Annotated in this window: 48 protein-coding genes and 3 pseudogenes (1 of these 51 running past the window's edge); 13 read left to right on the forward strand and 38 right to left on the reverse strand. The window is 64.9% G+C overall.

Annotated features, from left to right (window positions below):
* The 3 genes from AC1DQR_RS31530 to AC1DQR_RS31540 all read left to right on the forward strand — a co-directional run.
* Positions 1-192 (forward strand): hypothetical protein (locus AC1DQR_RS31530; RefSeq protein ID WP_477134411.1); only part of this gene is annotated, 192 nt, incomplete at its 5' end.
* Between the two features lie 59 nt (positions 193-251).
* The gene (locus tag AC1DQR_RS31535; protein WP_253933418.1) at positions 252-515 is read left to right on the forward strand and encodes a hypothetical protein; all 264 of its coding nucleotides are present in this window, start codon (positions 252-254) and stop codon (positions 513-515) included.
* Between the two features lie 179 nt (positions 516-694).
* Positions 695-913, forward strand: a complete 219-nt coding sequence (locus tag AC1DQR_RS31540) for a hypothetical protein (protein ID WP_174428212.1) — start codon at positions 695-697, stop codon at positions 911-913.
* A gap of 142 nt (positions 914-1055) precedes the next feature.
* Here AC1DQR_RS31540 and AC1DQR_RS31545 read toward each other — a convergent pair whose 3' ends face one another.
* The 3 genes from AC1DQR_RS31545 to AC1DQR_RS31555 all read right to left on the reverse strand — a co-directional run bounded on the left by AC1DQR_RS31545 (position 1056) and on the right by AC1DQR_RS31555 (position 4487).
* Entirely contained in the window at positions 1056-1616 is a 561-nt protein-coding gene (locus tag AC1DQR_RS31545; RefSeq protein ID WP_416049026.1) for an NADPH-dependent FMN reductase, read from the reverse strand.
* A 132-nt stretch (positions 1617-1748) separates the two neighbouring features.
* Complete coding sequence (locus tag AC1DQR_RS31550) at positions 1749-2825, reverse strand: enoyl-CoA hydratase/isomerase family protein (protein ID WP_477134412.1); 1077 nt, start codon at positions 2823-2825, stop codon at positions 1749-1751.
* An 87-nt stretch (positions 2826-2912) separates the two neighbouring features.
* A complete protein-coding gene (locus AC1DQR_RS31555; protein WP_477134413.1) occupies positions 2913-4487 on the reverse strand; it encodes a methyl-accepting chemotaxis protein in 1575 nt (524 codons plus the stop codon).
* A 242-nt stretch (positions 4488-4729) separates the two neighbouring features.
* On the opposite strand from AC1DQR_RS31555, the gene AC1DQR_RS31560 reads away from it, so the two are divergent.
* Positions 4730-5632, forward strand: a complete 903-nt coding sequence (locus AC1DQR_RS31560; RefSeq protein ID WP_477134414.1) for a sterol desaturase family protein — start codon at positions 4730-4732, stop codon at positions 5630-5632.
* A gap of 114 nt (positions 5633-5746) precedes the next feature.
* On the opposite strand, the gene typA is transcribed toward AC1DQR_RS31560, so the two are convergent.
* On the reverse strand, positions 5747-7567 hold the full coding sequence (gene typA, locus AC1DQR_RS31565; protein WP_174428207.1) for a translational GTPase TypA: 1821 nt from the start codon (positions 7565-7567) through the stop codon (positions 5747-5749).
* A 223-nt stretch (positions 7568-7790) separates the two neighbouring features.
* Between typA and AC1DQR_RS31570 the strand changes: the two genes are divergently transcribed.
* The 4 genes from AC1DQR_RS31570 (at position 7791) to AC1DQR_RS31585 (ending at position 12813) form a co-directional block, all read left to right on the forward strand.
* Positions 7791-8270: a MarR family winged helix-turn-helix transcriptional regulator gene (locus AC1DQR_RS31570; RefSeq protein ID WP_416049030.1), complete on the forward strand. Its 480-nt coding sequence runs from the start codon at positions 7791-7793 to the stop codon at positions 8268-8270.
* A gap of 89 nt (positions 8271-8359) precedes the next feature.
* Positions 8360-9880, forward strand: a complete 1521-nt coding sequence (locus tag AC1DQR_RS31575; RefSeq protein WP_477134415.1) for an AdeC/AdeK/OprM family multidrug efflux complex outer membrane factor — start codon at positions 8360-8362, stop codon at positions 9878-9880.
* 72 nt (positions 9881-9952) lie between these two features.
* Positions 9953-11206, forward strand: a complete 1254-nt coding sequence (locus AC1DQR_RS31580) for an EmrA/EmrK family multidrug efflux transporter periplasmic adaptor subunit (RefSeq protein WP_477134416.1) — start codon at positions 9953-9955, stop codon at positions 11204-11206.
* 2 nt (positions 11207-11208) lie between these two features.
* Positions 11209-12813: a DHA2 family efflux MFS transporter permease subunit gene (locus tag AC1DQR_RS31585; RefSeq protein WP_416049033.1), complete on the forward strand. Its 1605-nt coding sequence runs from the start codon at positions 11209-11211 to the stop codon at positions 12811-12813.
* 144 nt (positions 12814-12957) lie between these two features.
* On the opposite strand, the gene truB is transcribed toward AC1DQR_RS31585, so the two are convergent.
* From truB to scpB, 7 genes are all read right to left on the reverse strand, one after another.
* On the reverse strand, positions 12958-13905 hold the full coding sequence (truB, locus tag AC1DQR_RS31590; RefSeq protein WP_416049034.1) for a tRNA pseudouridine(55) synthase TruB: 948 nt from the start codon (positions 13903-13905) through the stop codon (positions 12958-12960).
* Positions 13906-14022: 117 nt separating this feature from the next.
* The gene (rbfA, locus tag AC1DQR_RS31595) at positions 14023-14391 is read right to left on the reverse strand and encodes a 30S ribosome-binding factor RbfA (protein ID WP_006162086.1); all 369 of its coding nucleotides are present in this window, start codon (positions 14389-14391) and stop codon (positions 14023-14025) included.
* A gap of 63 nt (positions 14392-14454) precedes the next feature.
* On the reverse strand, positions 14455-17355 hold the full coding sequence (infB, locus tag AC1DQR_RS31600) for a translation initiation factor IF-2 (protein ID WP_253927462.1): 2901 nt from the start codon (positions 17353-17355) through the stop codon (positions 14455-14457).
* A gap of 93 nt (positions 17356-17448) precedes the next feature.
* Entirely contained in the window at positions 17449-18924 is a 1476-nt protein-coding gene (nusA, locus tag AC1DQR_RS31605) for a transcription termination factor NusA (RefSeq protein ID WP_043347317.1), read from the reverse strand.
* On the reverse strand, positions 18921-19409 hold the full coding sequence (gene rimP / locus AC1DQR_RS31610; RefSeq protein WP_416049036.1) for a ribosome maturation factor RimP: 489 nt from the start codon (positions 19407-19409) through the stop codon (positions 18921-18923). Before rimP ends, nusA begins: the two co-directional genes overlap by 4 nt.
* Positions 19410-19740: 331 nt before the next feature.
* Complete coding sequence (gene rluB, locus AC1DQR_RS31615; RefSeq protein ID WP_477134417.1) at positions 19741-21705, reverse strand: 23S rRNA pseudouridine(2605) synthase RluB; 1965 nt, start codon at positions 21703-21705, stop codon at positions 19741-19743.
* Between the two features lie 5 nt (positions 21706-21710).
* Positions 21711-22787 (reverse strand): SMC-Scp complex subunit ScpB, encoded by a 1077-nt coding sequence (scpB, locus tag AC1DQR_RS31620; RefSeq protein WP_416049038.1) that lies wholly within the window; start codon positions 22785-22787, stop codon positions 21711-21713.
* Positions 22788-22913: 126 nt separating this feature from the next.
* Here scpB and AC1DQR_RS31625 point away from each other — a divergent pair, with 126 nt between their 5' ends.
* Complete coding sequence (locus AC1DQR_RS31625; RefSeq protein WP_477134418.1) at positions 22914-23249, forward strand: hypothetical protein; 336 nt, start codon at positions 22914-22916, stop codon at positions 23247-23249.
* 130 nt (positions 23250-23379) lie between these two features.
* Here AC1DQR_RS31625 and AC1DQR_RS31630 read toward each other — a convergent pair whose 3' ends face one another.
* On the reverse strand, positions 23380-24144 hold the full coding sequence (locus AC1DQR_RS31630; RefSeq protein WP_477134419.1) for a sulfite exporter TauE/SafE family protein: 765 nt from the start codon (positions 24142-24144) through the stop codon (positions 23380-23382).
* Positions 24145-24442: 298 nt separating this feature from the next.
* Between AC1DQR_RS31630 and fnr the strand changes: the two genes are divergently transcribed.
* Entirely contained in the window at positions 24443-25168 is a 726-nt protein-coding gene (fnr, locus tag AC1DQR_RS31635; RefSeq protein ID WP_150990999.1) for a fumarate/nitrate reduction transcriptional regulator Fnr, read from the forward strand.
* A gap of 86 nt (positions 25169-25254) precedes the next feature.
* Here fnr and AC1DQR_RS31640 read toward each other — a convergent pair whose 3' ends face one another.
* The 13 genes and pseudogenes from AC1DQR_RS31640 to AC1DQR_RS31700 all read right to left on the reverse strand — a co-directional run bounded on the left by AC1DQR_RS31640 (position 25255) and on the right by AC1DQR_RS31700 (position 40687).
* Complete coding sequence (locus tag AC1DQR_RS31640; protein WP_043421572.1) at positions 25255-25500, reverse strand: hypothetical protein; 246 nt, start codon at positions 25498-25500, stop codon at positions 25255-25257.
* Between the two features lie 2 nt (positions 25501-25502).
* Positions 25503-25721: a membrane protein gene (locus AC1DQR_RS31645; RefSeq protein WP_043347331.1), complete on the reverse strand. Its 219-nt coding sequence runs from the start codon at positions 25719-25721 to the stop codon at positions 25503-25505.
* A 67-nt stretch (positions 25722-25788) separates the two neighbouring features.
* Positions 25789-27288 carry a cytochrome c oxidase accessory protein CcoG gene (gene ccoG, locus AC1DQR_RS31650; protein WP_416049041.1) on the reverse strand — a complete coding sequence of 500 codons (1500 nt, stop codon included), beginning with the start codon at positions 27286-27288 and terminating at the stop codon, positions 25789-25791.
* A 55-nt stretch (positions 27289-27343) separates the two neighbouring features.
* Entirely contained in the window at positions 27344-28273 is a 930-nt protein-coding gene (ccoP, locus tag AC1DQR_RS31655) for a cytochrome-c oxidase, cbb3-type subunit III (RefSeq protein ID WP_416049042.1), read from the reverse strand.
* A 96-nt stretch (positions 28274-28369) separates the two neighbouring features.
* Positions 28370-28504: pseudogene (locus tag AC1DQR_RS31660) on the reverse strand (cbb3-type cytochrome oxidase subunit 3); the annotation flags it as partial.
* A 3-nt stretch (positions 28505-28507) separates the two neighbouring features.
* The gene (gene ccoO / locus AC1DQR_RS31665; RefSeq protein WP_477134420.1) at positions 28508-29185 is read right to left on the reverse strand and encodes a cytochrome-c oxidase, cbb3-type subunit II; all 678 of its coding nucleotides are present in this window, start codon (positions 29183-29185) and stop codon (positions 28508-28510) included.
* 19 nt (positions 29186-29204) lie between these two features.
* Positions 29205-30653: a cytochrome-c oxidase, cbb3-type subunit I gene (gene ccoN, locus AC1DQR_RS31670; RefSeq protein WP_006162068.1), complete on the reverse strand. Its 1449-nt coding sequence runs from the start codon at positions 30651-30653 to the stop codon at positions 29205-29207.
* Positions 30654-30841: 188 nt separating this feature from the next.
* The gene (ccoS, locus tag AC1DQR_RS31675; RefSeq protein ID WP_006162067.1) at positions 30842-30988 is read right to left on the reverse strand and encodes a cbb3-type cytochrome oxidase assembly protein CcoS; all 147 of its coding nucleotides are present in this window, start codon (positions 30986-30988) and stop codon (positions 30842-30844) included.
* 4 nt (positions 30989-30992) lie between these two features.
* A complete protein-coding gene (locus tag AC1DQR_RS31680) occupies positions 30993-33545 on the reverse strand; it encodes a heavy metal translocating P-type ATPase (protein ID WP_416049043.1) in 2553 nt (850 codons plus the stop codon).
* Positions 33546-33653: 108 nt separating this feature from the next.
* Positions 33654-34751, reverse strand: coding sequence for a cell division protein ZapE (zapE, locus tag AC1DQR_RS31685; RefSeq protein ID WP_043347352.1), 1098 nt, complete (start codon positions 34749-34751; stop codon positions 33654-33656).
* Between the two features lie 149 nt (positions 34752-34900).
* The gene (lpdA, locus tag AC1DQR_RS31690) at positions 34901-36337 is read right to left on the reverse strand and encodes a dihydrolipoyl dehydrogenase (RefSeq protein ID WP_150990985.1); all 1437 of its coding nucleotides are present in this window, start codon (positions 36335-36337) and stop codon (positions 34901-34903) included.
* Between the two features lie 143 nt (positions 36338-36480).
* The gene (gene odhB / locus AC1DQR_RS31695) at positions 36481-37734 is read right to left on the reverse strand and encodes a 2-oxoglutarate dehydrogenase complex dihydrolipoyllysine-residue succinyltransferase (protein WP_174423273.1); all 1254 of its coding nucleotides are present in this window, start codon (positions 37732-37734) and stop codon (positions 36481-36483) included.
* Between the two features lie 97 nt (positions 37735-37831).
* Entirely contained in the window at positions 37832-40687 is a 2856-nt protein-coding gene (locus tag AC1DQR_RS31700; RefSeq protein WP_174423274.1) for a 2-oxoglutarate dehydrogenase E1 component, read from the reverse strand.
* Positions 40688-41110: 423 nt separating this feature from the next.
* On the opposite strand from AC1DQR_RS31700, the gene AC1DQR_RS31705 reads away from it, so the two are divergent.
* Complete coding sequence (locus tag AC1DQR_RS31705; RefSeq protein ID WP_416049044.1) at positions 41111-42772, forward strand: SulP family inorganic anion transporter; 1662 nt, start codon at positions 41111-41113, stop codon at positions 42770-42772.
* 28 nt (positions 42773-42800) lie between these two features.
* On the opposite strand, the gene ugpQ is transcribed toward AC1DQR_RS31705, so the two are convergent.
* The 5 genes from ugpQ to ugpB form a co-directional block, all read right to left on the reverse strand.
* Positions 42801-43547 (reverse strand): glycerophosphodiester phosphodiesterase, encoded by a 747-nt coding sequence (gene ugpQ, locus AC1DQR_RS31710; RefSeq protein WP_416049045.1) that lies wholly within the window; start codon positions 43545-43547, stop codon positions 42801-42803.
* Position 43548: 1 nt separating this feature from the next.
* The gene (locus tag AC1DQR_RS31715) at positions 43549-44652 is read right to left on the reverse strand and encodes a sn-glycerol-3-phosphate import ATP-binding protein UgpC (protein WP_416049046.1); all 1104 of its coding nucleotides are present in this window, start codon (positions 44650-44652) and stop codon (positions 43549-43551) included.
* Positions 44653-44718: 66 nt separating this feature from the next.
* Positions 44719-45567: a sn-glycerol-3-phosphate ABC transporter permease UgpE gene (gene ugpE / locus AC1DQR_RS31720; RefSeq protein ID WP_006157799.1), complete on the reverse strand. Its 849-nt coding sequence runs from the start codon at positions 45565-45567 to the stop codon at positions 44719-44721.
* A 12-nt stretch (positions 45568-45579) separates the two neighbouring features.
* Positions 45580-46461, reverse strand: coding sequence for a sn-glycerol-3-phosphate ABC transporter permease UgpA (gene ugpA, locus AC1DQR_RS31725; protein ID WP_174423278.1), 882 nt, complete (start codon positions 46459-46461; stop codon positions 45580-45582).
* A gap of 124 nt (positions 46462-46585) precedes the next feature.
* Positions 46586-47902: a sn-glycerol-3-phosphate ABC transporter substrate-binding protein UgpB gene (ugpB, locus tag AC1DQR_RS31730; protein WP_174423279.1), complete on the reverse strand. Its 1317-nt coding sequence runs from the start codon at positions 47900-47902 to the stop codon at positions 46586-46588.
* 176 nt (positions 47903-48078) lie between these two features.
* Between ugpB and AC1DQR_RS31735 the strand changes: the two genes are divergently transcribed.
* A complete protein-coding gene (locus tag AC1DQR_RS31735; RefSeq protein ID WP_416049047.1) occupies positions 48079-48870 on the forward strand; it encodes an HAD-IIB family hydrolase in 792 nt (263 codons plus the stop codon).
* Between the two features lie 85 nt (positions 48871-48955).
* On the opposite strand, the pseudogene AC1DQR_RS31740 reads toward AC1DQR_RS31735, so the two are convergent.
* The 5 genes and pseudogenes from AC1DQR_RS31740 to AC1DQR_RS31760 form a co-directional block, all read right to left on the reverse strand.
* Positions 48956-49198: pseudogene (locus AC1DQR_RS31740) on the reverse strand (helix-turn-helix domain-containing protein); the annotation flags it as partial.
* A gap of 161 nt (positions 49199-49359) precedes the next feature.
* A pseudogene (gene ntrC / locus AC1DQR_RS31745) lies at positions 49360-50494 on the reverse strand (nitrogen regulation protein NR(I)); the annotation flags it as partial.
* Positions 50495-50609: 115 nt separating this feature from the next.
* The gene (gene glnL, locus AC1DQR_RS31750; RefSeq protein WP_253927479.1) at positions 50610-51761 is read right to left on the reverse strand and encodes a nitrogen regulation protein NR(II); all 1152 of its coding nucleotides are present in this window, start codon (positions 51759-51761) and stop codon (positions 50610-50612) included.
* 4 nt (positions 51762-51765) lie between these two features.
* Positions 51766-52269, reverse strand: coding sequence for a DUF4124 domain-containing protein (locus AC1DQR_RS31755; protein WP_477134421.1), 504 nt, complete (start codon positions 52267-52269; stop codon positions 51766-51768).
* Between the two features lie 193 nt (positions 52270-52462).
* Positions 52463-53878, reverse strand: a complete 1416-nt coding sequence (locus AC1DQR_RS31760) for a 3-hydroxylaminophenol mutase (RefSeq protein WP_416049049.1) — start codon at positions 53876-53878, stop codon at positions 52463-52465.
* Between the two features lie 583 nt (positions 53879-54461).
* On the opposite strand from AC1DQR_RS31760, the gene AC1DQR_RS31765 reads away from it, so the two are divergent.
* A complete protein-coding gene (locus AC1DQR_RS31765; RefSeq protein ID WP_416049050.1) occupies positions 54462-54926 on the forward strand; it encodes a rhodanese-like domain-containing protein in 465 nt (154 codons plus the stop codon).
* A 121-nt stretch (positions 54927-55047) separates the two neighbouring features.
* Here AC1DQR_RS31765 and AC1DQR_RS31770 read toward each other — a convergent pair whose 3' ends face one another.
* From AC1DQR_RS31770 to AC1DQR_RS31780, 3 genes are all read right to left on the reverse strand, one after another.
* The gene (locus AC1DQR_RS31770; RefSeq protein ID WP_174423283.1) at positions 55048-55881 is read right to left on the reverse strand and encodes a competence/damage-inducible protein A; all 834 of its coding nucleotides are present in this window, start codon (positions 55879-55881) and stop codon (positions 55048-55050) included.
* 12 nt (positions 55882-55893) lie between these two features.
* Entirely contained in the window at positions 55894-56769 is an 876-nt protein-coding gene (locus AC1DQR_RS31775; RefSeq protein WP_416049051.1) for an EI24 domain-containing protein, read from the reverse strand.
* 163 nt (positions 56770-56932) lie between these two features.
* A protein-coding gene (locus AC1DQR_RS31780; protein WP_174423285.1) for a sterol desaturase family protein crosses the window boundary here: on the reverse strand, positions 56933-57671 show its 3' portion. Its footprint extends 236 nt past the window's final position; the window shows 739 of its 975 coding nt (coding positions 237-975); its start codon lies beyond the right edge, outside the window; the stop codon is at positions 56933-56935.

Raw genomic sequence — 57671 nt, forward strand, 5'->3', positions numbered from 1 at the left:
GCCGTACGCGGCGGCTTTGTGCCCTTCATGCCTGTCTTCAGCCTGACCAAGATCGACTCGAACTTCAATGCTTCGCAGCTGATCGGCCAGACCCAGAACGTTGTGAACATGAACGGCAACAACACGGCCTTTGCCGACGACATCAAGTCCCACGTGACGTCGACCCAGAACGCCAGCAACAACATCTATTGAATGGTCCCGGCACCGGCCTTTTCCAGCAATCAAGTCAAGTGAAGACTAGGAGAACCATCATGTCATCCATCATCGTGCGCGACCTCGCCCTGAACCAAGACCTCGACAGCAAGTCCCTGGCCGCGGTGCGCGGCGGCAATTCCTGGTTGCAAGGACTGGGCCCGGTGGCCAACGTCAATGTCAACGTCAACCAGAACATCGCCCAGCTGCAGAGCATCAACGTGAACACGCTCAACAACGTCGGCGTGATCGGTTCCGGCTTCGGCCCGCTGAGCATCGACGTCAACCCGTCGCAGTGGGCCGCCACCCACGCCGCGGTCTGAGCGAGATGCGCCCCACCCCGTGGAGACCCAAGGGTTTCCACGGCTATTGCGCACGAGCTGGCACTGCCCCGGAGGTAAAACCCGTGGCCTATACTGATCTGGCTGGGCTTGCCGCATCGCGCGCACCCACCCGGCGAACCCCGGCCGAGCCGGCCTTCGCCACCCTGCAGGAGGAAGTCATGGCCGTCATCGTCATCAAGGATTTGCCGGACAGCGTGGATCTCGACAGAGAAGCCATGGTGGCAATCACAGGCGGCGCGAGAACGCGCGCCGGTCATGCATGGACGTCGCGCAAGCTCGGGGGAGCCTTGCGCGTCATCAGCTATCCGGAGGGCTTTCCAGGCCAACCGCTGGCAGGCACGCAGTCGCGGCCGGCCGGGGACATCAAGCGCAAGTAAGTCGAATCAGAAGCGCAAGGCAGCGATATTCTGCCCTCCGCGCCCGTTGCCCTGTCGGCAACGGGCGTCAGTGTTTTTGGGGGATGGGCTTTGGGAGCGTTGGCGATTACTTTGCCGGTTAATTTGCCGGTTACTTTGCCAATTAACGAGCCGCGTTGCGCTCGATCCAGGCGGCGTAGGTCGCCAGGTATTTGCCCAGGAAGCCGCGGGTGGACTCGCTGGCGATGCCGCCCTGCTCGTCGAAGAGCTTGTCAACGCCGCTGATGTAGGCTTCCGGTTGCTGAAGGACCGGGATATTGAGGAACACTAGCGACTGGCGCAGGTGGTGGTTGGCGCCAAAGCCGCCGACGGCGCCGGGCGAGGCGCTGATGACGCCGCCGGGCTTGCCGTCCCAGGCGCTCTGGCCGTAGGGGCGCGAGCCGACGTCGATGGCGTTCTTGAGCGCGGCCGGCACCGAGCGGTTGTGCTCGGGTGTCACGAAGAGCACGGCGTCGGCGCGCCGGATGCGGTCACGAAAGGCGACCCATGGCGCGGGCGGGCTGGCGTCGTCGTCCTGGTTGTACAGCGGCAACTGGCCGATTTCGACGATGTCGAGCTTGAGCCCGGCCGGCGCCATCGCGGCGAGCGCGAGTGCCAGCTTGCGGTTGAAGGAGTCCTTGCGCAGGCTGCCTACCAATACGGCTACATCACGTGGAGTACTCATCGCGATTCCTTTCTCGTTCACAGCACTATGGGTGGGCGGAGCCGGCGCTCGCGCGCCGCATTGCTGCGCCGCGGGGACCGGTCCAAGCGTCACTCTAATCCATTTGCGCGAAAGGAACCGCCAGTCGCCAGCTTACAGCGCCGCCAGCGGATGCTCACCGTGCGCCCAGGGGCTGTCGAAAAACGCGTGCACGCGCTCGCGGGTGACCTCATCGAGACGCGCGGGCTGCCACTTCGGCGCATGGTCCTTGTCGACCGCCAGCGCGCGAATGCCTTCGACGCCGTCGCCATGGCGGAACACGTAGTACATCATATCCAGCTCCATGCGCAGCTCGTCGTTCAGCGCCATGGCGCGGGCGCGGCGGATCTGCTCCAGCGTGACGTTGAGCATCAGCGGCGAGCGCGCGCGCAGCATGGCAGCCGTCTGTGCGGCCCAGTCGGAGCCGGCATCGCTCACCGCTGCCACGATCCCGGTCACCGAGGCGCCGGCAAACAGGCCATCGATCTCTTCCTGCAGCTTGGCCAGCTGGCTTTCGCCCGGCGGGCAAGCGGCGCGGTGCGCCGCGGTGGCCTCGTCGATGCAAGCGAGCACGGCGTCGCCATTGGCAAACTGACGCGCGCGCAGCACCTCCACCAGTTCCGCCATGGCATTGCCCGGCAGGTAGGCATCCGCCAGGCCTGCGTACAGCGCGTCGGCAGCATGAATCATGGCGCCCGTCAGGCCCAGGTATTCACCCAGGCGGCCGGGCGTGCGCGACAGGAACCAGCCGCCGCCCACGTCCGGGAACAAGCCGATATTGGTCTCCGGCATTGCCATCTTGGTCCGCTCGGTCACCAGACGGCGGCGTGCGCCTTGCGAGATACCCATGCCGCCGCCCATGACCACGCCGTCCATCAGCGCGATGTAAGGCTTGGCGTAGGTATGGATCAAGTGATTGAGCGCGTATTCCTCGACGAAGAACTGATCGAGCGCCGGATCGCCGGCGAGCGCGGCCTTGTGGAAGAAGCGGATGTCGCCTCCGGCGCAAAAAGCCTTGCCGCCCGCGCCGGCGATGACTACGGCCGCCACTTCGGGCGCCACCGCCCATGCGTTGAGCGCCTGGGTGATGGCGCGAATCATCTCGAGCGACAGTGCGTTGAGCGCCTGGGGCCGGTTCAGCGTCAGGTAGCCGATGCCACCCCGGATCTCGCTTGTGACCAAGTCAGTCATGTCTCTTTTCTCCGCAAATGCGACCCGCAACTTTACACCAGCCAAGCCGCGCGCCGCACCCCCTGTGCGGCGTCCGAGACACTACGTTCAGGCCACCCGAAATGCCGACATCAGCCCGGTAAGCCGCTGCGCCTGGTCCTCCAGCGAAGCCGCTGCCGCGGCGGCCTGCTCGACCAGCGCGGCGTTCTGCTGGGTCATGCCGTCCATCTGCGCCACCGCCTGGTTGACCTGCTCGATGCCGCGCGACTGCTCATCGGATGCCGAACTAATGCCGCCCATGATGCCGCTCACGCGGCGCACCGCACTCACCATTTCCTGCATCACCTGCCCCGCTTGCTCGACCATCTCGCCGCCGGCGCGCACGCGCGACACAGAGTCGCCGATCAGCGTGCGAATCTCCTTGGACGCGCCCGCGCAGCGCTGCGAGAGATCGCGCACGTCGCCCGCGACCACCGCAAAGCCTCGTCCGTGCTCGCCGGCCCGCGCGGCTTCCACCGCCGCGTTGAGGGCGAGGATATTGGTCTGGAATGCGATCTTCTCGATCACATCGATGATGTCGACGATCTTGTTGGCGCTGGCGTCGATCGCCTGCATGGTGCTGGCTACGCGCGCCACCGCGTCGCTGCCACGTTCCGCCAGGCCAGTGGCGCTGCTGGCCAGGTCATTGGCCTCGCGCGCGCTATCCGCGTTCTGGCGCACCGTGCCCGTGAGCTCCTCCATGCTGGACGCCGTTTCCTCGAGCGACGCGGCCTGCTGCTCCGTGCGTTGCGACAAGTCGCTGTTGCCGCTGGCAATCTGCTTGCTGGCGGCGGCAATGGAATCGGCCCCGCCACGCACGTCGCTCACCATCGCGGCCAGGCTCTCTTGCATGCGCCCGAGCATGGCGAGCATGCGGCCAGTCTCGCTGCGCTCCGCCTCGGCGCCGGAGCCGGAGCCGGAGCCGGCGCCATCCGCCTTCGCGCCAAGATCGCCGGCGGCGATGCGCTCGAAGCGGGCGATGGCTGTGTCGAGCGGACCCACGATGGAACGCCGCAGGCGCCAGGCCACCACCGTGCTGAAGCACAAGCCAAACACCAACACGCCGATCGAAAGCGAGCGCAGCGTGGTGTAGCGCTCCTGCGACCCGTGATAGACCTCCAGCGCGCCGGCGAGCTGCAGCTTGCCCAACTCGGTATTGACGGCCGTGAAAGCGATATCGAGCTTGGGAATGGTTTCCAGCACGGCGCGCATCACCGCCTCGCGGTCGCCTTGCTTGAGCGCGGCGATCATCGGCGACACACCTTGCGTGAACAACGCCTCGCGCTTGGCGGCGACGTCCTCGGCCGCGCGGGCCTCTTGCGCCGAACGCGGCAGCGCCAGATAGGCCTTCCAGGCCGTATCGGACTGGCGCGCAAACCCCTCGGCGGTATCGGCGCGCGCGCGGGCGTCTGCGGGATCGGCGGCGAAGGTGGCCTGGTCGAGCAAGACCCGCACGAGCAACTGGTTGGAACGCGCCTCGGCCAGGTTGACCGCGGCGGAGAGCTGATGCTGGTAGATCTGCCGCGTGGCGTCATTGCTGCGCGACATGCCAAGCCAGCCTACGGCACCGACAATCATCAACAGTGCATTGGTGACGATAGTCAGAATCCACAATCTTGTACCGATCGTAGTGTTGCGAAACATGAGGGCTCCCCGTTGGTTTTAGCGCTGATGCGGCTCCATTTTTGGCCGCCCCGCTATAACGGCGCCCCTCACCGCTCCTTGACCCCGCGCCTGCGGATATTCAGTCATGCAAAATAGTCAGGAATGCGAATGTGCGCAGGAAGCACCCTTGGGTGCGCTAGCGTACGCATTTGGCAACACCGCACGACCGTATAGAGGATCGCCTCCAGACAAAACCGACAGAATCGGGCGACACTTTGCGCATGACAGCGTCAACAATCGATCCCGGCCTGATCCTGCTAGCATTCGCGCCAGTCTTCCTGCTGACCATCGGCGCGGAGGCCTGGTACTGGGCGCACCGCAACCCCGCCATCTACAGCCTGCGCGATACCGCGTCCAACGCCGCGCTGGCGCTGATGCACCAGGCGTCGGACGCGTTCTTCCTGTGGCTGATGGTGCGCACGGTCTACACGTGGAGCTACCAGCATGGCCTGAAGGCGATGCCGCAGACGGCCTGGTCGTTCCTGCTGTTGCTGCTGCTGCAGGATTTCCTCTACTACTGGTTTCATCGCGCCAGCCATCGGGTGCGCTGGATGTGGGCTTCGCACGTCACCCATCATTCCTCGGAGGGCATGAACTTCTCGACGGCGTTCCGTCAGAGTCTGACGTATCCGCTCTCGGGCATGTGGCTATTCTGGATTCCGCTGGCGCTGATCGGCTTCACGCCCGACTGGGTAATCCTGGCGGTGGGGTTGAACCTGGCCTTCCAGTTTTTCGTGCACACCCGGCTGGGCGGCCGCTGGCACCGGCTTGAATGGCTGTTCAATACGCCGTCAGTACACCGGGTGCACCATGCGCGCAACCCGCAGTACATCGACCGCAACTATGCGGGCGTGCTGACCGTGTGGGACCGCATGTTCAGCTCCTTCGTGCCTGAAGAGGCGCCGCCCGAATACGGCATTACGCGTCGCATCGCCAGCCATAACCCGATCACTCTCACCTTCCATGAATGGCGCGACATGTTCGCCGACGCGCGGCGTCATCGCGACCTGCGGCACCTCTGGAAACCGCCCGAGTGGCGTCATCCGCGCGAATTATTGGCGGCCGGGGACACCACGCCGCTGGCCGGCACCGCATTTGGGACGGATCGCAGCCGGGACGCTTGATGGCTGAATAGGCCGAATAGGCTGGATAGCCGAAGGCGCCAGGAAAAACGGGCAACAAAAAACCGCGCACAAGGCGCGGTTTTTTGCTGGCAAAGTAGCCTGGGACGAAAACGCTTACACGGATTCGCGCGAAGCACGCTTACGCTCGTGCTCCTTCAGGTGACGCTTGCGCAGGCGGATGCTCTTCGGCGTGATTTCCACCAGTTCGTCGTCGGAGATGAACTCCACGGCGTATTCCAGCGACATCTGGATCGGCGTGACCAGGCGCACGGCTTCGTCGGTACCCGAGGCGCGCACGTTGGTCAGCTGCTTGCCCTTGATCGGGTTCACAACCAGATCGTTGTCGCGGCTGTGGATGCCGATGATCATGCCTTCGTACAGTGCATCGCCCGGCTTGACGAACATGCGGCCGCGATCCTGCAGCTTCCACAGCGCGTAGGCCACGGCATCGCCGTCGTCCTGCGAGATCAGCACGCCGTTGTGGCGTTCACCCAGGCCGCCTTCGCGCAGGGGCGCGTAGTCGTCGAAGATGTGGCTGATCAGGCCGGTGCCGCGGGTTAGCGTCAGGAACTCGCCCTGGAAGCCGATCAGGCCACGGGCCGGAACGCGGTACTCGAGGCGGGTGCGGCCCTTGCCGTCGGACGCCATGTCGAGCAGTTCGCCCTTGCGGCGGCCCAGCTCCTCCATCACGCTGCCCTGGTGGCCGTCTTCGACGTCCACGGTCAGCAGTTCGTACGGCTCGTGCTTGACGCCGTCGATTTCCTTGAACACCACGCGCGGGCGCGACACGGCCAGTTCGTAGCCTTCGCGGCGCATGTTTTCCAGCAGGATGGTCAGGTGCAGCTCGCCGCGGCCCGACACTTCGAAGATGGTGTCGTCGCCGGTCTCGGCCACGCGCAGCGCCACGTTCGACTTCAGTTCGCGGTCCAGGCGTTCGCGCAGCTGGCGGCTGGTCACGAACTTGCCTTCACGGCCGGCCAGCGGCGACGTGTTGACGCAGAAGTTCATGGTCAGCGTGGGCTCGTCCACCTTCAGCATCGGCAGCGCGTCTTGCGCGTCCGGTGCGCACACGGTGCAACCAATGCCCAGCTCTTCGATGCCGTTGATCAGCACGATGTCGCCGGCTTCGGCTTCCGCCACGATTTCGCGCTCCAGGCCCTGGAACTTCAGCACCTGGTTGATACGACCCTTGATGGGGTTGCCTTCCGGGCCGAACTTGACCACCACGTCTTGCAGCGAACGGGCGCGGCCACGCGAAATGCGGCCTACACCGATCTTGCCGACATAGCTGTTGTAATCGAGCGAGATGATCTGCAACTGCAGCGGACCGTCCGGGTTATCGTCACGGACCGGCACCTTGGCCAGCACGGTCTCGAACAGCGGCTTCATGTCGCCTTCGCGCACATCGTCGGTCAGGCCGGCGTAGCCGTTCAGGCCGGATGCGTAGATCACCGGGAAATCGAGCTGCTCATCGGTGGCGCCCAGCTTGTCGAACAGGTCGAACGTCTGGTTGATCACCCATTCCGGACGCGCGCCCGGACGGTCGACCTTGTTGATCACCACGATCGGCTTCAGGCCCAGCGCCAGCGCCTTGCGCGTGACGAAACGGGTCTGCGGCATCGGGCCTTCGACAGCGTCAACCAGCAGCAGCACGCCGTCAACCATCGACAGCACGCGCTCCACTTCACCGCCGAAGTCGGCGTGGCCAGGGGTATCGACGATATTGATGTGGGTGCCGTTGTATTCGACAGCACAGTTCTTCGCGAGGATGGTGATCCCGCGTTCCTTTTCAATGTCGTTCGAGTCCATCACGCGCTCGACCATTTGCTGGTTGTCGCGGAAGGTGCCTGCCTGGCGCAGGAGTTGGTCGACCAGAGTGGTCTTGCCATGATCGACGTGAGCGATGATGGCGATATTGCGGATGGCGCGGGTCATTGCAGCGTCTCGCTTTGGGGCTGAGCATCAAAAGATAACCCGAAATTATAGCATGCTGCGGCGCAAAACCCGAGGACGACGTTGGGAAGCTTCCCAAGCTATCATCCCGCCACAAACCCAATTATTGCGATATCCGCAATAGCAAATTGACGTCCTTGCGGATCCGCGAACGTGAACATATAGTTGCCACGGCAAACATTGCACCGACAAGCACCGAGCCGAGATGTCCGAGCAGAGCCAGCCCATTTCCGACGACGCCTTCCCGTTCGACCCGGCCGAGTACCGCATGGGCGAAAGCATCGGCTATCTCATGGCACGCGCCAAGAGCGTGCTGTCGCACGGCGTGGAGCAGGAGGTCGATGGCCTGGACATCACGCACGCCCAGGCCACCTGCCTGATGATGCTGGCCGCCGGCCGTGGCAGCACGGTGACTGACCTTGGCCGGGAGCTCAATTGCGATATGGGTTCGGTCACGCGCCTGCTCAGCCGCCTGGAAAAGCGCGGCCTGATCGAGCGTCAGCGCAGCGATGCCGACCGGCGTGTGGTCGACCTGTCGATCACGCCCGCCGGCCAGATCCTCGTGAACCAGCTGCCCCAGATCTATTGCCGCGTGCTGAACCGGCATTTCCGCGGCTTCTCCGATGCCGAACTACAGACCTTCCGCTCGATGCTGCACCGGATCATCGGTAACAACAGCGGGTAGCGGCCAGGCTTGGCGGCCAGTGACGCCAGCGGCGCAACGATCTCTCGAATACAAGAACAAACACTAACGCTCTATCGCAGGGCACCCAGATGAACCAAGCTCTCTCTTCTTTTTCCGCTTTGTCGCCGCGCGCGCGCGCGGCGGGCCGCCGGACCGGCACGCTGGTGCTGACCGCGCTGGCGGCCGCGGTGCTGGCGGGCTGCGCCGCGTTCGGCAACTCGCACAGCACGCAGACCGTTACCGCGCCGGCCTCGCTCGCCAGCGCCCAGGCCCTGCCCTCGCAGCATGGCCAGTGGCCTTCGCTTGACTGGGTCGACCAGTTCAAGGACCCGCAACTGCGCGCCCTGGTCGACGAGGCGGTAAAGGACAGCCCCAACCTGCAAGCCGCTTTCGCGCGTGTGGAAGCCTCCCGCGCGATGGCGGACGCCACGCGCAGCGCGCTGTACCCGCACGTCGACTTTGACGGCAGCCTGGTACGCCAGCGCTTCTCGCAAACGGACCTGTTCGAAGGCACGCCGCTGGCCGGCTCGTGGCAGAACCAGTCACGCCTGCAGGCCGGGCTCTCCTATGATTTCGACTTCTGGGGCAAGAACCGCAAGGCGCTCGAAGCCGCGCTGTCCGACGACCGCGCCGCCGAGGCCGAAAGCCAGGCTTCGCGCCTGATTCTGACCACGTCGGTCGCCCGCACCTACGCCCACCTGGCCGCCTTGTACGCGCAACGCGACGTGGCCGAGCGCGCGATCGCCCAGCGCCGCGGCCTGAGCGACCTGTCACGCGACCGGCTCAACGCCGGTCTGGACACCCAGGTCGAAACCACGCAGGCGCGCGGCACGGTGGCATCGGCACAGACCGACCTGCTGCGCGTGGATGAAGACATCCAGCTAGCGCGCAACCAGCTCGCCGCGCTGCTGGGCAAGGGCCCGGATCGCGGCCTGGCGATCCAGCGCCCGACCATCCTGGCGCAAGGCACGCCGCTGCTGCCGGACAACCTCACCATCGACCTGCTGGGCCGCCGCCCGGACCTGGTTGCCGCACGCTGGCGCGTGGAGGCCACCAGCAAGGATATTGAGGTGGCGCGCACGGAATTCCTGCCGGCCGTCACCTTGTCCGCTTTTGCCGGCGTTGCGTCGCTGGACCCATCCAACCTGCTGATGGGCATCAGCCGGACCTTTGGCATCGGTCCGGCGGTCCGCCTGCCGATCTTCGAGGGCGGCAAGCTGCGCGCCAACCTGAAGGGCAAGTACGCGCAATACGACCTCGCCGTGGCCAACTACAACCAGGCGCTGGTCGATGCGCTGCGCGAAACCGCCGACACGGTGGCCAGCATCCGCAGCGTGGACACGCAGATCACGGCCCAGCGCGAGGCGCTGGCTCTCGCCGAGCGTGCCTACTCACTGTCCACCATCCGCTACAAGGCCGGGCTAGGCACCCAGCTCACGGTGCTCAATGCCGAAAGCAACGTGCTGCAGCAACGCCGCCTTGCCACCGACCTGCAGGCGCGCCGCCTGGACCTGCAGATGGGCCTGATGAAGGCGCTCGGCGGGGGTTACCAGGAGCAAGCCGAAGGCGCCGGGACGGATGCGCAGAAGCCAGCCGAGGCACGCGGCTAAACGGTTAGGTGGCTACGGCCAAGCAGCCGGAAGAACAACGAGCAGTACCGACAGCATTCTTAAAAGACGATCATGAGCGATAACAAGCAAGCGGCCCAGACCCCCGCCTCCCCGGCGGCTCCCGTCAACAACAACGGCAAGCGCAAGCGCCTGCTGCTCTCGCTGACCGCCGCGGTAGTGGTGGCCGGCGTGGCCTACGGCATCTACTGGGGCATGTACGCGCGCCACTTCGAGAGCACCGACGACGCGTATGTCGCGGGCAACGTGGTGCAGGTCACGCCACTGGTCGGCGGCACCGTGATTTCGATCGCGGCCGACGACACGCAGCTGGTCACCGCGGGCCAGCCCCTGATCCAGCTCGACCGCGCCGACTCGCAGGTCGCCATGGAGCAAGCCGAAGCGCAACTGGCGCAAGCCGTGCGTGAAGTGCGCACGCTCTACGTCAACAACGGCTCGCTGGCGGCCAACGTGACCATGCGCGAAGCCGATGTGGCCAAGGCGCGTGAAGACCTGAAGCGCCGCGAGGCCATCGCCGGCTCCGGCGCGGTTTCGGGCGAAGAAATCTCCCACGCGCAGACCGCCCTCACGGCCGCGCAATCGGCACTGCTGGCCACGCGCGAGCAACTGGCATCCAACAAGGTGCTGACCGACCAGACCACGGTGGAGAAGCACCCCAACGTGCAGCGCGCCGCCGCCAACCTGCGTGCCGCCTATCTCGCGTTCGCACGCTCGACGCTGCCCGCGCCGGTGACCGGCTACGTGGCCAAGCGCTCGGTGCAGGTCGGCCAGCGCGTGGCCCCGGGCGCACCACTGATGGCCGTGGTGCCGCTGGACCAGGTGTGGATCGACGCCAACTTCAAGGAAGTGCAGATCACGCATATGCGCGTGGGCCAGCCGGTCACGCTGGAGGCCGACCTGTACGGCTCCAAGGTGACCTACAACGGCAAGGTGGAAGGCTTCTCGGCCGGCACCGGCTCGGCCTTCTCGCTGCTGCCGGCGCAGAACGCCACCGGCAACTGGATCAAGGTGGTGCAACGCCTGCCGGTGCGCATCGCGCTGGACCCGCAGCAGCTCAAGGACCACCCGCTGCGGGTTGGCCTGTCGATGAACGTGACGGTGGATGTGCGCAAGGAAGAAGGCGCGGCCATGACCAACGCCACGGTTGCGCGCCCGATGCAGACCGACGTCTATGAGAAGGTCGCGCAGGACGCCGACGCGCTGATCGCCCGCATCATCTCGCTGAACAACGGCGGCCGCCAGGCGACCGAGCCCATGGCAGCGCCGGTGTCGTCGGCGCCGGCCGCCGCCAAGCCCGCCAACACCTGAACATGGCTACCTCCCTCCCCGCGCGCGACGGCGCCTCGCCCGGCCCGGCGGCGCCAGCGGCGCGCCCCGCCGCGCCAGTGCCGTTGTCGGGCGCAAAGCTGATCGTCGGCACGATCGCACTGTCGCTGGCCACGTTCATGAACGTGCTCGACTCCTCGATCGCCAACGTATCGATCCCGGCCATCTCGGGCGACCTTGGCGTGGCGCCCAACCAGGGCACTTGGGTCATCACCTCGTTCGCGGTGGCGAACGCCATCTCGGTGCCGCTGACCGGATGGATGACCACGCGCTTCGGGGCGGTGCGGCTGTTCATCACTTCGATCCTGCTGTTCGTGATCTCGTCGTGGCTGTGCGGTGTCGCGCCCAACCTCGAAGTGCTGCTGGCCGCGCGCGTGCTGCAAGGCGCCGTGGCGGGGCCGATGATTCCGCTGTCGCAATCGCTGCTGCTGTCGAGCTATCCGCCGCAGAAAAGCACCATGGCGCTCGCCCTATGGGGCATGACCACGCTGGTGGCGCCGATCATGGGGCCGCTGCTGGGCGGCTGGATCTCGGACAACATGACCTGGCCGTGGATCTTCTACATCAATATCCCGGTGGGCCTGGGCGCCGCCTATGCAACCTGGGCGATCTACCGTGACCGCGAGACGCCGATCAAGATCCTGCCGATCGACCGGATCGGGCTGGCGCTGCTGGTGATCTGGGTAGGCTCGATGCAGCTCATGCTCGACAAGGGCAAGGAGCTCGACTGGTTCCACTCGACCTCGATCGTCGTGTTGACGGTAGTGGCCATTGTGGGCTTCCTGTTCTTCCTGATCTGGGAGAGCTACGAGAAGCATCCGATCGTCGATATCACCTTGTTCAAGGGACGTAACTTCAGCGCCGGGGTGGTGGCCATCTCGGTGGCCTACGGCCTGTTCTTCGGCAACCTGGTGATCCTGCCGCTGTGGCTGCAAACCATTGTCGGCTATACCGCGACGGATGCCGGCATCGTGATGGCGCCGGTCGGGATCTTCGCCATCCTGCTGTCGCCGCTGATCGGCAAGAACCTGCCCAGGATGGATGCGCGCTGGGTCGCGACCCTGGCCTTCGTCACCTTTGGCGTGGTCAGCCTGATGCGCTCGGGATTCACCTTGCAGGTCGATACCCGCACGCTGATGATCCCGACGCTGATCCAGGGCGCGGCGATGGCGATGTTCTTCATCCCGCTGACCTCGATCATCCTGTCGGGCCAGCCACCGGAGAAGATCCCGTCGGCCTCCGGGGTGTCCAACTTCGTGCGGATCACGTTCGGTGCGATCGGTGCGTCGATCTCGACCACCATCTGGGAAAACCGCACGGCGCTGCATCACGCGCAGCTGGTTGAACAGGTCAACCCGTACAACCCGACTTATCTCGACCAGCTCAACCACCTGATGCAGCTGGGCATGAGCCAGGCCCAGGCCAACGGCCAGATCGAGCGCAGCATTTCGCAGCAGGCGGCCATGCTGGGCGCCAACGATATCTTCTGGATCTCGGGCGTGCTGTTCTTCGTGCTGATTGTCTTTGTCTGGCTGACCAAGCCTAAGAAGGGAGGCGATCTGGACGCCTCCGCGGCCGGGGCGCACTAGCTTGCATTAGCTGCACTTAGTGCACGCGCTGCACAGCGAGGCCGATGCCGTCACAGGCATCGGCCTCGTGCGTTCCGGCCCTGCCCCCTCATCCCAGGGTCAACCCGTCGGGATTCCCTGCCCGATGCAGCCGCATTGTCCGCGTTAGAGCTTGACCAGCCGCTCGGGCCGCAAGGCGCCTTCACGCATGCGCGCCACGCCAAGCAAGCGGCGCGGCGCGCCGCCATAGACACTGGCGAGTTCGTCTTCCGCCAGCGCCACGCCCGCCGGCAGGTCGCGCTGCGCGATGCGCTGGCCCTGCAGGAAGCGCGCCATCGCGGCCTCATCGAGCGTCACCGCTACGCAGCGCTGCAACAGCGCATCGACCGGCGCAAGCATTCCGGGGCGCTCCTCGTCGGAGCGCTGCTCGATCTGCTCCAGCGTGACCGCGCCTTCCAGGCTCAGGTCGCCCACCGCCGTACGGCGCAAGCCGGTCAGGTGCGCGCCGCACCCGAGCGCCTCGCCGATGTCCTCGGCCAAGGTGCGGATATAAGTGCCCTTGCTGCAGGTCACGCGCATGCTGAAGGTAGGCATCTGCGGCAGCCCGCAATCGAGCAGCGTGATTTCGTGGATGGTGACGCGGCGCGCGGCGCGCTCCACGGTCTGGCCGGCACGTGCGTATTCGTACAGCGGACGCCCGTCCTTCTTCAGTGCGGAATGCATCGGTGGCACCTGCTCGATTTCGCCCGCGAAGCGCAACATTGCGGCGCGCAGCGCCGCGATATCGCAGGTTACCGGACGCTCGGCGATCACCTCGCCCTCGGCGTCGCCGGTCGCGGTCTTGAGGCCCAGCCGCACAGTGGCTTCGTACGTCTTGTCGGCCTCGAGCAAGTCCTGCGAGAACTTGGTCGCCTCGCCAAAGCACAGCGGCAGCAAGCCGGTGGCCAGCGGGTCGAGCGTACCGGTGTGTCCGGCCTTTAGCGCGCGCAGCATGCGCTTGGCACGCACCAGCGCATCGTTGGACGAAAGGCCGAGCGGCTTGTCGAGCAGCAGCACGCCATGCACCTCGCGGCGCGGTTGCCGGGGCGGGCGATTGGTGTTGGGATGGGTCATGACGGGGAGCAATGTGACGCCGGCAAAGCTTCTTGGCCGGGCGTGACAGACAGGGACAAAGGAGACGCGAAGCAACCGGCGTGAACAAGAAAACGGCCCGTGGTTACGGGCCGTCTTTCAGTCTTCTTTTGCGCGTGTGGAGTTGGCTTCTTTGATGAGCTTGGACATCTCGATCGCTTGTTCCACCGAGGTATCGTGGAAGAAGCGCAGCGTCGGCACGGTATGGATATGCAACCGCTTGTAGAGCAGCGAATGCAGGTAACCGGACTTTTCGTTGAGGATGCCCTCCACTTCCGCGGCATCAGCCGCCAGGACGGTGAAGTACACCTTGGCGTGCGCGTAGTCGGGGGTCAGCGTGACCGACTGCAGTGTGACGAGCCCCAGGCGGGGATCGCGCAGCTCACGCTGGATCATCTCGGCCAGGTCGCGCTGGATCTGGTCGGAAATCCGGAGATTACGAGAGGAGATATTGCCTTTCTTGGCCATTCAATACGCTTGCTGTCGAGAAGGGCAGCGGCGGGCCAGTTGGCCCGCCGCCCGCAACACGCCTTACAGCGTGCGCGCCACCTCGGTGATTTCATACACTTCGAGCTGGTCGCCTTCCTGAACGTCGTTGAAGTTCTTGATCGACAAACCGCACTCGAAGCCCTGCTTGACTTCCTTGACGTCATCCTTGAAGCGCTTGAGCGAATCAAGCTCGCCGGTATGGATGACCACGTTGTTGCGCAGCACCCGTACCAGGGCGGTACGCTTGACCAGCCCGTCGGTGACCATACAACCAGCCACCGCGCCAATCTTCGGCACGCGGAAGACCTGGCGCACTTCGACCGTACCTAGCGTGACTTCGCGCTTTTCCGGTGCCAGCATGCCCGACATTGCCGCCTTGATCTCGTCTACCGCATCGTAAATGATGTTGTAGTAGCGAATATCGATGCCGTTGTTCTCGGCCAGCTTGCGCGCGCCAGCGTCGGCACGCACGTTGAAGCCGATGATGACCGCCTTCGAGGCCGTAGCCAGGTTGACGTCCGACTCCGAGATGCCGCCCACGCCGCCGTGCACGATCTGTACGCGCACTTCTTCGGTGGAGAGCTTCTGCAGCGATTGCACCAGTGCTTCCTGCGAACCCTGAACGTCGGCCTTGACGATCAACGGCAGCGTCTGCACTTCGCCTTCGCTCATCTGTTCCAGCATCGTTTCCAGCTTGGCCGCCTGCTGCTTGGCCAGCTTGACGTCGCGGTACTTGCCTTGACGGAACAGCGCGATTTCGCGCGCCTTGCGCTCGTCCGGCAGCACCAGCACTTCTTCACCAGCCGCCGGCACTTCGGACAGGCCCTGGATCTCGACCGGAATCGAGGGACCGGCTTCCTTGGTCGGCTTGCCGGTTTCGTCCAGCATGGCGCGAACGCGGCCATAAGCGCTGCCAGCCAGCACCACATCGCCACGCTTGAGCGTGCCGCTGGTGACCAGGATGGTCGCGATCGGGCCCTTGCCCTTGTCCAGCTGAGCCTCCACCACCAGGCCCTTGGCCGGGGCATCCACCGGCGCCTTCAGTTCCAGCACTTCGGCCTGCAGCAATACTTGCTCCAGCAGGTCGTCGATGCCGGCGCCGGTCTTGGCGGACACCGGGACGAACGGCGAATCACCGCCGTATTCTTCCGGCAGCACCTGCTCGGCCACCAGTTCCTGCTTGACGCGGTCCGGGTTGGCTTCGGGCTTGTCGATCTTGTTGATCGCGACCACGATGGGCACGCCCGCCGCCTTGGCGTGGGCAATGGCTTCCTTCGTCTGCGGCATCACACCGTCGTCGGCCGCGACCACAAGGATCACGATGTCGGTTGCCTTGGCACCACGAGCACGCATGGCCGTGAAGGCCTCGTGACCCGGGGTGTCCAGGAAGGTGATCACGCCGCGCTCGGTTTCCACATGGTAGGCACCGATGTGCTGCGTAATACCGCCGGCTTCGCCCGCCGCAACCTTGGCACGACGGATGTAGTCCAGCAGCGAGGTCTTGCCGTGGTCGACGTGACCCATCACGGTCACCACCGGCGGACGCGGCAGCTGCTCGGCGTCGGTGTGGTCTTCACCACCCACGACCAGCAGCGCTTCCGGATCGTCCAGCTTGGCGGCAAACGCCTTGTGGCCCATTTCTTCCACCACGATCATGGCGGTTTCCTGGTCCAGCACCTGGTTGATGGTCACCATCTGGCCGAGCTTCATCATCTGCTTGATGACCTCGGAAGCCTTGACGGCCATCTTGTGCGCCAGATCGGCCACCGAAATGGTCTCGGGGATGTGCACTTCGCGCACCACCGGTTCCGTCGGCGCCTGGAAATTCGTGCCGCGATCGTCTTGCTGGTGACGGTTGCCACGGCCGCGCGGACCGCCGCGCCAGCCGCCAACGCCACCGGACGAATCGCCGCGGGTCTTCAGGCCGCTGCCCTTCTTCTTCGAGCCTTCGTCCTGCCAGGTCGAGGAAGTCCCTGCCTTCACTACCTTGCCGGTCTTCTTGTCGACGGTGGTGGTAGCAGTGGCCGTGGTCGTTGCGGGCTTCTTCTCGTCCTTCTTGACTTCGGTGCCAGGCGGCTTGACCGGCTTGTGCAGCGTGCCAGTCTGCTCGGCCTTCTTTTCTTCAGCCTTGCGTTCCGACGGCGCCTTGAGCACGCGCGCCGGCGCATTCAGCATCTGCTGAATGGCACGGGCTTCGGCTTCGGCGGCCTCGCGGCGCTTGCGCGCTGCGTCCTGTTCGGCACGCGCCTTGTCGGCGGCCTGCTTGGCGTCGTCGGCGGCCTTCTGCGCGGCAGCGCGTTCGGCGGCCAGGCGAGCCTTCTCGTCTTCGGCCTTCTTGCGCGAATCGTCGTCTTCCGGCGCCTTGGCCGTAGCGGCGGCGCGCAGGGCGGCAGCTTCCTCTTCCGCCTTGCGGGCGGCGAGCTCAGCCTGGCGGCGCTCTTCCGCCTCCAGCGCTTCCTGCTTGGCGCGGCGCTCGGCCTCCTCGCGTTCGGCCGCTTCCTGGCGTGCCTTCGACTCGGCTTCCTGGCGTGCCAGCAACTCGGCCTGCTGACGATCTTCCTCGTCCTGGCGTGCCTGCTCGGCCGCATCGACCGGCAGCTCGACCACTTCGTGGCCATCGGCACCATCGGTGGAAGCCTCGTCGCGCTTGATCAGGACGCGCTTCTTGCGCACCTCGACCTGCACCGTGCGAGTCTTGCCGGTGGAATCAGCCTGGCGGATCTCGGAGGTCTCACGCTTGGTCAACGTGATCTTCTTGCGCGCGCTGTCATCGGCCGCCCCGTGGGAACGCTTGAGGTAATCCAGCAACTTGGTCTTGTCGGATTCGGTGATGATGTCGTCAGGCGTCACCTTGCCCACCCCAGCTGCCTGCAATTGTTCCAGCAGGGCAGCTGCGCTGCGGCTCAGTTCTGCGGCCAGTTGGGCAACTGTTGTGCTTGCCATTCAAACCCTTTCAATGCTTGGTTATACGTCGGGACAATTGTGTGTGGAATGCGCGCTCAAGCAGCCTGGAAAAGCACTACGTGAGCGTGTCCCTCAGTTAAACCAATGTTCCCGTGCTTTCATGATCAGCGCGCGGGCATCATCCTCGCCGAGACCAACCATGTCGACGAGTTCGTCGACGGCCAATTCGGCCAGTTCGTCACGCGTGTGGATATTGCCTTCGGCCAGCTTGCCGATCAGTTCCGGGGTCAGGCCGTCGAGCGAGCGCAGATCCTGCGACACCTCTTCCACCTTTTCTTCCCGGGCCAGTTCCATCGTCAAGAGCGCATCGCGGGCGCGGTTGCGCAGCTCGTTGACGGTATCTTCATCGAAGGCGTCGATTTCCAACATCTCGCTGATGGGCACATAGGCCACTTCTTCCAGCGTGGAGAAACCTTCGTCGATCAAGATGTCAGCCACTTCTTCGTCCACGTCCAGCTTGGCCATGAACAACTTGCGCACCACGTCGCTTTCCTCGGCTTGTTTCTGTGCCGATTCTTCCTGCGTCATGATGTTGATCTGCCAGCCGGTCAGCTCGGACGCCAGGCGTACGTTCTGACCACTGCGGCCGATGGCGACGGCGAGGTTTTCCTCGTCGACCACCACGTCCATGCTGTGCTTTTCTTCGTCAACCACAATCGACTGTACCTGTGCCGGCGCCAGGGCGCCAATCACGAACTGCGCCGGGTCTTCCGACCACAGCACGATGTCGACCGCTTCGCCGCCGATCTCGTTACGGACCGCGGTCACCCGCGTGCCGCGTACGCCGACGCAGGTACCGATCGGATCGATACGCTTGTCATGCGCCACCACGGCGATCTTGGCGCGCACGCCGGGATCGCGGGCAGCCGCCTTGATTTCCAGCAGGCCCTGCTCCATCTCCGGCACTTCGTTCTCGAACAGCTTGATCAGGAACTCGGGCGCGGTGCGCGAGAGCTCGATCTGCGGGCCGCGTGCGGTGCGATCCACATTCAGGATATATGCGCGGACACGGTCGCCGGTGCGCAGGTTTTCCTTGGGGATGATCTGGTCGCGGGCCAGCAGCGCTTCCACGCGGCCGGACTCGACGATCAAGCCCTTCTTGTCGGCACGCTTGACCGTGCCGGTCATGACCTTCTCGCCACGATCGAGGTAATCGTTGAGGATCTGCTCGCGCTCGGCGTCACGGATCTTCTGCAGGATCACCTGCTTGGCGGCCTGCGCACCGATACGGCCGAACTCGACCGACTCGATCTGCTCTTCGACAAACTCATCCAGCTGGATGTCCGGATCCTGCTCACGGGCCTCGAACATGAGGATTTGCTTGTCCGGCTCCTGCAGACCCTGTTCATCGGGGACTACAAGCCAGCGRCGRAACGTCTCGTGCTCACCGGACTCRCGATCGATGGCGACGCGAATRTCCACGTCTTCCTCGAARCGCTTCTTGGTTGCCGAAGCGAGTGCCGCTTCCAGCGCACCGAATACCACATCCTTGTCGACGTTCTTCTCACGCGCAAGCGCATCGACGAGCAACAGAACTTCGCGGCTCATTGCTTGTTCCCTTTTTTCTGATTTCCTTTGAAGTCGATCACCGGCACCAGGCGTGCGCGATCAACATCGGATATGGTGAATTCCAGCAGCGCCGTGCCGTTCTGGCCTTCGAACTCGAGGCCAATCTGCTCTGCCCCCGGCTCACCGGCAGGCGTCTGCAGGATGCCGACGAAGTTCTTCTGCCCGTTGACCGGAAGGCGCAAGGTAACCCTGGCTTCCTGGCCCGCGAAGCGGACGAAGTCAGCCAGTTTCTTGAGCGGCCGGTCCAGCCCCGGCGAGGACACTTCGAGGCGCTCGTAGTCGATGTTCTCGACGGTGAGCACGTGGGTAAGCTGACGGCTTACCTTCTCGCAATCCTCAATGACGATGCCGGTTTCAGGCTGATCGATATAGACGCGCATGAGTCCGCCTGGAGCGCGCTCGAGCTCAACCAGCTCGTACCCCATGCCGTTCAGGGTGGTTTCGATCAAATCTGCCAGATGCACTGTATTCCCGAATAATGGCCATCAATACCGTGGCAGACCCAGCCCATCGGCACGGCCGTCTTGGTTGACGGCTTCAGCCAGCTTGCCTGCCAGCCATCCCGACCGGCGCGCCGCGAAACACGGCAAGCACACGAAACGGGCGAAGCAAAAAAAAAATGGGCGCAATGCCCATCATTCGCCCACCCTTTTGCAGGATGACTTTTGAATAGACTTTGATTATACGCTGTCGCGGTGCAAAAGGCAAAGGCACCCAGCTTTGGCAAGACAGGGATGCGGCCCGTGCCGCTCTTTTCCCTGCCAGGCCCGCCCAAGGCGCCCCGCCTCGCATCACTCAACGATTGCCGTCGCGGCCACCGCCACGAGGACGGCGGTTGCCGTTGGGCTTGCCGGCCTGCGGCATCACATTCCCATTGGCTTCGCCACCACCGCGGCGCTGGGAACGATTCTGACCGCCACCCATGCCGCCCATGCCGCCCATGCCGCCCATGCCGCCCATGCCAGCGCCACGACCGCCACTGCGGCCACCGCGACCCGGGCCGCCAGGGCTGCGGGGGGAACCCGCCGCACCACCGCCCAGCTTGGTGGTATGGGACGTCAGCAGGGTCGGGCCACCGATGTAGCCCATCGACGTTTGCATCGGATCCGGCTGGCCGCGGCCAGCGCCGCTGCCGCGCGGGCCGTTGCCGCGATTGACGCGCGGCAGGCCGTCCATGCCAGTCGGCATCGGCATGCCGGCAATGGCTGCCTCGGTGCGCTGCTGGCGGCCGCCCACCTTACTGCCGCCGCGGGGACCGCTATCGCCCTTGGACGGCGCCTTCAGGCCGATGGATGCCATCAGCGCGCGCACGTCGTCCGCCGCGAGTTCCTGCCAGCGGCCACGCTTCAGGCCGCGCGGCAGCAGGAACTGGCCGTAACGGGTACGAATCAGGCGCGACACAGTCAGGCCGACGGCCTCGAACATGCGGCGCACTTCGCGGTTGCGGCCTTCGGTCAGCGCCACGTGGTACCAGTGGTTGATGCCTTCGCCACCACCGTCCGCGATGCGCAGAAAATTAGCCTCGCCATCGTCGAGCTTGATGCCATGCAGCAGGCGCTGGCGATCGGCCTCGGCCAGCTCGCCCAGTGTGCGCACCGCATATTCGCGCTCCACGCCGTAGCGCGGATGCATGAACTTGTTGGCGATATCGCCCGAGGAGGTAAAGATCAGCAAGCCCTCGGTGTTGAAGTCGAGGCGGCCCACAGCCACCCACTTCCCTGCCTTGATGCGCGGCAGGCTGTCGAACACGGTCGGACGGCCTTCCGGATCCGACTGGCTGACGATCTCGCCGGACGGCTTGTGATACAGCAACACGCGCGGCGGCTTGGACGACACACGGCGGTGGATCAGCTTGCCGTTGACCCGAACCTGGTCGGCCGGCAGGATGCGCTGGCCGATGTGGGCAGGCAGACCATTGACCGAAACCCGGCCCTGAAGAATCAATTCTTCCATTTCCCGGCGCGAGCCCAGCCCACCTTCGGCGAGCACCTTGTGCAGTTTGGGCGCATCGTCGTCTGCGGACAGCTCGCGCACCGGCTTGACCCGGGCCTGCGGACCACTCGACTCTTCCTGGTCATATTGACCGGAAATGACAAAGCGGAACAGGTCCTCACCGCTCGCAGCGCCGGCGGCGGGCGCCTTCTCGGGCACACCAGCAGCTGGGCGCTGCGTGCCGCCCTTGCCCTTGTTGCCCTTGCCTTGCTGGCGCGGGCCGCCTTGCTGCCCCTCGGCGCCGCCGCGGCGGGCCGCGCCTTGCGGCTGCGGGCCTTGCTGCGGCTTGCGCTTGCGGGCGCCATTCCCGTTCGGGTTGGCGCGCGCGGCATCGCGCTGGCGCTCGCCCGCGGCTTCGCTTACGCCTTCGGCAGCGTCACCGCTGAAGTTGCGGCGGCCTCGCGGCGCCGGGCGTTCGCCCTGCTGCTCGCCGGCCTGCACAGCCTCGCCTTCCGCGGGCTTGCGCTTGCCACGCGTACGTCCCTTCCTTGCGCCGTCGCCACGCGCTTCCTGCGCGGCGCCCGCATCGGGGCTGCCCGCAGGGATTGCCGCCCCGCCATCCGCGGCACGGTCGCCGTCACGGTCCTGCGCGGCCTGGCGGCGCGTGGCCACCAGATTGCGCAAGCCACGGCGCAAGCCCTTGCGGCGCGGCGCGCCATCGGTGCCAGCGCCGCCTTCGGCGCCATTGCCGGTATCGCCGGCCGGCGTATCCGCCTGGCGGACGTCTTGATCAGAATCGGACAAGGTATTCACATTCGGATGTTGCATGGTGTTCAGTTGGACACGCGCTGGTCGTGCTCGTCGTGCTCGCTGGGGTGCGCCGGATTCGTCGTGGACGCCCCCGGGACTTCGGACGCCTGCTCGCCGGAGGCCACTTGTACGTGGTAACCGTTGGCGGGCGTGTCCGTTTGCTCATTTGTTTCACCGTCTTCGACGGCTTGCTCCTCGGCCGTGTCGCCGGACCGCGCGCCGGCGGGCTCGGCGGACACCGGCTCGCTCCCTGGCTTACTGTCTGGCTCGGGCGTCGCCGGCACTTCCGCCTCGGCCGCGGGCGTGGGTGTGAACCCAGCCTCTACTTGCACCAAGGCCTCCCTCCTTTCAAACGCATCCACCAAATCGGCGATGCCGTCCGTGGCGCCAGCCGCAAGACTGTCGGAGGCAACCACGCCGGAAGGGGTCGGCTCACCCTCTCCGGCATCCGCCACAACCAACGCGGCAGCGCCGGCCTGCTCATCGCCAGGTTCCGCGAATGCCTCTTCGTCGCTATCCGCCGGCACCGTGCCCAGCGCCTCGAAATCAATCGGCTCCTGATTCAGCAGCGCGACCTGCGCCTGGGCCTGGATGTCTTCCAGCGGCGGCAATTCATCGAGCGTGCGCAGGCCAAGGTCATCAAGGAAATTCTTGGTGGTGGCATAAAGCGCAGGCCGCCCGGGCACGTCACGGTGGCCGATCACCTCGATCCAGCTGCGGTCCTCGAGCTTCTTCACGACTTCGGTGCTGACCGCGACACCGCGGATTTCCTCGATGTCGCCCCGCGTGACCGGTTGCCGGTAGGCGATGATCGCCAGCGTCTCCATCACGGCGCGGGAGTACTTGGGCGGCTTTTCTGGATTCAGCCGATCCAGGTACTCGCGCATGCCAGGGCGGCTCTGGAAACGCCAGCCACTGGCCAGTGCCACGAGCTCCACGCCGCGTTGCTCCCAGTCGCGGCGCAGCTCTTCTAGCAGCACGCGAATGGTGTCGGCACCGACGTCGTCGGCAAACAGCCGGCGCAAGTCATTGACGCGCAAGGGTTCCTGCGCGCAGATCAGCGCGGTCTCGAGGACGATCTTCGCCTCTTGGGTATTCATGTTGATTGCGTGCAGCCTGTCTTTGCACCTGCGCCCCGGTTGATCCCGGGCGCACTGGAGATTGCGGGTTCAGCGGTAGGGATTGCCACCGCCATCTGGCCGCGCAGCCAACCGCATGCTTGATGCATGCCAGCCGTGCGCCTTCTTTTATTGCATCGGGTGCCGGACCTGACCGGCAGGAGATCGCCCGGCCACCGGCTTTATCTGCCAGTCGACGGAGCCCTTGCGTCGCGCCTTCCCCCTGATGTGGCGGACCTGTCCGGCGCGGCATTTATCATCGAACGCACCGGGTGCAAGAAAATACGGATATCGGGCCTGCTGGCCTATTTCACCCCGCCCTGCCGTGGCTGGTCTTTTGAACCGAATCTTTTGAACCGGACGGCGGATGGGGAACGGTCCCTGGCGCTGACGCCTGCCTGGGTGTTCCTGGCAGGCATCCCTGATGCAGCGGATGCTACCTGACGATGCCACGATGAAATACGCTGCGCGATATCGCTGTTCTTGCGATTGTATGGCATTCCCTGGCAAACCTGCAACCGATTCGCACAGCTACCTCGACGGAGAAGTGACAAATACACCACGAAACAGCGCTTCAGAAGACCAGGCAGAATCCATGCGCGGCAAGCGTCTCAGGCAAAAGCAGCGCACGCGCCACCCCCGCCAAGCCAAAGGCCACCACCGCAAGGCCAGCGCCAGCGCGCAACGCCGGGCGCCGCGAAAGCTGCCTGAGATAGCCGGACAGGCCCGAGATCACCAGCAGGTTCGGCAGGGTGCCCAGGCCAAACACGGCCATCACCAGCGCGCCCGACGGGGCATTGCCGGCCAGCAACGCCATGGCAAGAGCACCGTACACCATGCCGCACGGGACCAGCCCCCAGGCTAGCCCCATGCCGTAGCGGCGCAGCAACCGGCCCTGCCCATGCGCCCGAGCAAAAGCTGGCAAGCGCGCCCCGACGGCGCCAAGGCCGCGCAGCAAGCCACCCGCGCCACGGGCGGCGAGCCGCTCCAGCCAACCCGTACCCATGGTGCGCCCGCGCAACATCCACAAGCCCGACAGCACCAGCATCACGCTGCCGATCCCGAACAGCCAGCGTTGCAGCGGCAGGTACTGTGCCTTCCAGACGCCAGCGCCAAGGGCGCCCAGCAAGGCTCCCAGCACCGCATACATGCTCAGCCGCCCGGCATGCATGACAAGCAGTTCCAGCAACCAATTGCCGGGACGCCGGAGCACCGTGGCAGGCACGCGCGCAACGCCGCCCTGCTCCGCCGCCAGCGCGATCCCGCCGCACATGGCGGCGCAGTGCACGCCGCCAAGCAACGCCAGGGTAAATACGCTGATAAGCACGCCTATGGTCAACTTCTCCTCCCAATCACACAATCGCAACGTCCGGCGCGGTAAAATGCGGCGAACGCGCCCCCGCAGCTCCACGAGGCGCTATCAACATGAAGCTTGGCGCCCGCGCACACCAGCGCGCTCGCACAACATGACGACGGGCACGGCAAGCCGCGCTGCACAGATAGCGCACTGCCGCAAGACCCGCGCGCCAGGCCGATGTGGATAGCGCTTCCAACCGACGACTCTCAACGTCAAGCTCTCAACTCAATGCGCCCGCCACATCGCGCTTGATTGACTGCGCTAAACCGACAGGCCCCAATTGCTCACCACCATTCCCATTACCGAGATGTCGCCCCGCTGCTCCACTTGCTCGCTCGGCCAGCTCTGCCTGCCCGTCGGCATGTCGCAGCAGGACCTCGAAAAGATGGATACGCTGGTCCAGGACCGGGTGCGCGTACGCAAGGGCGAAACCCTGTACCGCCTCGGCGATCCTCTCACCGCCGTCTACGCGATCCGCTTTGGCACGCTCAAGACCCACCTGACAATGGAAGACGGCCGCTCGCAGATCACGGGCTTCCACCTTCCCGGCGAAGTCGTCGGCCTCGACGGCCTTGGCGAGATGCAGCACGCCTCGGACGCCACCGCGCTGGAAGATACCGAAGTCTGCGTGGTGCGCTTTGGCGATCTCCAGACGCTGTCCAACGTCCTGCCTTCCCTGCAGCATCAGTTTATGCGCCTGATGAGCAAGGAGATCTCGCAGGACCAGGTCATGTTGATCACGCTCGGATCGATGCGCGCCGAGGAGCGGCTTGCCGCTTTCCTGATCAACCTGTCCGAGCGCTTGTCCGCGCGCGGCTATTCGGCCTCCGAGTTTGTGCTGCGCATGAGCCGCGAGGAAATCGGCAGCTACCTGGGGCTCAAGCTCGAAACCGTCAGCCGCCTGTTCTCGCGCTTTGCGGAAGCCGGCCTGATCCAGATTCGCCAGCGCCACGTCAAGCTGGTCGACATGGTGGGGATCAAGCAGATCGTCAACAAGTCCTGCTGACGTGCACGTCGCGGGCCGCCCTCGCCCGCGGCGGCTCGCCGCGATGCCGCGCCTGCTGGCCTGAACCGGCAAGGCGCGCATCGCATTCACTCCAGCTCGTCCGTGTCCGCCAGCCGCGTGGGCATGGTGTACAGCGTCAAGCCGCTCGACAGCGAGCACAGCACCCACGCGATCAGGAAGCCCACGGTGTAGACCGCCTCCCGCGATGCCTCGACCGGCTGGCCGAAGAAACGCAGGTCGCCCGGATCGACCATGGAGAATACCAGCGCGGTCGTCAGCCCGGCGACCAGGAAAGCGGGCCACAGCACCCACATCAGCCAGCGTAGTCTCATGATCACCTCGCTTGCGCCGCGACCGGCGCTGCCTGGCGTGCCGCGCTGCCCGCCTTCTCGACCACCAGGCCGTGGCGAGCCACCCCTTCCTCAATGGGCGGATCCGGATGGGTCATGGCCAGCCAGATCGTGACCCCGCAGGCCACCATGGCCACGAACGGCCCACTCATCAGCAGCCACGGCCATGGCTCCTTCCACCAGGGATTGCTTTGCTGCGTCATCTGGCCTCCTCTAGATCTAGATCGCGTATGTTGCGTACGGATTGGTGCATCCAGCGTCTCAGCCGCCTCATAGATTGCGCGGCACGATAAAGCTGGTGCTCTGTCGAATCTCCGCGCCATGGCTGCCCGCGCCCTCGTCGGGCACCGCGGTCACTGTGACCTCGATCTTGTGCGTGCCCTGCGCCGCGGACTCGATCGGCACGCGCACCCGCACGGGAATCAGGCGATTGGATGTGGGCTCCAGGTTGCCCGCAGCGTGGTCATATTCCACGATCAGGCCCTTGAGCTCATCGCTGCCCGCGCTGACGGCGACGTGCATCGGCGCCTCGGTCGTGTTGATCAGCTGCAGCCGGTACACGTTTTCGATCCAGCGCCCTTCCACTTCCCGCCCCAGCGCGCCGCGATCGCGGATGATATCGACCTTGAGCGGCGTGCGCATGGCCAGCGAGGCCATGAAGCCGGCGACCAGCGCCAGCCAGATCACCGAGTAGATCACCGTGCGCGGCCTCACCAGACGCTTGCGCGCCACGGTCTCGGAGAGCGCGCTGCGCATGGCGTTCTCAGAGGTATAGCGAATCAGCCCGCGCGGGTAAGCCATCTTGTCCATGACCTGGTTGCAGGCGTCGATACAGGCGCCGCAGCCAATGCAGTCGTACTGCAGGCCATCGCGGATATCGATGCCAGTTGGACAGACCTGCACGCAGATGCTGCAATTCACGCACGAGCCCAGCCCGGCGGCCTTGTGGTCCGCCTTGCGCGAGCGGCTGCCACGCGGCTCGCCGCGGCCCACGTCGTAGGTGACCACATAGGTGTCGCGATCCACCATCACGCTCTGGAAGCGCGCATACGGGCACATGTACTTGCAGACCTGCTCGCGCATGAAGCCGGCGTTGCCCCAGGTGGCAAACGAGTAAAACAGCATCCAGAACGTCTGCCACGGACCCAGCGAGAGGCTCAGCACCTGCGCGCCGAGCGTGCGAATGGGCGAGAAATAGCCGACGAAGGTAAAGCCGGTCCATAGCGCGATCACGATCCAGAGCGTGTGTTTGGTGGCCTTCAGGCGCAGCTTGCGCACGCTCCAAGGATCACCGTCCAGGCGGATGCGTGCGAAGCGGTCGCCTTCCACGTGCCGCTCGATCCACATGAAGATCTCGGTGTACACCGTCTGCGGACATGCGTAGCCGCAAAACAGCCGCCCAGCGATCGCCGTGAAGAGAAACAGCGACACCGCGGAGATCACCAGCAGCACGGCAAGGTAGATCACGTCCTGGGGCCACAGCACCAGGCCGAATATATAGAACTTGCGCGCACCGAGATCGAACAACATGGCCTGGCGGCCGTTCCACTGCAGCCAGGGCATGCCATAGAAGAACAGCTGGGTCAGGACCACCATCCAGACCCGCCAGCTCGAGAACGCACCCGACACCGAGCGCGGATAGATCTTGCGCCGGACTTCGTACAGGGTCTCGTCCGACGTTTCCGCGTCCGCCGAGGCAGGTGTGGGCGCTCGCAGCGGCGCCCACGCGGCCCCGTTCCTTTCAAGCGGCTCCGGTCCGGGGGCGTTCATGCGTGAACACCCCCGCCGCGGTGCGGGCCCGGCTGACAAGCACAAGCGTGGCGGCTCATTGCTTGCCCCCCTCGCCCGCACCGCCGCCGGTGTTGGACAGCCCCCAGACATAGGCCGTCAACATGCGGATACGCTCCGGCGTGAGGATTTCCTCGTGCGCCGGCATATGGTTGTTGTGGCCCTTCAGGATGGCGTCGACGATGTTTGCCTCCGAGCTGCCGTACAGCCACACGCGGTCCGACAGGTTAGGCGCGCCAAGCGCCTGGTTGCCCTTGCCGGTGGAGCCATGGCAGGCCGCGCAGGTTGACTTGAACGTGCTCTCGCCGCGCGCGGCGCGGATCGGATCGGAAGACAGGCCGGACAGCGAACGCACGTATTGCGCCACGTCGCCAGCGAGCTTGCCGTCAATGGTCGAGGCGAACGACGGCATCACGCCGTTGCGACCCTTGGTAATGGTCTGCGTGATGGTTTCGGGATCTCCGCCGTACAGCCAGTCGTTATCGGTCAGGTTGGGAAAGCCGCGGCTGCCGCGCGCATCGGAGCCGTGGCATTGCGCGCAGTAGTTGAGAAACAAGCGTTGCCCGATCTCGCGCGCCGCCGGGTCGGCCGCCACCTGCTTGACGTCCATCTGCATGTACTTGCCATAGACCTCGCGCTGCAGTTGTTCGGCCGCCTGGCGGTGCGCCTCCAGCTCAACCCGGCTGGAGGTCTTGAGCACGCCGGCATAGGAACCCAGGCCGGGATACAGTACCAGGTAACCCAGGCCAAAGATACATGCCAGCAGGAACATCCACATCCACCAGCGTGGCAGCGGGTTGTTCAGCTCGCGCAGGTCGCCGTCCCACACGTGGCCGGTGTCCTCGGGCGCACCCACAACCTTGGTGACCTTGCGCTGGGAGAACAGCAGCCACACGCACCAGACGATGCCAACCAGCGCGATGGCGGCAATGTAATAGCTCCAGAAATCCGTGAAGAAGTCGCTCATGACTCAGTGTTCCTGCGTGGTGTTGTTTGCGCCGCCGGCATGACGCGCGACGCGGTGGCCGGCGTCGTGCCTGGCGTCTTGGCGTGCGGCCAGCGGCTCGTCGGGCAAGGCGAACGGCAGCATGGCCGACTCCTGGTTGGCGGCCTTGCGCCCGGACGACCAGGCCCACCAGCAGATGGCGATGAAGGCAGCCATCGAGATCACGGTGGAGAACGCGGTGATCATTGCCATGGCTTACTCCTTGGCCGGCGTGGCCGCGGGCTGCGCGGCGGCCGCGGTATCGACCCGCACATTGCGCTTGGCGATGCCAAGCTCCTGCAGGTAGGCGACCATCGCGTCTTCCTCGGTCTTGCCGGCCAGCGTGGCAGGCGCCTGCTCAATCTCGGCGTCGGTGTACGGCACGCCGAGACGGCGCAGCGCACGCATGCGGTCGCGGACATTGTTGGTCTGCAACGGCGTTTTCTCCAGCCACGGGTAGGACGGCATCACCGATTCGGGCACCACGTCGCGCGGATTGCGCAAGTGGATGCGCTGCCAGTCATCGGAGTAGCGTCCGCCCACCCGCGCCAGGTCAGGACCGGTACGCTTGGAGCCCCACAGGAAGGGATGGTCGTAGACCGACTCGCCCGCCGTGGAGTAATGGCCATAGCGCTCGACATCGCCCTGCAAGGTGCGCACCTGCTGCGAATGGCAGCCCACGCAGCCCTCGCGGATATAGATATCGCGGCCCATCAGGCGCAGCGCGGAGTACGGCTTGATACCCGCGTCGGGCTCGGTGGTGGAGTGCTGGAAGAACAGCGGCACGATCTGGACGAGCCCGGCGATGCTGACTACCAGGATGGTGCAGATGATCAGCCACCCGATATTCTTCTCCAGGGTCTCGTGCGTAAAGAAGCTTCGTTTTTCGGACATCGTTTCTATCCTGGAATGATCAATGGGCGGAGGCGGAAACGCTGGTCGGGATCAGTGCATCCACGGCAGGCTTGCCGATGATGGTCCTGGCCACGTTGTATGCCATCAGCAGCATGCCGGAGAGGAAGCACAAGCCACCCAGCAAGCGGATCAGGTAGAACGGGTACTTGGCCTTGACCGCTTCCACGAAGGCGTAGGTCAGCGTGCCGTCGGGCTGAGTGGCGCGCCACATCAGGCCCTCCATCACGCCGGCGATCCACATCGAGGCGATGTACAGCACCACGCCGATGGTGGCGATCCAGAAATGCAGCTCGATCAAGCGCACGCTGTACATCTCCTTCTCGCCAAAGAGCCGCGGGATCAGGTAGTAGAGCGAACCGATCGAGATCATCGCGACCCAGCCCAGCGCACCGGAGTGCACGTGGCCAATGGTCCAGTCCGTGTAGTGCGACAGCGCGTTGACGGTCTTGATCGACATCATCGAGCCCTCGAAGGTCGCCATGCCGTAGAACGACAGCGCCACCACCAGGAACTTGAGGATGGGATCGGTGCGCAGCTTGTGCCAGGCACCCGACAAGGTCATGATGCCGTTGATCATGCCGCCCCACGAAGGCGCCAGCAGGATCAGCGAGAACACCATGCCGAGCGATTGCGCCCAGTCCGGCAGCGAGGTGAACTGCAAGTGGTGGGGACCAGCCCACATATAGGTGAAGTTGAGCGCCCAGAAGTGAACGATCGACAGGCGGTAGGAATAGATCGGGCGGCCGGCCTGCTTGGGGATGAAGTAATACATCATGCCCAGGAAGCTGGTGGTCAGGAAGAAGCCCACCGCGTTATGGCCGTACCACCACTGCACCATGGCGTCCTGCACGCCGGCATACGCCGAGTAGGACTTCCACATGCCCACCGGCATCTCGGCGTTGTTGACGATATGCAGGATGGCGATGGTCAGGATGTAGGCGCCGAAGAACCAGTTGGCCACGTAGATATGGCGGGTCTTGCGCTTCATGATGGTGCCGAAGAACACGATGGCATAAGCCACCCAGACCAGCGTGATCAGGATGTCGATCGGCCATTCGAGCTCGGCGTATTCCTTCGAGCTGGTGATGCCCAGCGGCAGCGTGATGACCGCGGCCACGATCACCAGTTGCCAGCCCCAGAACGTGAAGGCCGCCAGCGGGCCGCAGAACAGCCGCGCCTGACAGGTGCGCTGCACGATGTAGTACGAAGTAGCGAACAGCGCGCTGCCGCCGAAGGCGAAGATGACCGCATTGGTGTGCAGCGGCCGCAAGCGTCCGAACGACAGCCATGGCGTGTTGAAATTAAGCTCCGGCCAGATCAACTGTGCCGCGAGCAGAACGCCTACGGCCATACCAACAATCCCCCAGACTACCGTCATGACGGCAAACTGCCGCACAACGCCGTAATTGAAGGTGTCGGCGCGAGAATACGCGGCGGTGACAGCCATTCAGACCCCCAGATTGGATAAACATGAATTGATGTTGTGACTGTAGGAAAAGCGCGCACAAGCTGTCTTGATCTGTATCAAGCGCACCGGAAAGCATGGGAACTCAGGTGCAACGGCGTCTCACATCCGCACACACGGCAACGCAGCCGCGCACGGGCACGGCCGCGTTGCCGCATTGCCGCGATCACTCAGGGCTTGTCGTTGTCGAGCAGAATGGCCTCGCCGGGCCGGTCAAGGTCGTCGTATTGCCCGGCGTGCAGCGCCCACCAGAGCGCGCCGGCGATCACCGCGACCAGCACCAGGCTCATCGGCACCAGCAGGTAGAGCATGTCCATGGCATCAGTCTCCGGGCTTGCCGGCGCGCAGCAGGCGCCAGGCGTTGGCCACCACCAGCAGCGACGACACCGACATGCCGATGCCCGCCATCCAGGCGGTGACATAGCCGGTTGCCGCCAGCGGAATGGCGATCACGTTATAGGCAAAAGCCCAGGCGAGGTTCTGGCGCACCACACTACGCGCACGGCGGGCCATCTTGAGCGCGTTCGCGATCTCCGCCACGCGGCCATGGGTCAGCACCGCGTCGGCGCCGGCCTGCGCCAGCGGCGCGCCGCTGCCGATGGCGATCGAGACTTGCGCCTGCGCCAGCACCGGCGCGTCGTTGATGCCGTCGCCCACCGCCAGCACCACGGCGCCGCCGCGCTGCAGGCGCGCCACGTACTCGCGCTTGCCTTCGGGCGTGACACCGCCCTCGCGGCGCGGAATCTGAAAATGATCGGCCCACCAGCCGACAGTGGCCGGCGTATCGCCCGAGACGAGATGGCAGGTCACGCCGAGCGCGCGCAGCTCGCTGAGCAAGCGCGCGGATTGCTCGCGCGCGACATCGGCCAGCTCGAACACCGCCAGCGTGCCGGCGGCGCTGCCCAGCCATACCAGCGTGGCACCGCGGCGCTCGCTGCCGGCAAGTTCTGCGTGCCAGATGGCGGCGCTGCCGTGCTCACACAGCACCTCCACGAACTCGCGCCGGCCAAGGCGGTAACGCTGCCCATCCAAATCGGCTTCAAGGCCCTGCCCTGGCACATTACGCATGGCGTCGATAGCGAGCGTCTCGTGCGCAAGGCCTTGAGCCTGCGCGGCTTCGACGATGCCGCGCGCGATCGGGTGCTCGCCGGAGCGTTCCATGGCCGCGGCCAGGCGCAGGCAGGTGGCGGCGTCGGCATCGCCGTTGGACTGCGTGCGCACCAGTGCGAAACGCCCCTGCGTGAGCGTGCCAGTCTTGTCGAGCATCACGTCCGTGACGCTGGCCAGGGTCTCCAGCGCGTGGCCGCGTGTGAGCAGCAAGCCGCGGCGCGACAATGCGGCCCCGGCCGCGGCCAGCGCCGCCGGCGTGGCCAGCGAGAGTGCGCACGGGCAACTCACCACCAGCACCGCCACCGTCACAAGCAACGCGCGCGCGGGATCGATCCAGACCCACCAGACGGCGCCGGTGACGGCCGCCAGCACCAGCAGGATGGCGACGAACCAGCCCGCCACGCGGTCGGCCACGGTGGCCAGGCGCGGCTTCTCGGCCAGCGCGCGGTCCAGCACGGCAACGATCTCCGCCAGCCGGGTGCCCGCCCCTACCTTGGCTACGCGCAACTCAAGCGGGCTCGCGGTGTTGAAGCAACCTGCCAGCACGGGATCCCCGATGCCGCGCGGCACCGGCCGGCTCTCGCCGGTCAGCATGGATTCATCGAGCTCGCTCGCGCCGGCGATCACCGTGGCATCGGCGGGTACCACCTCGCCCGCCTTGACTCGGATCAGGTCGCCAGCGCGCAGGCGTGCCACAGGCACCCGCTCGCCCGCGCCGCCCTCGGCAGGCAGGCGCTCGCAGGTGGCGGGCAATTGCCGCGCCAGCATCTCGGCACCACTGCGCGATGCCTGGCGCACGCGCAGCTCCAGGTAGCGCGCCAGCAGCAAGAACGCGACAAACATGGTGACGGAATCGAAGTACACCTCGCCGGTGCCGCGTAGCGTCGCCACGGTGCTGGCGATAAAGCCCGCGCCCACGCCCAGCGCCACCGGCACATCCATGCCCAGGTGGCGCTGCCGCAGCCCGCGCCACGCCCCGGCGAAGATCGGCGAGGCCGAGTACAGCACCACAGGCAAGGTCAGCACCAGGCTGGCCCAGCGCATCAGTTGCAACTGGCCCGGATCGATGGTGGCTTCATGGGTATAGATGGGCCATGCGTACATCATCACCTGCATCATGCCGAGCATGGCCACGGCCATGCGCATCAACAGGCCACGGCGCGCGTGGCGGTCCTGCCGGTCCGAGCGCGAAACCTCGAACGGCCACGCCAGGTAGCCGATCCCCGCCAGCGCGGCGAGCAAGGCGGAGACCGGCTGCTCGGCCGCGCGCCAGCGCACGACCACGCGGCGCGTAGCCACGTTGGCGATCACCGATTCCACGCCGGGCAGGCTGCCCAGGTGCTGCTCGATCAGCCAGGCGCAGGCGGCGCAGCGGATATTCTCCGGCGCCAGGGTGATCTCGGCCCGACGTTCGTCCAGCGGGCGCACAAACTGGGCCCGTAATTCCTCGGTGTCATAGGCGGCCCAGACAGGCTCGGCCTCGCGCCGCGCTGCGTCGTCGATCGGCCGGGCAAAGCGGGCCTGGTCGCCATAGAGATGGCCGAACCCGGCTGCGTGCAGTGTCTGCGCCAGGGCCTGGCAGCCACCGCAGCAAAACGCCTGTTCCTCGCCGTTGATGCTGGCATGCAAGGGCGGCTCGCCGGCCACGAGCGGCTGTCCGCAATGGAAGCAGCCCGCACGCCCGGCGGCCGCAGGCACGCCGCTGGCGCGTGCAAGCGGCGGATTGGGCAGGGACCGGACAGGATAGGCTGGGGAAGTCGGCATCGGGGCTCTTTTTTACCAACTGCATGGTAAGAGTCCCGACGGCAAGCCGCCTTGATACAGATCAAGCGGGTGGCCAGACGGCGCACGGCGCGCCGCTTGCGCAGGGCGTCAGGTCAGCGAGGTATCGACCGTGCGGCGTGGCGCTTCCAGGTATTCGCGCGACTGCATCTCGATGATGCGCGACACCGTGCGGCTGAACTCGTTGGCCATCTGGCCTTCGGTGTAGAGTTCATCCGCCGGCACTTCCGCCGAAATCAGCAGCTTGACTTTGTGGTCATAGAACACGTCGATCAGCCAGGTGAAACGGCGTGCCTCCGACGACATGCGCGGCGTCATCCTGGGCACGTCGGAGAGGATCACCGTGTGGAACTCGGTGGCGAGCTCCAGGTAGTCGTTCTGCGAGCGCGGGCCACCGCACAGCGTATTGAAATCGAACCAGACCACCCCGCCCGCCTTGCGCAGCGCGCGCAGTTCGCGGTGCTCGATATGCAGGATGGGGGATTCGTCGGCCACGCCGGCAATACCGGTAAAGGCATGGCGCAGGGCCGAGCTGGCCTCGGGTCCCAGCGGCGTGTGATACGCCTCCACCTGCTCCAGCGCGCGCTTGCGGTAGTCGATGCCGGCATCGACATTGAGCACGTCGAGCTTGTGCTGCAGCAGCGCGATGGCCGGCAGCACGCGATCCCGGTGCAAGCCGTCCGGGTACAGCAGGTCCGGCCGGTAGTTCGACGTCATCACGAACTGCACGCCATTCTCGAACATCTGCTGCAGCAGGCGGTGCAGGATCATCGCATCGGCCACGTCGCTGACATGGAACTCATCAAAGCAGATCAGGCGGAACCGCCGCGCGATGCGCTTGGCCAGTTCGTCCAGCGGATCCGGGCGCCCGCGCAGCTCTTCGAGCTGGCGATGCACCTCGCGCATGAATTCGTGGAAATGCAGCCGAGTCTTGCGCACCACCGGTACGCAGGTATAGAAGCTGTCCATCAGGAAGGACTTGCCGCGGCCTACCCCGCCCCACAGGTACACGCCCTTGGGCACGTCCGGGTGCACCAGCAGCTTTTTCAGCGTGCTGTTGCGCCGGCTCTTGTAGGCCACCCACTCGTCATAGCATTGCTGCAGGCGCTCGACGGCGCGCAACTGCGCGGGGTCGGTGGTGTAGCCACGTTGCTTCAGTTCCTGCTCGTAGTACTCACGGACGTTCATGCTGACTGCTTGCGCTGGATGCCGGGAGGCGCCGGCTTGAATGAGGATCGGGGCGCATGACAGGGCAATCAGCCCCTGCCGCCCCGAAAGCGAAAACGGCGCGCCGCTGGAGCGGCGCGCCGGTACTCAACAATATGAAGGCTTATGCCTTACATATTGAGCTGGCGCTTGTCGACAGCGAGTGCGGCTTCGCGCATGACTTCCGACATCGACGGATGCGGATGGCAGGTGCGGCCGATGTCTTCGCTGGCAGCCTTGAACTCCATCGCCACCACGGCTTCGGCGATCAGGTCCGACGCATTCGCGGCAACCACGTGCACGCCCAGGATCTCATCGGTCTTAGCATCGGCCAGCATCTTGACGAAGCCTTCCGAGTGACCCATGCCCAGTGCACGGCCGTTGGCCATGAACGGGAACTGGCCGGACTTGTACTCGCGGCCTTCGGCCTTGAGCTGCTGCTCGGTCTTGCCCACCCATGCGATTTCCGGGAAGGTGTAGATCACCCACGGAATGCAGTTGTAGTCGATGTGCGGCTTCTGGCCGGCGATGCGCTCGGCAACCGCCACGCCTTCGTCCTCTGCCTTGTGGGCCAGCATCGGGCCACGCACCACGTCGCCGATGGCCCACAGGCCCGGCACCTTGGTCGCGCAGTGGTCGTCCACCTCGATGAAGCCGCGCTGGTCGGCTGCCAGGCCGATGGCGTCGAGGCCGAGGTTGTCGGTGTTGGGCACGCGGCCAACCGACACGATCAGGCGATCGACTTCCAGGGTCTGGGCAGCGCCGTCCTTGTCGGTGTAGCTGACGGTTACGTTGTCCTTGCCGGTCTTGACTTCATTGACCTTCACGCCCAGGCTGAACTTCAGGCCTTGCTTGGTCAGCAGCTTCTGCGCCTCCTTGGCCACGCCTTCGTCGGCGGCGCCCAGGAACGACGGCAGCGCTTCCAGCACGGTCACTTCGGCACCCAGGCGGCGCCACACGGAACCCAGCTCGAGGCCGATCACGCCAGCGCCGATCACGCCCAGCTTCTTCGGCACGCCGGCGAACTTGAGCGCGCCTTCGTTATCGCTGACCAGCACGTTGTCCACCGCGATGCCCGGCAGGTGACGCGCCTTGGAACCCGTAGCGACGATGACCTGCTTGGCCGTCACGACTTCGGTACCTGCCTTGCCGGCGACCTCGACCTGGAAGCCCTCGGCGGTCTTGCCGACGAACTTGCCGTAGCCCTTGAGCAGCGTGACCTTGTTCTTGCGGAACAGGAACTCGATGCCCTTGGTCATCTTGCCGACGATATCGTCCTTGCGCTTGAGCATCTTGGCCACGTCGACCTTGACATCGCCAACCGTGATGCCGTGGTCGCCCAGGTGATGCTGTACGTTCTCGAATTCTTCCGAGGATGCCAGCAATGCCTTGGAGGGGATGCAACCCACGTTCAGGCAGGTGCCGCCCAGGCGCGGTTCGTCCTTGGGATCGTCGTAGGCATTGCCTTCGCAGCAGGCCACATTCAGGCCCAGCTGGCCGGCACGAATGGCGGCGATGTAGCCGCCGGGGCCGGCACCGATCACCAGCACGTCGAATTGTTTGCTCATGGAGGTTCCTTTTGCAGCCACGGCGGGGCAACGTCGCCCGCCAGGCCGCTTTCAACTCTTCGGTCCGTCATGCCCGCCAGCGCCGCGCCCGATGACAGACGCGGCGGGATCAATGCGGGCAAGACCTCAGGCTTTGCAGATGATTAGAGGTCCAGCAGCAGGCGTGCCGGATCTTCCAGCGCGTCCTTCATGGCGACCAGGCCCAGGACGGCTTCGCGGCCGTCGATGATGCGGTGGTCGTAGGACATGGCGAGGTAGTTCATCGGACGGATCACGATCTGGCCGTCTTCCACCACCGGGCGGTCCTTGGTGGCGTGCACGCCCAGGATCGCGGATTGCGGCGGGTTGATGATCGGCGTCGACAGCATCGAGCCGAAGGTACCACCGTTGGAGATCGAGAACGTACCACCGGTCAGCTCTTCCAGCGACAGCTTGCCGTCGCGGGCCTTGGCGCCGAATTCAGCGATCTTCTTCTCGATGTCGGCCAGGCTCATCTGGTCGGCGTTGCGCAGGATAGGCACCACCAGGCCACGCGGCGAGCCCACCGCGATACCGATGTCGAAGTAGCCGTGGTAGACGATGTCGTTGCCGTCGATCGATGCGTTGATCAGCGGGAACTTCTTCAGCGCGTGGACCGCGGCCTTGACGAAGAAGGACATGAAGCCCAGCTTCACGCCGTGTTCCTTCTCGAAGCGGTCCTTGTACTTGTTACGCAGGTCCATCACCGGCTTCATGTTCACTTCATTGAAGGTGGTGAGGATGGCGTTGGTGCTTTGCGATTGCAGCAGGCGCTCGGCGATACGGGCGCGCAGGCGGCTCATCGGCACGCGTTCTTCCGGGCGGTCGCCCAGGGCGGCGAAGTCCACCGGGGCGGAAACCTGCTGCAGCGCCGGCTTGGCAGCGGCCGGAGCCGGTGCTGCCTTGGCGGCCGGTGCGGGAGCGGGCGCGGCGGTCGCGGCCAGCACGTCACCCTTGGTGATGCGGCCATCCTTGCCCGTGCCTGCAACCTGGCCAGCGGACAGGCCGCCTTCGGCCATCAGCTTGGCTGCCGAAGGCATGGCCACGGCGCCGGCTGCTGCCGGAGCGGCTGCGGCGGCCGGGGCGGCGGCAGCGGGTGCCGGTGCGGCAGCGGCGGGAGCGACGGCGCCAGCGGTGGCTTCAGTGTCGATCTTGGCGATCACTTCGTCGGCAACCACGGTGTCGCCGTCGTTGCGGATGATCTGCGACAGCACGCCAGCCGACGGGGCCGGCACTTCGAGCACGACTTTGTCAGTCTCGATTTCAATCAGGATTTCGTCTTGGGCAACAGCTTCGCCCGGCTTCTTCTTCCAGTTCAGCATGGTTGCTTCTGCAACCGATTCAGAGAGTTGCGGAACCTTGACGTCAACAATAGCCATGGTTGGAATTTCCTTGATGTATTCGTTTTTGCTTAAGGCAGGTGGCAAAAAACATGGCGGTGCGCGCTCTTCGCGCGCGCCGCCATGCTGGCCACGATCATTTGGTCAGGACAAAGCCCTTGAGCTTGGAGAACGCCGCATCCAGCAGCGCCTTTTGTTGCTCGTTGTGCTTGGCGTAGTAGCCCACCGCCGGCGATGCCGAGGCGGGACGACCCGCGTAACCGAGCTTCTGGCCTTCCGCCATGTTTTCCATGATGAAGTGCTGGACGAAGAACCAGGCACCCTGGTTCTGCGGCTCGTCCTGGCACCACACGATTTCGTTGGCGTTCGGGTACTTCTTCAGCTCGGCTGCCACTGCCTTGTGCGGGAACGGATACAGCTGTTCCATGCGGATGACGGCCGTGTCGGTAGCGCCGCGTTCCTTGCGGGTGTTGACCAGGTCGTAGTAGACCTTGCCCGAGCACATGATCACGCGCTTGACCTTGCTGGCGTTCAGTTCTTCGTGATCGGGGATGACCGTCTCGAAGTGGCCCTTGGCCAGGTCGGACAGCGGCGAGACCGCTTCCTTGTTACGCAGCAGCGACTTCGGCGTCATGATCACCAGCGGCTTGCGGAACAGACGGATCATCTGGCGGCGCAGCAGGTGGAAGATCTGGGCCGGGGTGGTCGGCTGGCAGACTTGCATGTTGTGGTCCGCGCACAGCTGCAGGAAGCGCTCGATGCGCGCCGAGCTGTGTTCCGGACCCTGGCCTTCGTAGCCGTGCGGCAGCATCAGGGTCAGGCCCGAGGCGCGGCCCCACTTCACTTCGCCGGAGGAGATGAACTGGTCGATCACCACCTGGGCGCCGTTGACGAAGTCGCCGAACTGGGCTTCCCAGATCACGAGTGCGTTCGGCTCGGCGGTGGAGAAGCCGTATTCAAAGCCGAGCACTGCCTCTTCCGACAGCACCGAGTCGATCACCGTGAACGGTGCCTGGTTTTCCGACACGTTCTGCAGGGGCACGTAGCTGCCGGCATCCCAGCGCTCGCGGTTCTGGTCGTGCAGCACCGAGTGGCGGTGGGTAAAGGTGCCACGGCCGGCGTCCTGGCCGGTGATGCGCACCGGGTAGCCCGAAGCCACCAGCGAGGCGAAGGCCAGATGCTCGCCCATGCCCCAGTCCAGCGGCTGGTCGCCGCGGCCCATGTTGGCGCGATCCTTCACCACCTTCTCGACCAGCGGGTGCAGCTTGAGGTGCTCGGGAATGCTGGTGATGCGTTCGGCCAGGCGCTTGAGCTCGGTCACCGGCACGGCGGTGTCGGCGGCGTCAGTCCACTTGCGGTTCAGGAACGGCATCCAGTCCACGGCGAACTTGTTCTTGAAGTTCGACAGGACGGGGTCGACCGTGTGCTTGCCCGCGTCCATCGCGGCACGGTATTCCTTGACCAGCTGGTCGCCGAAGTCGGCAGCCACCAGGTTCTGCGCGGTCAGCTTGTCAGCGTACAGCTTGCGCGTGCCCGGGTGCTGGGCGATCTTCTTGTACATCAGCGGCTGGGTAACGGCCGGCGTGTCCTGCTCGTTGTGGCCCAGCTTGCGGAAGCAGATGATGTCGACCACGACATCCTTCTTGAACTCCATGCGGAAGTCCACGGCCAGCTGCATGGCGAACACCACGGCTTCGGGATCGTCGCCGTTGACGTGCAGCACCGGTGCCTCGATCATCTTGACGACGTCGGTGCAATACAGCGTGGAACGCGAGTCGCGCGGGTCCGAGGTGGTGAAGCCGATCTGGTTGTTGATCACGATGTGCATCGTGCCGCCCGTGCCGTAGCCGCGGGTCTGCGCCAGGTTCAGCGTTTCCATCACCACGCCCTGGCCTGCGAATGCCGCGTCGCCGTGCACTTGCACCGGCAGCACTTCCGCATGGCCTGCGGGCTCGCCGCGGCGTTCCTGGCGGGCCTTGACCGAGCCTTCGACGACCGGGTTGACGATTTCCAGGTGGGACGGGTTGAAGGCGAGCGACAGGTGGACCGGGCCACCTTCGGTGGAGACGTCGCTGGAGAAGCCCTTGTGGTATTTCACGTCGCCGGCCGGCAGGTCATCGACATGCTTGCCTTCGAACTCGGCGAACAGGTCAGCCGGCATCTTGCCCAGCGTATTGACCAGCACGTTCAGGCGGCCGCGGTGGGCCATGCCGATCACGATTTCCTGCACGCCCTTGCTGCCGCTGTGCTGGATCAGTTCGTCCATGGCAGCGATGAAGCTCTCGCCGCCTTCCAGCGAGAAGCGCTTCTGGCCAACGTACTTGGTGTGGAGGAAGCGCTCCAGGCCTTCGGCCGCGGTCAGGCGGTCGAGCACGTGCTTCTTCTTTTCGAGGGTGAACACCGGCTTGGAACGCGTGGTTTCCAGGCGCTCTTGCCACCAGCGCTTTTGCGCCTGGTCACTGATGTACATGAACTCGGCGCCGATGCTGCTGCAGTACGTTTCGCGCAGGTTGTTGAGCAGCTCGCGCAGGCTCATCGATTCCTTGCCGAAATACGTATTGCTGGCGTTGAAGACGATGTCGAGATCGCTTTCGGAGAAGCCGTAGAACGCGGGATCGAGGTCCGGCAGGGGCGGACGCTCCTGGCGCTTGAGCGGATCCAGGTCTGCCCAGTGCGAACCGATGTTGCGGTAGGCGGCGATCAGCTGCGTGGCAGCGACGCGCTTGCGCCCCATATCGGAGTCGGCCGAGGCAACAATAGTCTTGATCGGACCCGCCTTGGCGCGCTCTGCGAACGAGGCGACGATGGGAGCGTGGGGGATATCGCGGGCGTTGGAGCCATCGACAGCCGGCACGTTCTGCATCGCGTCGAAGTACGCGCGCCAGTTATCGGGAACCGAGGAGGGATTTTCGAGGTAGGCCTCGTACAGCTCTTCTACATAGGGGGCATTGCCGCCGAAGAGGTACGAATTGCTCTGATACTGCTGCATCATGGGGCGCTCACTATTATCCGGGAATGCCGGAATAAAGCGGGTTCATCAACCTTCCGCGACACGGCTTGACCGGTTAGCGGATTGCAAACAACTCTTTCCGGGCAGCAACTGAAACACATTAAATGCATCATTATGCAAACGGCACCGCAGCGGGTGCCGATCTGTTCAGTCGCCCTGAAAGGGTCAGTTGTGCGTGGAAGGACCTAAGTCTTCACTCGCATAAGAATAGCACGTTTGCCGCGTGAGCCGAGGGAATTTTGCCGTAACGCGCGCGGGCCGATCCGCAGTGTTGCGAAGCGGCCAAGACCGCCTCCCGAGGCAGATGACGAAACCCATGCGTTCGATAGCATGGAGCCGTAAACCAAAGGAGCGATCCGTGCATCTCTTGCCACACCCGCCGCGGGCCAGCGCCCTGCCCCGCCAATGATGCCCACCCCCACCGCCGACGCCTCGGCGCCGGGCGCCGCTTCCGCCACATGGCGCGCGGACCTGGTGGCCGGCCTGGCCATCGCCGGACTGCTACTGCCCGAGGCCGTGGCCTATTCCGGCATTGCCGGGCTGCCGCCGCAAGCCGGCGTGATCGCGCTGTTCGCAGGCCTGCTGGTCTACGGCCTGCTTGGCAGCAGCCGCTTTGCCATCGTTTCAGCCACCTCGTCGTCTGCCGCGGTGCTGCTGGCAGCCACCACGGCTGCCGCCGAGGGCGACGCCGGACTGCGCATTGCGCTCGGCGCCGCCGTGATCCTGCTGGCGGGGGTGCTGTTCCTGCTGGCGTCGCTAGCGCACTTGGGGGCGATCTCCAACCTGATCGCCAAGCCGGTGCTGCGCGGCTTCGCGCTGGGACTGGCGCTGACCATCGTGCTCAAGCAATGCCCGAAGGTCCTGGACGTGCATCCGGCGCACGGCGACTTCCTGCGCCTGGCCTGGGAACTGCTCGCCAGCTGGCGCCACTGGAACCTGGCAGGCGCGGCGGTGGCACTGGTTGCGCTGGCGCTGCTGCATGTGTTCGCGCGCTGGCGCGCCATGCCGGGCGCGCTACTGGTCATCGCCACCGGCATCATGCTCGACCTCAGCGGCTGGACCCAGACACATGGCGTGGCAGCCGTCGGCAACATCGCCCTGCAGTTCTCCGCGCCCCGGGTGCCGGACCTGAGCACGGCCGACTGGATGCGGGTGGGCGAACTGGCCGCCGCGCTGGCCCTGATCCTGTACGCCGAGAGCTACGGCTCGATCCGCACCTTTGCCATGCGCCACGGCGACATCGTCTCGCCCAACCGCGACCTGGCGGCGCTGGGGCTGGCCAACCTCGCTTCGGGGTTGTTCCAGGGCATGCCGGTAGGCGCGGGTTTTTCCGGCACCTCGGCTAACGAAGCAGCCGGCGCGCAAAGCCGCCGTGCCGGCTTGATTGCGGGTGCTGTGGTCTTTGCCGCGGTATGCACCCTGCTCCCCTGGATCTCGCATACGCCAGAACCGGTACTCGCGGCCATCGTGATCCGCGCGGTCGGGCACAGCCTCAACCCCGGCAGCCTCAAGCCTTATTTCGACTGGCAGCGCGACCGCCTGGTCGCGGTGACCGCCTTTGCCGGCGTGCTGTTGCTGGGCGTGCTGCATGGGCTGCTGCTGGCAATCGGGGTCAGCCTGGCGATGCTGCTGCAGCGCTTGTCGCGCCCGCAGGTGAGCTGGCTGGGGCGTTGGGCCGATGGCCACGACTTCGTCGACACGGCGCGCCACCCCGAGGCCACCGCGCCCAAGGGACTGCTGATCGCGCGCCCGGAGGTACCGCTTTTCTTCGGCAACGTCGATAGCGTGCTGGGCACCGTGCGCCAGGCGCTGGCGCGCGAGCATCCCCAGTACGGCCTGATACTCAGCCTGGAAGAATCGTCGGACCTCGACGGCACTGCCCTTGAAGCCTTGGGCGAACTGGCGGTGTTCGCGAAGGCCCACGGCATGCCGCTACGGCTCGCGCGGGTCAAGGACGAGGTGCGCGACCTGCTGGCGCATGCGCGCAACCCCGCCCTGCCCGAGGAAATATGGCGCGGCTGGAGCGTGGACGATGCGGTGCGCGAAGCGTTGGCGCAGCCTGCATGAACAGGCCGCGCCGGCACCACCGGGCGGACTAGTCCTGACGCGGCGCGATCACGTCGACCGCGTCGGTAATCAGTGTGTCCAGCCCCCAAGTCAGCAGCTCCGTCGCGCGCGCCGGGTCATTGACGGTATAGCAGGCCACCCGGAAACCGGCCGCATGGGCCGCCTGGATGACCTCGGCGGTAAGCTCGCGATGGTTGGCATCGAGCGCCACGCAGTCCAGCCGGCGCAGCCGCTCCAGCCAGTCGGGCGGCAGCTTGTCCAGCAGCAGCGCGCGCGGCAGGCCAGGCGCGGCCTTGCGGGCCGCTTCCAGCGACTCTTCCGAGAATGACGACAGCAGCGGCGGCACATCGCTGCCGGCCCACAGTGCCTGCGCGTCGAGGGCTACCGCCGCGCCGGTGCGCCATTCCGCGCCGGGCACGGGCTTGATCTCGATATTGACGAAGAAGCCGTTGGCACGGGTATAGCGAGCAATCGCCGCCAGCGTGGGCACTGGTTCGCCAGCATAGGCAGGGCTGTGCCAGCTTCCCGCGTCCAGCATGGCGATCTCGCCCAGCGTCAGCGCGTCGGCCCGCCCCTGGCCGTTGGTGGTGCGGTCCAGCGTGGCGTCGTGCAGCAGCACCGGGCGTCCGTCGCCCGACAGCTTCACGTCGAACTCGAACATGCGGTAGCCAAACGATGCCCCGTGGCGGAATGCCGCCAGGGTGTTCTCGGGTGCGAGCTTGCCCGCGCCACGATGGGCGACATGGCGCGGGTAGGGCCAGGCGGCTAGGGTCATGTCAGGCCTCGATACGCTTGCCGGAATCGGCATCGAAGAAATGCAGGTGCTCGGCCGTGGCCGTGATCGGCAGGCGATCGCCGCTACGCACAGGCATATTGCTGTCCAGCCGCACCACCACCGGCTGGCCGCCCAGCGTGCCATACGCATAGGAGTCGGCGCCAAGCGCCTCGACCAGGCGGACCTCGATCTCGGCGATCGCCTCATGCGCCGCGCACGGCTCGATATGCTCCGGACGCAGGCCAAGCAGCGCGCGCTCGGGCAGGTGCAGGCCCATCGGCAGGTGGCCGAGGGTGGCGGGTGCGCCTTGGGCACCCGGCTTCTGCTCCACGCGCATCTGCGCTTCGCCCTGCCCGCCATTGGTCCGCGCCACCGGAACCAGATTCATCGGCGGCGAGCCGATAAAGCTGGCCACGAAGGTGCTGGCCGGGCGTGTATAGACTTCCAGCGGCGTGCCGATCTGCTCCACGCGCCCGCCATTAAGCACCATCATGCGGTCCGCCAGCGTCATGGCTTCAACCTGGTCGTGGGTCACGTACATGCTGGTGGTGCGCAGGCGGCGGTGCAACTCCTTCAACTCCAGGCGCATCTGCACGCGCAGCTTGGCGTCGAGGTTGGACAGCGGCTCGTCGAACAGGAACACGGCAGGCTCACGCACGATCGCGCGGCCCATGGCCACACGCTGGCGCTGGCCGCCAGACAGCGCGCGCGGCTTGCGCTCGAGCAGCGGCGCCAGCTCCAGGATGCCGGCGGCGTGCTTGACGCGCTGCTCGATCTCGCTCTTGTCCATGCCGCGGATCTTCAGCCCGTAGGCCATGTTGTCGTACACGCTCATATGCGGGTAGAGCGCGTAGTTCTGGAACACCATGGCGATGTCCCGCTCAGCGGGTTCGAGGTGATTGACGACCTTGTCGCCAATATGCACCTCGCCACCGCTGATGGCTTCCAGCCCGGCCACCATGCGCAGCAGCGTGGATTTGCCGCAGCCCGAGGGGCCGACGATGACGATAAACTCGCCATCGTTGATTTCCATATCGATGCCGTGCACAACCTTGACGTTGCCGGCGTAAGTCTTCTGTACGTTGCGAAGCGACAGTTTTGCCATTGCTATTCTTTCTCGCTGGGCAAGCGTGGCGGGCGCATCATCCTATGAGCGCCCCGCCCCGCCCGCTTATTTTTCGGTTTCGACCAGGCCCTTGACGAACCACTTCTGCATCAGCACCACCACGATCGCGGGCGGCACCATGGCCAGCATCACGGTGGCCATCACCAGGTTCCAGTCGGTCGCTGCATCCCCGGAGCGGGAGATCATCTGCGTGACCCCCACCACCACCGGCGTCATCGACTTCTGCGTGGTGATCAGGAGCGGCCACAGGTACTGGTTCCAGCCGTAGATGAACTGGATCACAAAGAGCGCCGCGATGCTGGTCTTGGACAGCGGCAGCACCACGTCCTTGAAGAAGCGCAGCGGCCCGGCGCCGTCGATGCGCGCGGCCTCGGCCAGCTCATCCGGAATGGTCAGGAAGAACTGGCGGAACAGGAAGGTCGCGGTCGCCGAGGCGATGATCGGGATGGTCAGGCCGAAGTAGCTGTCCAGCATGCCGAGATCGGACACCACCTTGTAGGTCGGCAGGATCCGCACTTCCACCGGCAGCATCAGCGTGATGAAGATCATCCAGAAGAAGGTCTTGCGCAGCGGGAACTTGAAGTACACCACCGCGAAGGCCGAGATGATCGAAATGGTGATCTTGCCCAGCGCGATGCCCAGCGCCATGATCAAGCTGTTCAACATCATGGTGGAGACAGGCGAGGCGGCATTGCCCACGCCGGCCACCAGCACGGTGCGATAGTTCTCCAGAAAATGGCTGCCCGGCAGCAGCGTCATCGGTGCCTGCAGCACCTCGTCGGCGGTCAGCGTCGAGGCAACAAACGTGACATAGACAGGGAAAGCCACTACCACTACGCCCAGCACCAGCATCAGGTGCGAGAGAAAATCTAGAAAGGGTCGTCGTTCTACCATTTTGCCAATCCTTCAGTACTGCACTTTGCGTTCCACGTAGCGGAACTGCACCACCGTGAGAACAATCACGATCCCCATCAGCACAACCGACTGCGCGGCCGAGCCGCCGATATCGAGTCCGCGGAAGCCATCCTGGTAGACCTTGTAGACCAGCGTATTGGTAGCGTTGACGGGGCCGCCATGGGTCACCGCGTCGATAATGGCAAAGGTGTCGAAAAAGGCGTACACCACATTAATCACCATCAGGAAGAACGTGGTCGGTGACAGTAACGGGAATATGATCGACCAGAACCGGCGCCAAGGCCCCGCGCCATCGATGGCGGCTGCCTCGATCAGCGATTTAGGGATGCTCTGCAAGCCGGCCAGGAAGAACAGGAAGTTGTAGCTGATCTGCTTCCACGCTGCAATCAGCACCACGAGCAGCATAGCCTGGTTGCTATTGAGCAAGAAGTTCCAGTCCACACCGAACCGATGCAGCGCGTAGGACACCACGCCCAGCGTCGGGTTGAACATGAACATCCACAGCACGCCCGCCACCGCCGGCGCCACGGCATACGGCCAGATCAGCAGCATCTTGTAGCCACTGGCGCCCCGCACCACGCGATCGGCGAAGTAGGCAAGCATCAGCGAGACCGTCAGCCCGACCAGCGTCACCCCGACGGCGAACACCCCCGTGACGCGAAACGAGTTCAGGTACTGCGCATCACTGAACAGATCGCGGAAGTTCTCCAGGCCGACGAACTGGAGATCAATACCGAAGGCATCCTGCCGCAGCACAGACTGATACAGCGCCTGTCCGGCCGGCCAAAAAAAGAAGATCAGCGTCACCGCCATCTGCGGTAGCACCAGCAGATAAGGCAACCATGAAGATCGGAATACGACCCGTTTTTCCATCACGCATCCAAGCCACCGCTATGCGCGGCGCGTCATCAGTCATAGCCAGTGCGACGAGGCTGTCGCACAAACCAAAGACGGAGGCACAGCCTCCGCCTCCCAAACACTCAATAAGCCGCAGCGCTTATTCGCGGACAGTCTTCTGGAAACGCTCCAGCAGTTCATTGCCGCGCGCAACCGCCGAATCCAGTGCCTCCTTAGGTTGCTTCTTGCCGGTCCACACCGCTTCGAGCTCTTCGTCGATCACCGTACGGATCTGCGGGAAGTTGCCCAGGCGGATGCCTCGCGACTTGTCGGTGGTCTTGACGATCATCTGCTTGACCGCCACGTCCGCGCCGGGGTTCTTCTCATAGAAGCCCGATTTCTTGGTGAGCTCGTAGGCTGCCGTCGTCACCGGCAGGTAGCCGGTCGACTGGTGCCAGTCGGCCTGCACCTCGGGGCGCGACAGATAGGTGAAGAACTTGGCTACGCCCTTGTATTCCTCGGCCTTCTTGCCGCCCATCACCCACAACGAAGCGCCGCCGATGATGGTGTTTTGCGGAGCGCCCGGCACGCCTTGCTCGTACGGCAGCTGCGCCACGGTGAAATCGAACTTGGCGTTCTTGCGGATATTCGCCAGCGCCGCCGAGGAACCGGTCAGCATCGCGCACTGGCCGGCAATAAACTTCGCCTTCGGCTCGTCCTTGCGGCCGCCATAGACAAAGTAGCCTTTCTGCTGCATGTCGAGCAGGTTGGCAATATGCTTGACGTGCAGCGGCGAATTGAACACCAGGCGCGCGCCCGTGCCACCGAAGCCATTGTTCTCGGTGGCGAACAAGACGTTGTGCCAGGCCGAGAAGCTTTCCAGCTGCACCCACGACTGCCAGTCGGTGGTGTAACCGCAAGAGATGCCGGCAGCCTTGAGCTTGGCAGAATCGGTGGCCACCTCTTGCCAGGTCACGGGCGGCTTGTTCGGATCCAGCCCGGCCTTCTTGAAGGCGTCCTTGTTGTAGTACATCACCGTGGTGGAGCTATTGAACGGGAACGACAGCATCTCACCCTTGTTCGAGGTGTAGTAGCCAGCCACCGCCGGGATGTACATCTTGGCGTCAAACTTCTCGCCAGCGTCCTTCATGACCGTCGCCACCGGCTTGATGGCACCCTTGGCGCTCATCATGGTAGCCGTGCCCACCTCGAATACCTGCAGGATCGCCGGCGCGTTGCCCGAGCGGAAGGCAGCGATGCCTGCGGCCAGCGACTCGTCGTACTGGCCCTTGTAGATCGGTACGATCTTGTAGTCGGACTGGCTGGCATTGAACTGCGTGGCGATCGCGTTCACTTTCTCGTTGAGCGCACCTTCCATCGAATGCCACCACTGGATCTCGACGGCGGCATTGGCCGATCCTGCGCCGGCCAGCATGGCAAAGGCGGCCAGGGTCAACGCGGTACGTTTTACGGTCATGGAAATCTCTCCTGTTCTATCTTGTGGCATTGGACAAAAATCGTCCGACTATATGCAGTTTTTGTGACAGGCGGATGTTACCCCGCCTTGTTGGATTGGAAAACCGGGCATTTCCACTAAATTACAATAATATGACAACGATTTATCGGCAGCTTGACAGGGTAGAATCTCGCGCTATGCAAGCCATACAGAGCCTTCCCGCCCCGGCGCTACGCCGGATTCGCGGCGTGCTGACCGATATCGACGGCACCATCACCACCGACGGCAGGCTGCCGGCGGCCACCTACCTGGCGCTAGACCGCCTCAAGGCAGCCGGGCTGCATGTGATCCCGGTCACGGGACGCTGCATCGCCTGGGCCGAGATCCTGACGCGGCTATGGCCGGTGGACGCCATCATTGGCGAAAACGGTGCGTTCTACTCCCACCTGCGCGCGGGCAAGCTGGTGACCCGTTACCTGGACGACGCCGCCACCCGAGCCGACAACCTGGCGCGCATCCACGCGCTTGGCAGACGCATCGTGCAAGAGGTGCCAGGCTGCGCGCTGGCCTCGGACCAGGCCTGGCACGCTGCCGACCTGGCCGTCGACCATGCCGAGGACGTCGCCCCCCTGCCGTCCGCCGCGGTCGAGCGCATTGCCGGGCTGATGCGGGAAGCCGGCATGACCGCCACGGTCTCGTCCATTCACGTCAATGGCTGGTTCGGGGATCACGACAAACTCAGCATGAGCCGTTTGTGCGCTGCGGAATTGCTGGGCGCGGACCTGGATGCCGAGCGGGAGGAATGGCTGTTTATCGGCGACTCAGCGAACGACGCCAGCATGTTTGCTCATTTCCCGCTGTCGGTCGGGGTGGCCAACATCCGCGACATCCTGCCTCAGTTGCCAGCCAAGCCGGCCTATATCACCGAGGCGGCCTGCGGCGAGGGCTTCGCGGAAATGGCTGAACTTCTGCTGGCCGCGCGCGGCTGACCTGCCAAAGGCGTGCCGCCAATAAAAAAACAGCCGGGCAAGCCCGGCTGTTTTTTATGCACTGCAACGACGGCCATGACCCGATTCAATCGAAGCCCAGCTCCTGCAGCTTGCGCGTGATGGTATTGCGGCCAATGCCCAGGCGCGTGGCCGCCTCGACGCGGCGCCCGCGGGTAACGCCCAGCGCCGCCTCCAGCACCGCCTTCTCGAAACGCCGCGTCAGTGCCTCCATGACTTCCGGCTGGCCGGACTCCAGCATGGCGCGGGCTTCCCCCGCCAGCAGGTGCTCCCAGCCGGCCAGCGCGCTGGCCGCAGCCGAGCGGCCAGCGTAAGCCAACGCGGTGTCTGGCTCACCGCCCAAGGTGGAGGGCGCAGCGCCGTAGTCAACGGCGTCATGGCCGTCGGCATCGTCCGCCCTGCCCTCTGCCCGGAACTCCGCCTGGCGCACCGCGCCGCCGCCCGGCGCCGTACCGGTGCCGATCATCTCGGCTGGCATGTCCTTGACCTCGATGGTCTGCGCAGGCGCCATCACGGTCAGCCAGTTGCACAGGTTCTCCAGCTGACGCACGTTGCCAGGGAACGGCAGTGTGCTGACATAGGCCAGGGCCTCGTCCGACATGCGCTTGGGCTCCACGCCCAGTTCCTTGGCACTCTTCTGCAGGAAATGACGCGCCAGCAGCGTGATGTCTTCCGGCCGTTCGCGCAGCGGCGGCAAGCGCAGGCGGATCACGTTGAGGCGGTGGAACAAGTCCTCGCGGAACAGCCCTTCCTTGACGCGCGTTTCCAGGTTCTGGTGGGTGGCGGCAATCACGCGCACGTTGGCGCGCAGCGGATTGTGGCCACCCACGCGGTAGAAGTTGCCATCCGACAGCACACGCAGCAGGCGCGTTTGCAGGTCGAACGGCATGTCGCCGATTTCGTCGAGGAACAGCGTGCCGCCCTCAGCCTGCTCGAAGCGGCCGCGGCGCATGGTCTGCGCGCCGGTAAAGGCGCCGCGCTCATGGCCGAACAGCTCCGACTCCAGCAAGTCCTTCGGAATGGCAGCGGTATTGAGGGCGATAAAGGGCCCGTTGGCGCGCGGGCTGTGCTTGTGCAGCGCCTGGGCCACCAGTTCCTTGCCGGTACCGGACTCGCCGGTGATCAGCACCGTCACGTTCGATTGCGACAGGCGGCCGATGGCGCGGAACACGTCCTGCATGGCCGGCGCCTGACCGAGGATTTCGGGCGCGTCGACCAGGCGGTCTTCGAGCTCCTCCTCGCGCAGGCTTTCCTGCAGCGCGCGGCGAATCAGCTCGACCGCCTTATCCACATCGAAGGGCTTGGCCAGGTACTCGAAGGCGCCACCCTGGAAGGCCGCTACCGCGCTATCCAGGTCGGAGTACGCCGTCATCACGATGACGGGCAGCCCCGGATGCCGCGCTTTGAGCGCTTGCAGCAGGTCCAGGCCCGAGCCACCCGGCATGCGGATATCGGAGATCAGGACCTGTGGCTCGTCGTCTTCCAGTGCGGCCAGTACGTCGCGCACGTTGGTGAAGCTGCGTGAGAGCAGGCTTTCGCGGGCGAGGGCCTTCTCAAGAACCCAGCGGATTGATTGATCGTCGTCGACTATCCAGATCGGCTTCATGTGCGTCGCTTGTCTGCTCGGTGTCATTTGGTCTTCCGTGAACCTGGCCGCACACCGCCGGCAAGCCGGTCGGCAGCAATCATTGGGGCAGTTCCAATTGCTGTCGCCGATGCGATCAATGCAGGGGCAGCAGGATACGGAAGTCGGTACAGCCCGGCCGGCTCTCGCATTCGATCAAGCCCTCGTGCTGCTGCACGAAGGTTTGAGCGAGTGTGAGACCGAGGCCGCTACCGCCATCCCTGCCCGACACCAGCGGGTAGAAGATGCGTTCGCGGATATCCTCGGGGATGCCCGGACCGTTATCAATGACATGCAAGTCCAATGCCAGCTTGAATAATCGCTTCGCTATGGTTACCTGGCGGGCCACCCGGGTCCGCAGGATGATCTGCGCATCGCCCCGCGCCACGCGCTCCGCGAGTGCCTGGGCAGCGTTGTGGACGATGTTGAGCACGGCCTGGATCAACTGCTCCATGTCTCCGCGCAGGTCGGGCAGGCTCGCGTCGTAGTCGCGCACGATATCCAGCCCGGAGGGGAATTCGGCCAGCACCACCGAGCGCACGCGCTCCAGCACCTCGTGGATGTTGAGGTCGGACACGATGTGCGGATGGCGATGCGGCTCCAGCAGGCGGTCCACCAGCGTCTGCAGGCGGTCCGACTCCTTGATGATGACCTGGGTGTACTCCCGCAGCGAACGGTCAGGCAACTCGAATTCAAGCAATTGCGCCGCGCCTCGGATGCCGCCCAGCGGGTTCTTGATCTCATGCGCCAGATTGCGGATGAGCTCCTTGTTGGCCGAGGTCAGGTCGAGGATGCGCTCCTCGCGGTCGCTGCGGACCTTTTGCTCGTTGGGCAGTACTTCCACCAGTACCGTGTCGGCAGTGGCATCCAGCGCGCCGATCACCACGTGCGCGTGCATCGGCTCCTGCAAGGGCGGATGCAGTACCACATCCTGCCTGCGCGCATCGAACTGCCGTGAAATCACGGTCTCGATCATGCTGCCGAGCTCTTCCGAAGCGCCGAACAGGTCTGCCAGCGACAGCTCCACCATGGCTTTGCGCGACACCGCGAAGCTGGCCTCGGCGGCGGGATTGGCGTAGACGATGCGCAGGCCGGGCTGGCGCACCAGCAACACGGGGTTGGCGACCACGTCCAGCCCCTGGTGGTAGGACACATCGCCCAATGGCAGCACCATGGCTCCACCCTCGGCCGGCGTGCCAGCCCCGGCCGAAGCCACCTTGCGCGAGACGCTGCGAATCAGGCGACGCATAGTGCTAGTCCTTCAAATTGGAGAGTTCGCGCCGCAGCGAAGCGGCATTGGCCTCGCCACGCGCGATGTCGTCGCGCAGCGTGGCGGTGCGGTCGAGGTACTTCTGGTAGTTACGTTCATTGCCCTGGCGCTCGGGCTGGCCGTTGTTGAACTCGGCGCGCAGCGCGGCCAGCTTGGCCTCCTCGCTTTGCAGTTCCTGCTCAAGCACCGCGCGGCGCTCGCCATCGCGGCTTTTCTGGGTCGCGCTGTCCACGCGCGGAAACGCGGTGGGCGCCATCGCGGGCCCGGCGCCCTTGCCCGCCGAAGGGGCGCTCACGCGCCCGCCCGGCACCGTCGTGACTTCCGGCAGGCTGAGCCGCTTGCAGCCCTTGCCCCCGTTGCCGTTGCGGTATTCGGGCACGCCGTTGGGGCCAGCGCAGACATAGATATCCGACTGCGCCGGGGCCGGCCGGCTCCAGCACACCAGCACAAGCGCCAGCATGGCGCAGGCTGCCGCCGATACGTGCATGGAGGCACTGAACCGGTGCATTGGTCGAAGCGAGGAAAGCGGGAATTCGAGCGCGTCCATTGACATCAGCAGGGATGGTGGGAAAGGAGCCCCATTCTAGCGATCAAACCGGCGAACAAAACAAAAAGGGACAGCCGAGGCCGCCCCTTCCTGGTGCAACTGTTGCCCGGTCACAACCTGGCAACGCCTCGCCTTACAGCGAGTAGTACATGTCGAACTCGATCGGGTGCGTGGTCATGCGGAAGCGGGTCACTTCTTCCATCTTCAGCTCGATGTAGGCATCGATCATGGAGTTGGAGAAGACGCCGCCGCGCGTCAGGAACTCGCGGTCGTTGTCGAGGTATTCCAGGGCCTGGTCGAGGCTGGAGCACACGGTCGGGATCTTTGCATCCTCTTCCGGCGGCAGGTCGTACAGGTTCTTGTCGGCAGCTTCGCCCGGGTGGATCTTGTTCTGCACGCCGTCCAGGCCAGCCATCAGCAGCGCCGAGAAGCCCAGGTACGGGTTCATCAGCGGATCCGGGAAGCGGGTCTCGATACGACGGCCCTTCGGGTTGGCAACGTACGGAATACGGATCGATGCCGAACGGTTGCGAGCCGAGTAAGCCAGCTTGACCGGTGCTTCGAAGCCCGGCACCAGACGCTTGTACGAGTTCGTGCCCGGGTTGGTCAGGGCGTTCAACGCGCGAGCGTGCTTGATGATGCCGCCGATGTAGTACAGCGCGAATTCCGACAGGCCAGCGTAGCCGTTGCCTGCGAACAGGTTCTGGCCATCCTTCCATACGGACTGGTGCACGTGCATGCCCGAACCGTTGTCGCCAACGACCGGCTTCGGCATGAAGGTAGCGGTCTTGCCGTAGGTGTGGGCGACGTTCTGGATCACGTACTTTTGCAGCTGGGTCCAGTCGGCGCGCTGCACCAGCGTGCTGAAGCGGGTGCCAATTTCGTTCTGACCCTGGCCGGCGACTTCGTGGTGGTGCACTTCCACGGGGATGCCCAGCGATTCCAGAATCAGGCACATTTCCGAACGAATGTCCTGGAAGGTGTCGATCGGGGCAACCGGGAAGTAGCCGCCCTTCTTGCCCGGACGGTGACCGCTGTTGCCGTGCTCGAACTCCTTGCCCGACGACCACGGTGCTTCTTCCGAGTGGATCTTGACGGAGCAACCCTGCATGTCGATGTTCCAGGTCACGCCGTCGAAGATGAAGAACTCGGGTTCCGGGCCAAAGTAGGCGGTGTCGCCCAGGCCGGTGCTCTTCAGGTAAGCCTCGGCGCGCTTGGCGATGGAACGCGGGTCGCGGTCGTAGCCCTTGCCATCCGACGGCTCAACCACGTCGCAGGTCAGGATCAGGGTCGGTTCTTCGTAAAACGGATCGACGTTAGCGGTATTCGGATCCGGCATCAGCAGCATGTCCGAAGCCTCGATACCCTTCCAGCCGGCGATCGACGAGCCGTCGAAAGCGTGGCCGCTTTCAAACTTGTCTTCATCGAAGTGCGACACGGGTACCGACACGTGCTGCTCTTTGCCTTTGGTATCGGTGAAACGGAAGTCGACGAACTTGACGTCGTTTTCCTTCACAAGCTTCATCACATCTGCAACGCTGTGGGCCATGCCTATCTCCTGGAAATTCGGCTGAATCTAGAAAAGCCATTCTTGCGTCGATCTCCGCTGTGCAACGCATCAAAGACGTTTGCATCAGCACAAAGATCGGCCACGAAAGGGACGAGGAATGTTAGCAGAAAGCATGCCAAGGCAACCCCCTAGTTACCCCTGCGTTCCCGAAAAAAGTGCAGCCAGACGGCGCGATATGAGGGCCCAGGCGCGTTTCGGGTGCCGCATATGGCATACGCATAAATCCGTTCGGCTTCCGCCTCACTCCGGGAACGCCAGCGGCTCTCCCCGTCTCCCGTGAAAATCACCAAAATCGTGCATTAGCACGTCTTATTGCCCTATTTTGGTGCCGACGCACCAGACTAGAACATTTTGGTGCAAACAGAGTGCCGTTGCCTGCTTGCGGTGCAAGATCCTGCTACCAAGGTACCCGCAGCGCGCGACCAAGCCGGCGCAACTCCGGCACAACCGATGCCGCTAGCTGCCGTTCACATCCAAAGGCCGCCGGCGAGCACGCCCGGCGCGCTAGAATATCCGGCAGCCTCTGCCAGATGCCATTTCACCCACCGATTTTGTCACCCAGATGACCACCCGAGACGACCTACTCCAAGCCGCGCGCGAGCGCCAGCAGCAAAACCAACTGCCGTACTTCGGCGCCCTCTCCCCGCAGGAAGCCTTTGCACTGCTGCAGGGCGACCCGACCGCCGTGATGGTGGACGTGCGCACGCAGGCTGAGCTCGACTGGATCGGCGGGCCGGACCTGCCGGAAGCCCAATCGGCGCATGTGGAATGGAGCAGCTATCCGGGCGGTGCGCAGAACGCCGCCTTTATCGCGCAGCTCAAGGCCCGCGTGCGCACCGATGTGCCCGTGCTGTTCCTGTGCCGCAGCGCGGCACGCTCCAAGCACGCTGCCCGCGTCGCCACGGAAGCGGGCTATCAGTTCGCCATGGACGTGCTGGAAGGCTTCGAAGGCGCTCGCGATGAGCAGCACCATCGCAAGACGGTGGAAGGCTGGTGCTTCCGCGGCCTGCCCTGGCACGGCGCCTGAAGCCCGGGAACGCGTAAATCGCGTAAATCGCGCAAATCACGTACATCGCGCAAAAAACAAAACGGGACAGCATGGCTGTCCCGTTTTTTCATTGCATCGGCCACGTCGTCGCCGCCACGGCTCAGTCCCCTGCCGGATCTCCCGGGCGCCGCGCCGCAACCTCCACCAGCTCGAAGCCCATCGCCTGCACGCCTTCGCGCAGCATGGCATAGGCCGGCTCGACCTGGTCGGCAAGCCCCTTCACGCCCAGGTCGATGTGGCGGCGCGCATAGAGTTCGCCGCGCTTGGCGTCGCCCACCGACGGCAGGCTGAACACGCGGACGCCTTCGAAGGCGGCCTCGACCCGTTCCATCAGCGGCGTCAGCGTGGATTCCGGCGCCTCGAACACCAGGAATGACCGCTCCACTTGCACCGCCTGATGGAACAGGTGGGAATAGTAGGTATCCAGCACCCATTCCATCATCGGCCACGCCATGACCGGGAAGCCAGGCATGAAATGATGGTCGGCCACGGAAAAACCGGGGATGCGGTTGTAGCTGTTCGGGATGATGCGCGCCCCGGCGGGGAATTCGCCCATCTTGAAGCGATGCTGGTTCTCCGGCAGGTTCAGGTCGGCCTTGGCGGGATCGCCCGCCGCGGTCTCCGCGATCCGCAAGGCGATCTGCTCGCGGGCATCCGGATGCAGTTCCAGCGGCACGCCGAGCGCGGCCGCGGCGCACTGCCGGGTGTGGTCATCGGGTGTGGCGCCAATGCCGCCGGTGCAGAACACCACATCGTTGCCCGCGAACGTGCGGCGCAGTGTGGCGGTGATGCGCGCGCGCTCATCGCCCACGTACTCCGCCCAGTCCAGCGCCAGCCCGCGCGCCGCCAGCAGTTCGATGGCACGGCGCATATGCTTGTCTTCGCGCCGCCCCGACAGAATCTCGTCACCAATGACGATCAGGCCGAAACCCATGATGCCCTCGCTTCAGGATTGTTCAATGCGCCGTACATCGGACGGCGCCAGGTCGATAACGTCCACCACCGGCGCCGCCGCGGCTGTCGCGGCAGCGCGCTCAGCGCGCAATTGCTCCAGCGCGCGCAGGCAGAAATGGCCAAACCACAGTGCCGAGAAAATAAAGATCAGCACATACAGCCACAGCGTGCCCGCGAGCACGAACGGGAACAGGAAAATCAGCGCCGCCGAAGCCACCCAGATCAGCGTCGGCGCCGAGCCCAGCAGGCCCACCGCCACGCCGATGGAGAGCAACGACATGCGATGGCGCTTCATCAGCGTCTTGCGCTCCTCTGGCGTGGCATGCTGCGCGAGCGCGTCGTAGGTCATCACGCGATAGGTCAGCCAGCCCCACAGCAAGGGCGGGATCAAGGCAAAGAAAGGCGGGATCAGCCACAGCGGCAGCGTCACCAGCGCCAGCAACAGGAACACCATGGTGCTGCCCAGCGCCTGGAACACGCTGCCCACCATGCTGCCACCCTTGGCCTTGACCAGGTCCGGATAGCTGCGCTCCAGGTGCCGCACCGCGGCTGGCACCGAGAACAAGCTGATAAACACCAGCATGGAAGCAATCACCAGCGGGATCATCAACGCGATCACAAACAGCGGCGCCACCACCGTGCGCAGGGACTGCAGGCCGAACCAGTCGAGCGCGCCGTAGATCCAGCTGGTCAGCACCGACGTCTCGAGCACGCCGCGCGCGGCCGTCATGATCGGCTCCCACCCCCACAGCAGCAGGCCACCCCACAGCCCGGTGGCGAGCAGGAAAGGAATGACGGTAAGCATCAGCATGCGCGGATGCAGCTGGCTGATCAGGGCACGGCCTAGCGCGCGAAAAATATCGTTCATGCAGTAAATTGGGGTTCCACAAAGGCGGGGATAACTAGACTAGCACACGTCATAAGTGCCGCGGGGGACGCGTGCGCCGCTAGCGCAAGATGGCAGGGCGCGGGAGCGCGCCTTGCGGGGGAATACGCGCTCCCGGGGCTGCCACGGCAGGCGCCCCGCCGCTTCAGCCGAGCCGCAACAGGCGCTTGATCCCGTACCACTGCTGGGACAGGAAGCCAGCGCCGTAGTCGCGCCCCTTGCCTGCCGGTGGCGGCATCTGGTCGCGCACACCGGTGGGGTAGTAGGCGTCGGTGAACACGGCGGTGCGGAACAACATGTCCCACCAGGGAAAGATCACCCCGTAGTTGCATCCGCCCAGCTTGGTAGGCCGGCCGATGGCTTCGTGGCCGACGCCAACCGCATGGTGGGTACGGTGAAAGCGCGGCGAGACCAGCAGCCGCTCGCCCCACGTGCCAAAATGCAGGCGCAGGTTGGCATGCTGCAAACTCTGCAGCAGTTGCGACAGCGCCACCAGCAGCACGTACTGGGAAGGCTCCACGCCCACCGCCAGCGCCGCCACCGCAAACACCACGTCGCGCAGCATGTCGTCGAGCAGGTGGTTGCGGTTATCGCTCCATAGCGTCATCTGGCGCTGGCTATGATGCAGCGAATGCAGGCTCCACCACCAGCGGTAGGTATGCGAGAGGCGGTGGTACCAGTAGTCGAGCAGGTCGAACAGCAGCAGGTAGATAAAGAAGCTGACCAGTGGGATCGACGTCACTGCCGGCCACCAGTCTTCCACATTGACCCGCTGCCAGCCAAGCAGGCGCAGATGTCCTTCCAGCCCGTCCATCAGCGGACCGAGCAGGAAGAACATGGCCAGCCGGAACAGGCCGAGGCGATGCACCACGGTGTAGAGGATG

The sequence above is a fragment of the Cupriavidus sp. 05L411 genome (assembly GCF_056398045.1).

Bases quoted from the DNA above. Each gene is read 5' to 3' on its own strand.
- AC1DQR_RS31760 (WP_416049049.1), bottom strand. From the start codon at position 53,878: ATGGCCCACAGCGTTGCAGATGTGATGAAGCTTGTGAAGGAAAACGAC.
- AC1DQR_RS31585 (WP_416049033.1), top strand. From the start codon at position 11,209: ATGGCTACCTCCCTCCCCGCGCGCGACGGCGCCTCGCCCGGCCCGGCG.
- AC1DQR_RS31535 (WP_253933418.1), top strand. From the start codon at position 252: ATGTCATCCATCATCGTGCGCGACCTCGCCCTGAACCAAGACCTCGAC.
- scpB (WP_416049038.1), bottom strand. From the start codon at position 22,787: ATGAATACCCAAGAGGCGAAGATCGTCCTCGAGACCGCGCTGATCTGC.
- ugpB (WP_174423279.1), bottom strand. From the start codon at position 47,902: ATGACCGTAAAACGTACCGCGTTGACCCTGGCCGCCTTTGCCATGCTG.
- AC1DQR_RS31755 (WP_477134421.1), bottom strand. From the start codon at position 52,269: ATGCACGTATCGGCGGCAGCCTGCGCCATGCTGGCGCTTGTGCTGGTG.
- AC1DQR_RS31770 (WP_174423283.1), bottom strand. From the start codon at position 55,881: ATGGGTTTCGGCCTGATCGTCATTGGTGACGAGATTCTGTCGGGGCGG.
- zapE (WP_043347352.1), bottom strand. From the start codon at position 34,751: ATGAACGTCCGTGAGTACTACGAGCAGGAACTGAAGCAACGTGGCTAC.
- AC1DQR_RS31555 (WP_477134413.1), bottom strand. From the start codon at position 4,487: ATGTTTCGCAACACTACGATCGGTACAAGATTGTGGATTCTGACTATC.
- AC1DQR_RS31765 (WP_416049050.1), top strand. From the start codon at position 54,462: ATGACCACCCGAGACGACCTACTCCAAGCCGCGCGCGAGCGCCAGCAG.
- rbfA (WP_006162086.1), bottom strand. From the start codon at position 14,391: ATGGCCAAGAAAGGCAATATCTCCTCTCGTAATCTCCGGATTTCCGAC.
- ccoG (WP_416049041.1), bottom strand. From the start codon at position 27,288: ATGAACGCCCCCGGACCGGAGCCGCTTGAAAGGAACGGGGCCGCGTGG.
- ccoS (WP_006162067.1), bottom strand. From the start codon at position 30,988: ATGGACATGCTCTACCTGCTGGTGCCGATGAGCCTGGTGCTGGTCGCG.
- AC1DQR_RS31540 (WP_174428212.1), top strand. From the start codon at position 695: ATGGCCGTCATCGTCATCAAGGATTTGCCGGACAGCGTGGATCTCGAC.
- AC1DQR_RS31560 (WP_477134414.1), top strand. From the start codon at position 4,730: ATGACAGCGTCAACAATCGATCCCGGCCTGATCCTGCTAGCATTCGCG.
- ccoP (WP_416049042.1), bottom strand. From the start codon at position 28,273: ATGAGCGACTTCTTCACGGATTTCTGGAGCTATTACATTGCCGCCATC.
- AC1DQR_RS31715 (WP_416049046.1), bottom strand. From the start codon at position 44,652: ATGGCAAAACTGTCGCTTCGCAACGTACAGAAGACTTACGCCGGCAAC.
- truB (WP_416049034.1), bottom strand. From the start codon at position 13,905: ATGACCCATCCCAACACCAATCGCCCGCCCCGGCAACCGCGCCGCGAG.
- AC1DQR_RS31700 (WP_174423274.1), bottom strand. From the start codon at position 40,687: ATGATGCAGCAGTATCAGAGCAATTCGTACCTCTTCGGCGGCAATGCC.
- AC1DQR_RS31580 (WP_477134416.1), top strand. From the start codon at position 9,953: ATGAGCGATAACAAGCAAGCGGCCCAGACCCCCGCCTCCCCGGCGGCT.
- AC1DQR_RS31680 (WP_416049043.1), bottom strand. From the start codon at position 33,545: ATGCCGACTTCCCCAGCCTATCCTGTCCGGTCCCTGCCCAATCCGCCG.
- odhB (WP_174423273.1), bottom strand. From the start codon at position 37,734: ATGGCTATTGTTGACGTCAAGGTTCCGCAACTCTCTGAATCGGTTGCA.
- ugpA (WP_174423278.1), bottom strand. From the start codon at position 46,461: ATGGAAAAACGGGTCGTATTCCGATCTTCATGGTTGCCTTATCTGCTG.
- AC1DQR_RS31645 (WP_043347331.1), bottom strand. From the start codon at position 25,721: ATGACGCAGCAAAGCAATCCCTGGTGGAAGGAGCCATGGCCGTGGCTG.
- AC1DQR_RS31705 (WP_416049044.1), top strand. From the start codon at position 41,111: ATGATGCCCACCCCCACCGCCGACGCCTCGGCGCCGGGCGCCGCTTCC.
- ugpE (WP_006157799.1), bottom strand. From the start codon at position 45,567: ATGGTAGAACGACGACCCTTTCTAGATTTTCTCTCGCACCTGATGCTG.
- AC1DQR_RS31640 (WP_043421572.1), bottom strand. From the start codon at position 25,500: ATGAGACTACGCTGGCTGATGTGGGTGCTGTGGCCCGCTTTCCTGGTC.
- AC1DQR_RS31545 (WP_416049026.1), bottom strand. From the start codon at position 1,616: ATGAGTACTCCACGTGATGTAGCCGTATTGGTAGGCAGCCTGCGCAAG.
- ugpQ (WP_416049045.1), bottom strand. From the start codon at position 43,547: ATGACCCTAGCCGCCTGGCCCTACCCGCGCCATGTCGCCCATCGTGGC.
- ccoN (WP_006162068.1), bottom strand. From the start codon at position 30,653: ATGGCTGTCACCGCCGCGTATTCTCGCGCCGACACCTTCAATTACGGC.
- ccoO (WP_477134420.1), bottom strand. From the start codon at position 29,185: ATGTCCGAAAAACGAAGCTTCTTTACGCACGAGACCCTGGAGAAGAAT.
- AC1DQR_RS31625 (WP_477134418.1), top strand. From the start codon at position 22,914: ATGCCAGCCGTGCGCCTTCTTTTATTGCATCGGGTGCCGGACCTGACC.
- AC1DQR_RS31735 (WP_416049047.1), top strand. From the start codon at position 48,079: ATGCAAGCCATACAGAGCCTTCCCGCCCCGGCGCTACGCCGGATTCGC.
- AC1DQR_RS31550 (WP_477134412.1), bottom strand. From the start codon at position 2,825: ATGACTGACTTGGTCACAAGCGAGATCCGGGGTGGCATCGGCTACCTG.
- glnL (WP_253927479.1), bottom strand. From the start codon at position 51,761: ATGCGTCGCCTGATTCGCAGCGTCTCGCGCAAGGTGGCTTCGGCCGGG.
- infB (WP_253927462.1), bottom strand. From the start codon at position 17,355: ATGGCAAGCACAACAGTTGCCCAACTGGCCGCAGAACTGAGCCGCAGC.
- AC1DQR_RS31775 (WP_416049051.1), bottom strand. From the start codon at position 56,769: ATGAACGATATTTTTCGCGCGCTAGGCCGTGCCCTGATCAGCCAGCTG.
- lpdA (WP_150990985.1), bottom strand. From the start codon at position 36,337: ATGAGCAAACAATTCGACGTGCTGGTGATCGGTGCCGGCCCCGGCGGC.
- AC1DQR_RS31575 (WP_477134415.1), top strand. From the start codon at position 8,360: ATGAACCAAGCTCTCTCTTCTTTTTCCGCTTTGTCGCCGCGCGCGCGC.
- rluB (WP_477134417.1), bottom strand. From the start codon at position 21,705: ATGCAACATCCGAATGTGAATACCTTGTCCGATTCTGATCAAGACGTC.
- AC1DQR_RS31570 (WP_416049030.1), top strand. From the start codon at position 7,791: ATGTCCGAGCAGAGCCAGCCCATTTCCGACGACGCCTTCCCGTTCGAC.
- typA (WP_174428207.1), bottom strand. From the start codon at position 7,567: ATGACCCGCGCCATCCGCAATATCGCCATCATCGCTCACGTCGATCAT.